The 57,671-nt window shown below is 54.7% G+C and carries 63 protein-coding genes and 1 riboswitch (2 of these 64 cut by a window edge); of the genes, 4 read left to right on the forward strand and 59 right to left on the reverse strand.

The window, feature by feature from the left end; translation table 11 throughout:
• Window positions 1-74, forward strand: the end of a protein-coding gene (gene lexA / locus MOST_RS12625; RefSeq protein ID WP_054937649.1) for a transcriptional repressor LexA. Its footprint begins 568 nt before the window's first position; the window shows 74 of its 642 coding nt (coding positions 569-642); its start codon lies off the left edge, out of view; its stop codon occupies window positions 72-74.
• Here the strand turns inward: lexA and MOST_RS12630 are convergent.
• The 46 genes from MOST_RS12630 to MOST_RS12860 all read right to left on the reverse strand — a co-directional run bounded on the left by MOST_RS12630 (window position 56) and on the right by MOST_RS12860 (window position 45,272).
• The gene (locus MOST_RS12630; protein ID WP_054937650.1) at window positions 56-1,351 is read right to left on the reverse strand and encodes a methionine gamma-lyase family protein; all 1,296 of its coding nucleotides are present in this window, start codon (window positions 1,349-1,351) and stop codon (window positions 56-58) included. The genes lexA and MOST_RS12630 overlap by 19 nt on opposite strands.
• A 22-nt stretch (window positions 1,352-1,373) precedes the next feature.
• A complete protein-coding gene (locus MOST_RS12635) occupies window positions 1,374-2,363 on the reverse strand; it encodes an AAA family ATPase (RefSeq protein ID WP_054937651.1) in 990 nt (329 codons plus the stop codon).
• 104 nt (window positions 2,364-2,467) lie between these two features.
• Complete coding sequence (locus tag MOST_RS12640) at window positions 2,468-2,854, reverse strand: DUF1540 domain-containing protein (protein WP_054937652.1); 387 nt, start codon at window positions 2,852-2,854, stop codon at window positions 2,468-2,470.
• 127 nt (window positions 2,855-2,981) lie between these two features.
• Window positions 2,982-3,227 carry an RNA chaperone Hfq gene (hfq, locus tag MOST_RS12645; RefSeq protein ID WP_054937653.1) on the reverse strand — a complete coding sequence of 82 codons (246 nt, stop codon included), beginning with the start codon at window positions 3,225-3,227 and terminating at the stop codon, window positions 2,982-2,984.
• A 40-nt stretch (window positions 3,228-3,267) separates the two neighbouring features.
• A complete protein-coding gene (miaA, locus tag MOST_RS12650) occupies window positions 3,268-4,233 on the reverse strand; it encodes a tRNA (adenosine(37)-N6)-dimethylallyltransferase MiaA (protein WP_054937654.1) in 966 nt (321 codons plus the stop codon).
• A 17-nt stretch (window positions 4,234-4,250) separates the two neighbouring features.
• Window positions 4,251-6,071, reverse strand: a complete 1,821-nt coding sequence (gene mutL / locus MOST_RS12655) for a DNA mismatch repair endonuclease MutL (protein WP_054937655.1) — start codon at window positions 6,069-6,071, stop codon at window positions 4,251-4,253.
• 4 nt (window positions 6,072-6,075) lie between these two features.
• Complete coding sequence (gene mutS / locus MOST_RS12660; RefSeq protein ID WP_054937710.1) at window positions 6,076-8,643, reverse strand: DNA mismatch repair protein MutS; 2,568 nt, start codon at window positions 8,641-8,643, stop codon at window positions 6,076-6,078.
• A gap of 19 nt (window positions 8,644-8,662) precedes the next feature.
• Window positions 8,663-9,997 (reverse strand): tRNA (N6-isopentenyl adenosine(37)-C2)-methylthiotransferase MiaB, encoded by a 1,335-nt coding sequence (gene miaB / locus MOST_RS12665; RefSeq protein WP_244267170.1) that lies wholly within the window; start codon window positions 9,995-9,997, stop codon window positions 8,663-8,665.
• Between the two features lie 107 nt (window positions 9,998-10,104).
• Window positions 10,105-10,587, reverse strand: a complete 483-nt coding sequence (locus tag MOST_RS12670; protein WP_054937657.1) for a bifunctional nuclease family protein — start codon at window positions 10,585-10,587, stop codon at window positions 10,105-10,107.
• Between the two features lie 48 nt (window positions 10,588-10,635).
• Window positions 10,636-11,079, reverse strand: coding sequence for a PPC domain-containing DNA-binding protein (locus MOST_RS12675; RefSeq protein WP_054937658.1), 444 nt, complete (start codon window positions 11,077-11,079; stop codon window positions 10,636-10,638).
• Between the two features lie 71 nt (window positions 11,080-11,150).
• Entirely contained in the window at window positions 11,151-12,248 is a 1,098-nt protein-coding gene (locus MOST_RS12680) for a DUF362 domain-containing protein (RefSeq protein WP_054937659.1), read from the reverse strand.
• 139 nt (window positions 12,249-12,387) lie between these two features.
• Window positions 12,388-13,836: an IMP dehydrogenase gene (gene guaB / locus MOST_RS12685; protein ID WP_054937711.1), complete on the reverse strand. Its 1,449-nt coding sequence runs from the start codon at window positions 13,834-13,836 to the stop codon at window positions 12,388-12,390.
• 175 nt (window positions 13,837-14,011) lie between these two features.
• Window positions 14,012-14,239: a hypothetical protein gene (locus MOST_RS12690; protein WP_083476759.1), complete on the reverse strand. Its 228-nt coding sequence runs from the start codon at window positions 14,237-14,239 to the stop codon at window positions 14,012-14,014.
• Between the two features lie 57 nt (window positions 14,240-14,296).
• Window positions 14,297-14,941, reverse strand: coding sequence for an alpha-ribazole phosphatase (cobC, locus tag MOST_RS12695; protein ID WP_054937660.1), 645 nt, complete (start codon window positions 14,939-14,941; stop codon window positions 14,297-14,299).
• Window positions 14,942-16,066 carry a threonine-phosphate decarboxylase CobD gene (gene cobD, locus MOST_RS12700; protein WP_054937661.1) on the reverse strand — a complete coding sequence of 375 codons (1,125 nt, stop codon included), beginning with the start codon at window positions 16,064-16,066 and terminating at the stop codon, window positions 14,942-14,944. It abuts the gene before it with no gap.
• Window positions 16,027-16,938: a GHMP family kinase ATP-binding protein gene (locus MOST_RS12705; RefSeq protein WP_106007180.1), complete on the reverse strand. Its 912-nt coding sequence runs from the start codon at window positions 16,936-16,938 to the stop codon at window positions 16,027-16,029. The genes cobD and MOST_RS12705 overlap by 40 nt, the downstream gene beginning before the upstream one ends.
• A gap of 13 nt (window positions 16,939-16,951) precedes the next feature.
• Window positions 16,952-17,719 (reverse strand): adenosylcobinamide-GDP ribazoletransferase, encoded by a 768-nt coding sequence (cobS, locus tag MOST_RS12710; RefSeq protein ID WP_054937663.1) that lies wholly within the window; start codon window positions 17,717-17,719, stop codon window positions 16,952-16,954.
• The gene (gene cobT / locus MOST_RS12715; RefSeq protein WP_083476760.1) at window positions 17,716-18,777 is read right to left on the reverse strand and encodes a nicotinate-nucleotide--dimethylbenzimidazole phosphoribosyltransferase; all 1,062 of its coding nucleotides are present in this window, start codon (window positions 18,775-18,777) and stop codon (window positions 17,716-17,718) included. The genes cobS and cobT overlap by 4 nt, the downstream gene beginning before the upstream one ends.
• Complete coding sequence (locus tag MOST_RS12720; protein ID WP_106007181.1) at window positions 18,765-20,174, reverse strand: cobyrinic acid a,c-diamide synthase CobB; 1,410 nt, start codon at window positions 20,172-20,174, stop codon at window positions 18,765-18,767. Before MOST_RS12720 ends, cobT begins: the two co-directional genes overlap by 13 nt.
• 15 nt (window positions 20,175-20,189) lie before the next feature.
• Complete coding sequence (gene cbiB, locus MOST_RS12725) at window positions 20,190-21,161, reverse strand: adenosylcobinamide-phosphate synthase CbiB (RefSeq protein ID WP_428846531.1); 972 nt, start codon at window positions 21,159-21,161, stop codon at window positions 20,190-20,192.
• Window positions 21,142-22,692, reverse strand: coding sequence for a cobyric acid synthase (locus MOST_RS12730; protein WP_054937666.1), 1,551 nt, complete (start codon window positions 22,690-22,692; stop codon window positions 21,142-21,144). The genes cbiB and MOST_RS12730 overlap by 20 nt, the downstream gene beginning before the upstream one ends.
• Window positions 22,692-23,330 (reverse strand): precorrin-8X methylmutase, encoded by a 639-nt coding sequence (locus MOST_RS12735; protein WP_054937667.1) that lies wholly within the window; start codon window positions 23,328-23,330, stop codon window positions 22,692-22,694. The genes MOST_RS12730 and MOST_RS12735 overlap by 1 nt, the downstream gene beginning before the upstream one ends.
• On the reverse strand, window positions 23,314-23,697 hold the full coding sequence (locus MOST_RS12740; RefSeq protein WP_054937668.1) for a sirohydrochlorin chelatase: 384 nt from the start codon (window positions 23,695-23,697) through the stop codon (window positions 23,314-23,316). The genes MOST_RS12735 and MOST_RS12740 overlap by 17 nt, the downstream gene beginning before the upstream one ends.
• 13 nt (window positions 23,698-23,710) lie before the next feature.
• Complete coding sequence (cobK, locus tag MOST_RS12745; RefSeq protein WP_054937669.1) at window positions 23,711-24,469, reverse strand: precorrin-6A reductase; 759 nt, start codon at window positions 24,467-24,469, stop codon at window positions 23,711-23,713.
• A complete protein-coding gene (gene cobJ / locus MOST_RS12750) occupies window positions 24,466-25,191 on the reverse strand; it encodes a precorrin-3B C(17)-methyltransferase (RefSeq protein ID WP_054937714.1) in 726 nt (241 codons plus the stop codon). The genes cobK and cobJ overlap by 4 nt, the downstream gene beginning before the upstream one ends.
• Complete coding sequence (locus tag MOST_RS12755; RefSeq protein ID WP_054937670.1) at window positions 25,191-26,282, reverse strand: cobalt-precorrin 5A hydrolase; 1,092 nt, start codon at window positions 26,280-26,282, stop codon at window positions 25,191-25,193. The genes cobJ and MOST_RS12755 overlap by 1 nt, the downstream gene beginning before the upstream one ends.
• The gene (gene cobM, locus MOST_RS12760) at window positions 26,275-27,042 is read right to left on the reverse strand and encodes a precorrin-4 C(11)-methyltransferase (protein ID WP_106007182.1); all 768 of its coding nucleotides are present in this window, start codon (window positions 27,040-27,042) and stop codon (window positions 26,275-26,277) included. The genes MOST_RS12755 and cobM overlap by 8 nt, the downstream gene beginning before the upstream one ends.
• Before the next feature lie 320 nt (window positions 27,043-27,362).
• Window positions 27,363-28,085, reverse strand: a complete 723-nt coding sequence (gene cobI, locus MOST_RS12765; protein WP_054937671.1) for a precorrin-2 C(20)-methyltransferase — start codon at window positions 28,083-28,085, stop codon at window positions 27,363-27,365.
• A 79-nt stretch (window positions 28,086-28,164) separates the two neighbouring features.
• Window positions 28,165-28,773 (reverse strand): precorrin-6Y C5,15-methyltransferase (decarboxylating) subunit CbiT, encoded by a 609-nt coding sequence (cbiT, locus tag MOST_RS12770; protein ID WP_054937672.1) that lies wholly within the window; start codon window positions 28,771-28,773, stop codon window positions 28,165-28,167.
• Window positions 28,760-29,410: a precorrin-6y C5,15-methyltransferase (decarboxylating) subunit CbiE gene (gene cbiE, locus MOST_RS12775; protein WP_054937673.1), complete on the reverse strand. Its 651-nt coding sequence runs from the start codon at window positions 29,408-29,410 to the stop codon at window positions 28,760-28,762. The genes cbiT and cbiE overlap by 14 nt, the downstream gene beginning before the upstream one ends.
• A complete protein-coding gene (cbiD, locus tag MOST_RS12780; RefSeq protein ID WP_054937674.1) occupies window positions 29,400-30,497 on the reverse strand; it encodes a cobalt-precorrin-5B (C(1))-methyltransferase CbiD in 1,098 nt (365 codons plus the stop codon). The genes cbiE and cbiD overlap by 11 nt, the downstream gene beginning before the upstream one ends.
• A 30-nt stretch (window positions 30,498-30,527) precedes the next feature.
• A complete protein-coding gene (cobU, locus tag MOST_RS12785; protein WP_106007183.1) occupies window positions 30,528-31,145 on the reverse strand; it encodes a bifunctional adenosylcobinamide kinase/adenosylcobinamide-phosphate guanylyltransferase in 618 nt (205 codons plus the stop codon).
• An 80-nt stretch (window positions 31,146-31,225) separates the two neighbouring features.
• A riboswitch (cobalamin riboswitch) is annotated at window positions 31,226-31,399 on the reverse strand.
• A gap of 29 nt (window positions 31,400-31,428) precedes the next feature.
• A complete protein-coding gene (locus MOST_RS12790) occupies window positions 31,429-31,695 on the reverse strand; it encodes a hypothetical protein (protein ID WP_054937675.1) in 267 nt (88 codons plus the stop codon).
• Window positions 31,696-31,742: 47 nt separating this feature from the next.
• Complete coding sequence (locus MOST_RS12795) at window positions 31,743-32,585, reverse strand: PHP domain-containing protein (RefSeq protein WP_244267176.1); 843 nt, start codon at window positions 32,583-32,585, stop codon at window positions 31,743-31,745.
• Window positions 32,586-32,679: 94 nt separating this feature from the next.
• Window positions 32,680-33,465: a TIGR00282 family metallophosphoesterase gene (locus MOST_RS12800; RefSeq protein WP_054937677.1), complete on the reverse strand. Its 786-nt coding sequence runs from the start codon at window positions 33,463-33,465 to the stop codon at window positions 32,680-32,682.
• Between the two features lie 49 nt (window positions 33,466-33,514).
• Window positions 33,515-34,033, reverse strand: a complete 519-nt coding sequence (locus MOST_RS12805) for a hypothetical protein (RefSeq protein WP_054937678.1) — start codon at window positions 34,031-34,033, stop codon at window positions 33,515-33,517.
• A gap of 155 nt (window positions 34,034-34,188) precedes the next feature.
• Window positions 34,189-35,721: a ribonuclease Y gene (gene rny, locus MOST_RS12810; RefSeq protein WP_054937679.1), complete on the reverse strand. Its 1,533-nt coding sequence runs from the start codon at window positions 35,719-35,721 to the stop codon at window positions 34,189-34,191.
• Between the two features lie 251 nt (window positions 35,722-35,972).
• Entirely contained in the window at window positions 35,973-36,488 is a 516-nt protein-coding gene (locus MOST_RS12820) for a regulatory protein RecX (protein WP_054937681.1), read from the reverse strand.
• Window positions 36,466-37,503 (reverse strand): recombinase RecA, encoded by a 1,038-nt coding sequence (recA, locus tag MOST_RS12825; protein WP_054937682.1) that lies wholly within the window; start codon window positions 37,501-37,503, stop codon window positions 36,466-36,468. Before recA ends, MOST_RS12820 begins: the two co-directional genes overlap by 23 nt.
• Before the next feature lie 55 nt (window positions 37,504-37,558).
• A complete protein-coding gene (gene thpR, locus MOST_RS12830; RefSeq protein ID WP_054937683.1) occupies window positions 37,559-38,128 on the reverse strand; it encodes an RNA 2',3'-cyclic phosphodiesterase in 570 nt (189 codons plus the stop codon).
• Window positions 38,129-38,198: 70 nt separating this feature from the next.
• Complete coding sequence (locus MOST_RS12835; protein ID WP_054937716.1) at window positions 38,199-39,644, reverse strand: AAA family ATPase; 1,446 nt, start codon at window positions 39,642-39,644, stop codon at window positions 38,199-38,201.
• 40 nt (window positions 39,645-39,684) lie between these two features.
• Window positions 39,685-40,230 (reverse strand): hypothetical protein, encoded by a 546-nt coding sequence (locus MOST_RS12840; protein ID WP_054937684.1) that lies wholly within the window; start codon window positions 40,228-40,230, stop codon window positions 39,685-39,687.
• Window positions 40,231-40,327: 97 nt separating this feature from the next.
• On the reverse strand, window positions 40,328-40,846 hold the full coding sequence (pgsA, locus tag MOST_RS12845; RefSeq protein WP_054937685.1) for a CDP-diacylglycerol--glycerol-3-phosphate 3-phosphatidyltransferase: 519 nt from the start codon (window positions 40,844-40,846) through the stop codon (window positions 40,328-40,330).
• Complete coding sequence (rimO, locus tag MOST_RS12850; protein WP_054937686.1) at window positions 40,843-42,141, reverse strand: 30S ribosomal protein S12 methylthiotransferase RimO; 1,299 nt, start codon at window positions 42,139-42,141, stop codon at window positions 40,843-40,845. The genes pgsA and rimO overlap by 4 nt, the downstream gene beginning before the upstream one ends.
• Window positions 42,138-42,893 (reverse strand): helix-turn-helix domain-containing protein, encoded by a 756-nt coding sequence (locus MOST_RS12855; protein WP_054937687.1) that lies wholly within the window; start codon window positions 42,891-42,893, stop codon window positions 42,138-42,140. The genes rimO and MOST_RS12855 overlap by 4 nt, the downstream gene beginning before the upstream one ends.
• A 60-nt stretch (window positions 42,894-42,953) precedes the next feature.
• On the reverse strand, window positions 42,954-45,272 hold the full coding sequence (locus tag MOST_RS12860) for an FtsK/SpoIIIE family DNA translocase (RefSeq protein WP_054937688.1): 2,319 nt from the start codon (window positions 45,270-45,272) through the stop codon (window positions 42,954-42,956).
• Window positions 45,273-45,430: 158 nt separating this feature from the next.
• Between MOST_RS12860 and MOST_RS12865 the strand changes: the two genes are divergently transcribed.
• Together MOST_RS12865 and MOST_RS12870 are read left to right on the forward strand one after the other, a co-directional pair.
• On the forward strand, window positions 45,431-46,240 hold the full coding sequence (locus MOST_RS12865; protein ID WP_054937689.1) for a ClpP family protease: 810 nt from the start codon (window positions 45,431-45,433) through the stop codon (window positions 46,238-46,240).
• Between the two features lie 13 nt (window positions 46,241-46,253).
• The gene (locus MOST_RS12870) at window positions 46,254-46,490 is read left to right on the forward strand and encodes a YlzJ-like family protein (protein ID WP_054937690.1); all 237 of its coding nucleotides are present in this window, start codon (window positions 46,254-46,256) and stop codon (window positions 46,488-46,490) included.
• 55 nt (window positions 46,491-46,545) lie between these two features.
• Here MOST_RS12870 and MOST_RS17085 read toward each other — a convergent pair whose 3' ends face one another.
• The 6 genes from MOST_RS17085 to MOST_RS12900 form a co-directional block, all read right to left on the reverse strand.
• A complete protein-coding gene (locus tag MOST_RS17085) occupies window positions 46,546-46,725 on the reverse strand; it encodes a hypothetical protein (RefSeq protein WP_054937691.1) in 180 nt (59 codons plus the stop codon).
• A 17-nt stretch (window positions 46,726-46,742) separates the two neighbouring features.
• Entirely contained in the window at window positions 46,743-47,402 is a 660-nt protein-coding gene (locus tag MOST_RS12880; protein ID WP_054937692.1) for a nucleotidyl transferase AbiEii/AbiGii toxin family protein, read from the reverse strand.
• A complete protein-coding gene (locus MOST_RS12885) occupies window positions 47,392-47,682 on the reverse strand; it encodes a hypothetical protein (RefSeq protein ID WP_054937693.1) in 291 nt (96 codons plus the stop codon). The genes MOST_RS12880 and MOST_RS12885 overlap by 11 nt, the downstream gene beginning before the upstream one ends.
• Before the next feature lie 25 nt (window positions 47,683-47,707).
• Window positions 47,708-48,070 (reverse strand): hypothetical protein, encoded by a 363-nt coding sequence (locus MOST_RS18035; protein ID WP_054937694.1) that lies wholly within the window; start codon window positions 48,068-48,070, stop codon window positions 47,708-47,710.
• A gap of 242 nt (window positions 48,071-48,312) precedes the next feature.
• Entirely contained in the window at window positions 48,313-48,792 is a 480-nt protein-coding gene (locus tag MOST_RS12895; RefSeq protein WP_106007186.1) for a type II toxin-antitoxin system VapC family toxin, read from the reverse strand.
• A complete protein-coding gene (locus tag MOST_RS12900) occupies window positions 48,789-49,073 on the reverse strand; it encodes a helix-turn-helix domain-containing protein (protein ID WP_054937696.1) in 285 nt (94 codons plus the stop codon). The genes MOST_RS12895 and MOST_RS12900 overlap by 4 nt, the downstream gene beginning before the upstream one ends.
• A gap of 153 nt (window positions 49,074-49,226) precedes the next feature.
• Between MOST_RS12900 and MOST_RS12905 the strand changes: the two genes are divergently transcribed.
• Window positions 49,227-49,682 carry a DUF1670 domain-containing protein gene (locus tag MOST_RS12905; RefSeq protein WP_083476764.1) on the forward strand — a complete coding sequence of 152 codons (456 nt, stop codon included), beginning with the start codon at window positions 49,227-49,229 and terminating at the stop codon, window positions 49,680-49,682.
• 62 nt (window positions 49,683-49,744) lie between these two features.
• Here the strand turns inward: MOST_RS12905 and MOST_RS12910 are convergent, their stop codons facing one another.
• The 7 genes from MOST_RS12910 to MOST_RS12940 form a co-directional block, all read right to left on the reverse strand.
• A complete protein-coding gene (locus tag MOST_RS12910; protein WP_054937698.1) occupies window positions 49,745-50,998 on the reverse strand; it encodes an MFS transporter in 1,254 nt (417 codons plus the stop codon).
• A 41-nt stretch (window positions 50,999-51,039) separates the two neighbouring features.
• Window positions 51,040-51,384, reverse strand: a complete 345-nt coding sequence (locus tag MOST_RS12915) for a cupin domain-containing protein (RefSeq protein ID WP_244267186.1) — start codon at window positions 51,382-51,384, stop codon at window positions 51,040-51,042.
• Window positions 51,385-51,423: 39 nt separating this feature from the next.
• Entirely contained in the window at window positions 51,424-52,053 is a 630-nt protein-coding gene (locus MOST_RS12920) for a DUF2148 domain-containing protein (RefSeq protein ID WP_054937700.1), read from the reverse strand.
• Window positions 52,054-52,102: 49 nt separating this feature from the next.
• Window positions 52,103-53,161: a nitrilase-related carbon-nitrogen hydrolase gene (locus tag MOST_RS12925; RefSeq protein WP_054937701.1), complete on the reverse strand. Its 1,059-nt coding sequence runs from the start codon at window positions 53,159-53,161 to the stop codon at window positions 52,103-52,105.
• 131 nt (window positions 53,162-53,292) lie between these two features.
• The gene (locus MOST_RS12930; protein ID WP_054937702.1) at window positions 53,293-55,194 is read right to left on the reverse strand and encodes an aldehyde ferredoxin oxidoreductase family protein; all 1,902 of its coding nucleotides are present in this window, start codon (window positions 55,192-55,194) and stop codon (window positions 53,293-53,295) included.
• A gap of 42 nt (window positions 55,195-55,236) precedes the next feature.
• Entirely contained in the window at window positions 55,237-55,473 is a 237-nt protein-coding gene (locus MOST_RS12935; protein ID WP_054937703.1) for a MoaD/ThiS family protein, read from the reverse strand.
• A gap of 182 nt (window positions 55,474-55,655) precedes the next feature.
• Window positions 55,656-57,671 carry the 3' portion of a sigma-54-dependent Fis family transcriptional regulator gene (locus MOST_RS12940; protein ID WP_054937704.1) on the reverse strand. Its footprint extends 63 nt past the window's final position, so the window shows 2,016 of its 2,079 coding nt (coding positions 64-2,079); its start codon lies off the right edge, out of view; its stop codon occupies window positions 55,656-55,658.

A 57,671-nucleotide genomic window follows, 5' to 3' on the forward strand; every position in this document is an offset into this window, starting at 1 on the left:
GCCTGCAACCCATTAAAACCCGGGAAGTAACCATCCTGGGTAAGGTCACCGGCCTTTACCGCCGTTTCTCCTGAAGCAAACCCCGGTTTACCATTTCCTGGGCCGCCATCAGGAGGGCGACCCTGGTATAGGGATAGGCCTGTCCCCCCTGGAGGAAAACGGCATAGGGCGGCCGTAAGGGGCCATCGGCGCTGAGCTCAATGGAAGAGCCCTGGATAAAGGTCCCCCCAGCCATGATGACTTGGTCTTCATAACCGGGCAGCAGGGCTGGTTCCGGTACCGTAGTCGCCTCTACCGGGCAACCCTTTTGCAGCCCCTGGCAAAAGGCCAGCAGTGTTTCCCGCTGTCTCAGGATAATACATTGTACGATATCCCGCCTTCGTTCCCCGGGCAAAGGGTCAACGTCAAAGCCCAGGCCTTGGAAAAAGGCAGCCGCAACGATGGCTCCCGTAAGGGCTTCCCTGACTACCAGGGGAGCCAGGTATAAGCCCTGGTAATAAAGGCGTTTCTCAGTAAAGGCCCCCAGCTCACCCCCCAGGCCGGGTGCGGTCAGGCGCGCCGCCACCTCCTCTACCAGGTCCTCCCGTCCCACTATATAGCCACCGCCCGGTGCCAGACCGCCGCCGGGGTTTTTAATTAAAGAACCCACCACCAGGTCGGCCCCTATCTCACCCGGTTCCTGCTCCTCTACCAGCTCCCCGTAACAGTTATCGACCAGGCAGACGGTTTCCCGGTTGGCCTCTTTAATGATGCTGATTATCCGGGCCAATTCCTGGATACCCAGGGAAGGCCGTAAGCTATAGCCCCGGGAACGCTGGATAAGGCACATACGGGGCCGCATGCCATCTACAGCCTCGGCCAGCTTTGCCAGATCCGGACGGCCTTGGGTATCTAAGGCTACTTCGGCGTATTTTATTCCCCATTCCCTTAAGCTTCCCGCTACCCGCGGGCCCAGGCCGATGACCGTAGCCAGGGTGTCGTAGGGGCGGCCACAGGCGGACAGTAAGGTATCACCGGGTCGCAGAAGGGCACTTAAAGCCAGGGTCAGGGCGTGGGTACCGGAAACAATCTGCGGGCGAACCAGGGCAGCATTGCCGCCAAAAAGGCTGGCAAAAAGCCGCTCCAGGGTGGAACGCCCCAGGTCACCATAGCCATAGCCCGTGGAATCTTGGAAATGGTACTCGTTTATCCCCTGCCTTTGAAAGGCCTGGAGTACCTTTAAGTGATTATAGGCGCTGACGGCATTTACGGCCGCGATTGCTTCCCGGCTATCATTTTCGGCTGCCTCTAGCTTCTCTACCAGCCAGGGAGCAATGGGAAAAAACCTGGTTATATTTTTGTGCCAATCCAATTCTTAACCCCCGCACCTCAAACTACCGGGAGTTATTATAGCAGATCGGCGGTCCCCCGGGAAGATTGCTTTCCCCTTCCTTTACCCCGGCCGGCAGGGCTGGTCGCAACAGGTCTTCCTTTTCAATACTCATCAATTCCTGCCGGGTAAGGTTTTTCTTATTTACCAGCCGCACGGCCTGGCGACGCATGGCCCTTTCGATAATATTGCGGACCATGCGGGCATTGCCATTATAACGGTGGCCAAAAAGGACTTCCCGGCGTAAAATCTTTTCTAGCTCCCCGGCAGCCGCTGGCGTAAGGATATATTGTTTTTCAGCCAGCATCGCCTGGGCAATGGCCAGCAATTCCGGCACAGTATAATCGGGAAATTCCAGCTGGATAGGAAAACGGGAACGCAGCCCCGGATTTGTCTCCAGGAAATAGTCCATTTCGTCTTTATAACCGGCCAGGATGAGAATCAGGTTATCGCGGTAATCCTCCATACCCTTGACCAGGACGTCAATGGCTTCGCGGCCAAAATCCTTCTCCCCGCCCCGGGCCAGGGAATAGGCCTCATCAATAAAGAGTATGCCACCTATGGCCTTTTTTAGCTGTTCCCGGGTTTTGTGGGCCGTGTGGCCGATATACTCCCCCACCAGGTCGGCCCGTTCTACCTCAAGCAGGTGTCCGTGGGACAAGACGCCGAGTTCTTTGAATAACCGCCCCATCAGCCTGGCGACGGTACTTTTCCCTGTACCCGGGTTGCCTTTAAAAATCATGTGCAGGGTATTGGCGCTGCTCACCAGCCCTTCCCGCTGGCGCCGGCGTTGAATCTCGACAAAGGCCCTTAATTCCTTGATTAAACCCTTGACATTCTCCAGGCCGATCATTTTTCCCAGCTCGGCCATAACAGCATCCACCCGCCGCCGGCTGTTTAATTCATTTTCCCCGCTGCCCCGGTCACGCTGGAGGGGGCGAATCAGGGACCTGTTACTTCCTTTAGTGTTACTGGTGCCAAATTTAACCTGCAATTTTCTCACCCGCCCTCCCCTGCTCTCTTTATTTTATTTATACGCGCCACCGGGCCGGGTAAGAAAAAAGGCCGGTAGAACCGGCCCTGCTATTTCTTTCCTGCTTAACTTTTGCGCTTAAAGGTAAAACAGTTGGTATCCTGGCTTTCGTCGGCATTAACGCCGACCACATCAATCTTTTCGGCCTTACAGTGGTTTCCTTCCGCCCAGTAAGTACAGGTATTGACGATACAGGTAACAGAGGGATAAAGTTCTCCACCTGGCAGGAAGGTATTGCTCAAGAGGCCGCCCCAGTTGACATTATCCAGGGAGCCCAGCAGGTTGGCCAGCCCCCGGCGGGCATAAAAGGTCTTGCACTGGGTCTGTTCGGGATTCTGGGCCATCTTGCCCTCTTCTTCATGCATAATATCAATATTGCCTGCCGCACAGAGGTCGCCGTTCATCCAGTGGTTACAGGTATTTACTTTGCACTTTACTTTGGGTCCGGGCATGTAAAATTCCTCCTTGGCCCTATTTTTTAACCTGGAACCGCAGATTATACCCGTCCCCTTAAATCATCCTGACCACGACAGAAAAAACTCCCCGGTTCAGGCCGGGGAGTTCCGGGGGTGGTAAGTATTATTTGGCTTCCGCCTTGCTCTCGGCCATGAGATTAACCGGCCGGAAGGGCATGATGGTGGAAATGGCATGCTTGTAGATCATTTGTTGCTTGCCATCGGCATCCAGGACCACGGTAAAATTGTCAAAGCCCCGTACTACCCCTTTCAGTTGAAAACCGTTAATCAGGTAAATAGTGACGGGGGTATTGTCCCTGCGCAACACATTTAAAAACAAGTCCTGCAGGTTCCCTTGTGTTTTATTCATTTTGTACCCTCCAGGTTGGTATTTTTTGTTTAGTATAACCCTATTCTACATTAATATCAAGGTGTCCTGCAATATAATTAGCAATGTCTGCAGATATTTCCTCTATCCTCCCGGGTTCTACTTCCCACCAGCGCAGGCGTGTATCCCGCTTAAACCATGTCAGCTGCCTTTTGGCCAGGCGCCTGGTATTACGTTTCAAGAGGGCTACAGCTTCCTCCAGTTCCATCTCACCGCGGACGTAAGCGCCAATTTCCTTATAGCCCACGGCCTGGAGGGCTGGCAGGCGGTAATCATACCTGGCCAGTAAGCCTCGGACTTCCTCTACCAGCCCCTTGGCTATCATGGCATCGATCCGGTTTTCTATCCGGCGGTAAAGTTGCGGCCTGGGCATAGTCAGGGCAACTGCCGCCAGGTGGTAAGGCGTTTCTTGCCGTCGCCGCCATTCTAAGGCCGCCGAAATGGGCTTACCCGTCATGATATAAACTTCCAAAGCCCTGACCAGCCGGCGCCGGTCATGGAGGTGAATCCGCCGCGCCGCTTCCGGGTCAACTCTTTTTAACTGTTCATAAAGGTATTCATTACCGCGGCTCCGCGCCTGTTCCTCCAGATGTTGCCGGATTTTTTTGTCCCCGGGCATGGGAGTAAAAAGGTAGGGATCGACTACCGCCTGGTAATAAAGGCCCGTTCCCCCTACCAGCAGGGGCAGGCGTCCCCGTTGGAGAATGGACGTTACCGTTTCCCGGGCCAGCCTTTGAAAATCAGCTACACTAAAGGGCTCGTCCGGATTAACAATGTCGATTAAATGATGGGGTACGGGTACTCCGTCAGGGCCCACCCGTTCTGCCGGCGTTAATTTGGCTGTGCCAATATCCATACCCCGGTAAACCTGGGCGGAATCGGCGGAGATTATTTCCGCCTTCAGCCTGGCAGCTACCTGCAGGGCTATGGCCGATTTACCGGTAGCCGTGGGCCCGACGATGGCCGCCAGAGGTTCCTTGGCAGTCAAGTTTTTACATCCTCCATTTACGCTAAAGGCCGGTGAAAATAACGGGCGAGGGTGGCCTGGTCCAGGTGGACCACTGCCGGCCGGCCGTGAGGGCAGGTATAAGGCTGGCTAAGGCCCTGCAGTTCGTCCAAAAGCTTTTGCATCTCTGCCCCACTGAGGGGAGCCCCTGCTTTAATGGCCCCATGACAGGCGATGAGCTTCAGGAGCCTTTCCCCTGCCGGCAGATTATCGCCGGTCAGGAAATCCTCCAGGACTTCCCTTTCTTTACCCTGTGGTACACCTAAGGGCACCGACCGCAGCAAAAAGGAATTGGTGCCAAAGGTTTCAACTATAAACCCCAGCTCCCGCAAGGTCACAATCTGGTCAATGAGTTTCACCGTCATGGCCGGGGCCAGGTGTAAGGTCAGGGGGGGCTCCAGCATCTGCGCCGGCCATCTGCCGGAGTTAACCCGTTTTTGCAGGCTTTCAAAGCGACAGCGTTCATGGGCCGCGTGCTGGTCAATGATATAAAGGCCATCCTTGCCTTCAGCCAGGATGTAGGTATTAAGTAGCTGGCCTATGGCCCTTAAGGTTGGCAGGACCTGGCCGCCGGCTTCCACTGGTTCCGTTTTTAAGTCGCTCCGGGCATCAATTTCCTTATCAGGTTTTACCTTCTGTACTTCTTCAACCTTATCTACCCTTTTTTCCTCTGCCAGGGGCCTTTCCCTTAATATATATTCTCCCCAAAACCGGGCTTCTTCTTCCTTTCTCTGGAAACTAAAATCCTGCTGGAGGGCGACCGGCCCGGTTGCCTTTCTTCCCTCCAGCCGGCCCGCGGTTACTGGCGTGACGGCCCGGGGAGTATGCAGGGCCCTGTTTACCAGGGCGGCTACCTGCCGGGCCAGCTCATATTCCTGCTGGAAGCGCACCTCCAGTTTGGCCGGGTGGACATTGACATCCACCAGGCGGGGGTCTATAGCCAGTTGCAGGATAAAAAGGGGATGGCGGCCGCTGGGAATAACGGCCTGGTAACACTCCTCCACGGCCCGGGTTAGGACGCGGTTAAAAATATAGCGGCCGTTAACAGTTAACACCTGCTGACTGCGGCCGGCCCGGTGTAACCAGGGCGGCGAGATGAAACCCTTCATGGTCCAGCCTGCACCATCTCCTGCCAGGGGCAGTAATTCCCGGCCTGTTTCCAGTCCGTATAGGGCCGCCACCACCGCCTGTAAATCACCATTACCCGGGGTAGACAGCAGGCGCCTTCCCTCCAGGTGGAGACTAAAGGCTACTTCCGGGTGGGCCAGGGCCAGCTTTTCTACAGCAGCAACAATGGCGCGGGCCTCGTTAGCCGGTTTCTTTAAGTACTGCCGCCGCGCCGGAGTATTATAAAATAAATCGGTCACTGTAACCGTGGTACCAGGAGGGCAGCCGATTGCAGTAACCTCCGGCTCCCCGCCACCGGCAATCCTTACCCTGGTACCGGCAGTCTCTCCCGGGGGCCTGGTATCCATTTCTACCCGGGCCACGGCAGCAATACTGGGTAAAGCTTCACCCCGGAAGCCCAGGGTGGTAATCCCCCACAGGTCGGCGGCCCGGCGAATCTTGCTGGTAGCATGGCGGGCAAAGGCCAGGGCAGCATCCTCCCGGTTAATCCCCCAGCCGTCATCCCGGACACGGATTAAGGTGAGGCCGCCCCCTTTAACTTCAATGGTAATATGCCGGGCAGCGGCATCTAAAGAATTTTCCACCAGCTCTTTGACCACCGAGGCCGGCCTTTCGACTACTTCCCCGGCGGCGATCTGGTTGGCTGTGTCGGCATCCAGGATGGCTATCCTGGGACAAAGTTCGCCTGTCAAAGGATCATCCCCTGCTTATTTTTGCTATTTCCGTCCCCTGCTGATGGAGCTGCCGCTGCCAGCGGAAAATCTGTTCCATGGCTTCCAGGGGCGTGGCGGCCATCAGGGCGAAACTCGCCAGCTCATGTAAAACCTGTTTTTCAATGCTGGTCAGTGTTATGTTCTTTACCGTTTTCACGGCAGCCCGGACTTCACCACCGGGTTGCTGTTCTAAAAGCTCCTGGGCACGCTTAAGCACCGCAAGGGGTAAACCGGCCAGGCGGGCCACATGTATACCGTAGCTTTTATCGGTACTGCCGGGAACAATGGTGCGCAGGAAGGTAATCTCTTCACCCTCTTCCCGGACGGCTACGCAGTAATTTTTTACCCCGGCCAGCTGCCCTGCCAGGGTTACCAGTTCGTGATAGTGGGTGGCAAAGAGGGTACGGGCGCCGGTGACATCATGTAAATACTCCGTGACCGCCCTGGCAATACTTAAACCGTCGGCAGTACTTGTCCCCCGCCCTACTTCATCCAGGATGACGAGGCTCCGCCGGGTAGCATGGCGCAAGATGTTGGCCACTTCCTGCATCTCGACCATAAAGGTGCTCTGGCCGGCAAAGAGGTCATCGGCGGCGCCCACCCGGGTAAAGATCCTGTCTACCACCCCGATCCTTGCCCTGCGAGCCGGCACAAAGCTGCCGATCTGGGCCATAAGCACTATTAAAGCCACCTGGCGGATATAGGTGGATTTGCCGGCCATGTTGGGGCCGGTAATAATATGCACCCGCTGTTCCTGGTCCAGGTAAGTGTCGTTGGGTACGAAGCTACCGTGGGCCTCCACCAGTTCCACGACCGGGTGCCGCCCCTGCTCGATCTGGATAACCATGCCGGTATCTACCTGGGGGCAGGTATAATTATGATCCACGGCCACAGTGGCCAGGGAAAGGAGGGCATCCAGGACCCCCAGGGCCCGGGCCGTGCGCTGGATGCGGGGCAGCACTTTCAGCACTTCTTCCCGGAGGGCTTGAAAAAGCTCATACTCCAGCTGGACCAGTCTCTCTTCGGCTCCCAGTACCTGGCGTTCCAGTTCCTGGAGGCGGCGGGTAACAAAGCGCTCAGCGTTGGCCAGGGTCTGTTTGCGCTCATAATCGGCCGGTACCTGGGGTAGATTCGGCCGGGTAACCTCTATGTAATAACCAAAAACCCGGTTATAGCCTACCTTTAGCGACTTGATCCCCGTCCGTTCCCTTTCTTCAGCTTCCAGGCTGGCTATCCATTCCCGGCCGTGCTCTGCCGCCTGGCGCAAATGATCAACCTCGGCGTTATAACCGGGCCGGATTATCCCTCCCTCATGGATACTAACCGGCGGGTCATCGACGATGGCCCGGCCCAGGAGGTCCACCAGATCCGCCAGGGGATCCATCTGTTCCCTGATTTTAAGTAAAAACCTGGCCTGGACACCTACCAGTAACTCCATAACTTCCGGCACCACCGCCAGGGACCCCCTTAAGGATTGGAGGTCCCGCCCGCCGGCCGTACCATAAGCCACCCGGCCAGCCAGGCGCTCCAGGTCCCTTACGGCCTGTAAGGATTGCCGTAACTCCTGGCGCAGGATAAAACCGTCCACCAGTTCCGCCACGGCCTCCTGGCGGGCCTTAATGGCCCTGACATCCACCAGGGGCTGGTCCAGCCAGCGCCTGAGGGTGCGGGCTCCCATGGCGGTCACCGTTTTATCCAGGACCCAGAGTAAAGAGCCCTCTCGCTTTTGCTCCCGGCCGCAGGCTACCAGCTCCAGGTTGCGCCGGGTGGCCTGGTCGAAAACCATACGACTGGTGGAAGCTGCCGGTAGCGGGGCATCCAGGTGAGCCAGGGAGCTATGCTGGGTAGCCTGCAGGAAGGATAGAACCATTGCTGCGGCCAGGCCGGCTGCCGGCGGTAATTCCACCTGGTCCAGTTTATCCTTACCAAAGTGGTCGAGGAGCGCCTGCCGGGCAGCTGCCGGGTCGGCTGGCGGGGCCCAGCTGGTAATTACGCCCCGGGTATAGAGCTGCAGGCGCCGGCAAAAGGAAGCATCGGTGGCCAGTTCAGGTGGCAGTAAATACTCCGCGGGCATCAGGCGAACCAGTTCGTCAAGCAATTCTTCCAGGCCCGGGCAAAGGGTAAATTGAAATTCACCGGTGGAGGCATCGGCCCAGGCCAGGCCTAAATTACCGCCCTCACCTACGATGGCCGCCAGGTAATTGTTGCCCCTGGCCGGCAGGGCTTTTTCGTCAATTATAGTCCCTGGCGTAACCACCCGGATAACCTCTCGCCGGACCAGGCCTTTGGCCTGGCGGGGATCTTCCATTTGTTCACAGATGGCTACTTTATAGCCCTTAGCTATCAGGCGGGCTAAATAGCTATCGGCAGCGTGATAAGGAACCCCGCACATGGGAGCCGCTTCCTTGCCGCCCCGGGAGGTCAACACCAGGTCCAGTTCCCGGGATACCACTTCGGCATCCTCGTAAAACATCTCATAGAAATCGCCCAGGCGGAAAAAGAGGATGCTGTCGGGATACTGGGATTTAATCTGGCGGTATTGTTCCATCATGGGTGTCAGGGCCTGTCCTTTAGTCACAGCTGATTTCCCCTTTTAATAACCACGTCTGGGCCCGGGTTAACCGGACATTGACCAGCTTGCCGGTTAAGTCCTGGTCCCCCGGGAAGATAACCAGCTTGTTGGTCCGGGTGCGCCCGCTTAACCGGGAAGGATCCGTTTTACTCGGCCCTTCCACCAGCACCTCTACTTCCTGCCCCACCAGGGCTTCGTTTTTCGCCAGGCTGATCTGGTTCTGGAGTTCCATTAAACGCTTTAAGCGTTCTTTCTTTACTTCCAGGGGCAGTTGTCCGGGCAGGGTAGCCGCCACCGTACCTTTACGTGGCGAGTACATAAAGGTAAAGGCATTATCAAACTGTATCCTGGCCACCAGGTCCAGGGTCTCCCTGAAATCCTCTTCCGTTTCGCCAGGAAAACCGACAATAAGGTCGGTAGTCAGGCTAATTCCCGGAATATGCCGGCGTAAAGAGGCGACCAGCTCCAGGTAATGCTCCCGCGTATAGCCTCGGTGCATGAGTTCCAGGATGCGGTTGCTGCCGGCCTGAACGGGCAGGTGCACGTGCTCGCATACCTTGTCCAGGCGGCTGATGGTCTCCACCAGCCGGGGAGTAAAATCCCGGGGGTGGGAAGTCACATAGCGAATACGTTTTAATCCTTCAATGGCGTTGACCCTGGTTAACAGGTCGGCAAAACTAATTTCCTCCTCTAAATCACGCCCGTAGGAATTGACATTCTGGCCCAGTAGGGTTACCTCAATAACCCCCTGGTCAACCAGGTCTTTGATTTCTTTTAATATATCTTCCGGCCGGCGGCTCCTCTCCCGGCCGCGGACATAGGGCACAATGCAGTAGGTACAAAAATTATTGCAGCCATAGGTGATGGTTACAAAGGCCTGGGCGCCGCGGGCCCGGCGCCGGGGCAAATCTTCTACTATCGCGCCTTCCTCTTCCCGGACTGCTACCCGGGGCTGGTGTAGTTCTCTGATTTCCTCAATCAGCCGGGGCAATTCAGTTAGATTATGGGTCCCCAGGAGCAAGTCGACATAAGGTGCCTGCTGGCGGATCTTTGCGGCCACGCCGGGCTGCTGGACCATACAACCGGCTACGACAATTACCAGGTCTGGATTGGCACTTTTCAGTCTTTCTATCTGGCCCAGTTTACCGTAAACTTTATTCTCAGCCTTTTCCCGCACGCAGCAGGTATCAAGGACAATGACATCAGCATCTGCCTCGTCAGCCACCGGCTCATAACCTGCTGCCTGGAGGAGGTCGGCCATCATTTCGCTGTCCCTTTGATTCATCTGGCAACCGTAGGTGATAATCTTAAAGGTTTTCCCTTGACCCGCCAAACTTGAACCCTCCGGAAGTATAGAATGTAACTCCTTTTTATTATACATTTTCCTGGCCCTGGCTACAAATAATCCCGGCCTTTTGCCTGGCCGGGATGGAGGACCTGTTAATGCAGGTGCTTTTTATCATCCTCCGGTTTACTATCTACCAGCATTTGCTGCAAATCCTCAACCTGGTCTGCACTGACCAGGTCCTCAATATTTAAGGTATAGGCTGCCACCTTTTCAGTGATATAGAGGGGTGCGTTGGTCCTGAGGGCCAGGGCAATGGCGTCGCTGGGCCGGGCATCAACTACTATCTCTTTATCCCCCTGGCGGAGGTAAAGTTCAGCATAATAGGTACCGTCGCGGATATCCTGGACCAGAACCTTTTTAACCTCCACTCCCAGATTCTCACACAGGGAGCGTAACAGGTCGTGGGTCAGGGGGCGCGGTGTCAGGATGCCTTGCAGGGCCAGGGCAATAGCCTGGGCTTCAAAAGGACCCACCCAGATGGGCAAAACCTGATTTCCCTCCTGGTCGCTCAGTAACACTACCGGGCTCAAGCTCTGATCCAGGACTATCTGTTTTACCTTCACCGGTATGAGCATTATCCCCACCCCCAGTAAAATTATTATTTGTCCAGTCTTCAATCCATTCTATTTCCACAGGGCTAATCCGGTCACCGGGTCATAGACCCGCTCCGGCGGTGCCGGGAGCTCAATTTCCTCAATGAAAACTTCCCCGGCATAAACAATGGTTCCCGGCAAGAGATGACCTCCGTGAATTTTTCCTTCGCGGTCGAGGAAAATGACGTGGGCATGGACAAAGGGTTTACCATCTTTCAGGGAAACATTGCCCAGGCCGCTTAAAATTTCCATCAGCTGATCCATTTCCAAGGTTATAAAACGCTTTTCATCTACCAAAAAATATCCTACTTTAGCCTTCAAAACACTACCCAAAAAGTTAATGGAACCGAAACGTACATCCTCTTCCGCGACTATACCCTGCAGGGCTTCCAGGAGATCGCAACCATAGGCCAGGCGGTACGCCAGCTGCCGGCCGGACCTACCTTCCAGCTTCTTAACATATAAGTTCGCCATTTTTTCCAATCCTCCTGCTGGAATATATATGTGTCTTTTCAACTTAAAGACCACATTGCCATTTATACTATTTAAATCTTAATCAGGTTATATTCTCGCGTTCCCAGGCCCATCTCCTCAGCATATTTTAAGAGGGGGGTACCGTCATACCCACTGATGGCCAGGAATTTATCTTTAACGCCCTCGTGACCGTCCAGGCGGGTTCCCGGCAGGGCCGGCTGGGCATTGGCCAGGTCGAAACTAGCCTGGTCCAGGGCCACCGGGTCCCAGGAAGCAAGTATGCCGACATCGGGGATAATGGCGGCGTCATTCCAGGAGTTACAATCGCATTCGGGAGCCACATGCGTCACAAAGTTAAAAAAGACACATTTATTCTCTTTATCCTTGATAGCTCCCCGGGCAAATTCTACAATCTTTTCCTGCAATACCACCGGGTCGCTCTTGAAGCTCGCTTTAATAGCCCTTTCCGGGCAGGTCACGGTACACTCACCGCAGCCAATGCACAGTTCGGCATTGATGCTGGCTTTTTCATTTACGGTAATGGCTCCTGCCGGGCACCAGCGGCGGCACCTGCCGCAGCCTATACATTTATCTTCCTGGACCTTGGGAAGGACATCGCTGTGCATCATCTGCTTGCCGCCCGGGCTGCCGCAACCCATGCCCAGGTTCTTAATAGTCCCGCCAAAACTCGTCAATTCATGGCCTTTAAAGTGGCTCATGACCACCATGCTGTCGGCGTGGTAAATGGCGCTGCCGATTTTAACCTGCTGGAAATGCCTGCCGTTAACCGGTACCTCATAATAATCCTTGCCTTTCAAGCCGTCGGCTATGATCAAGGGAGCACCGGCCACAGCATAGGCAAAACCGTTTTCAATGGCCGTCTGTAAATGGTCGACGGCGTTGGAACGGGAACCTACATAGAGGGTATTGGAATCCGTAAGGAAAGGTTTACCCCGACTGGCTTTCACCAGTTCCACTACCCGGCGGGCAAAAACCGCGTTAATGTAGGCCAGATTCCCCCTTTCGCCAAAATGGATTTTGATGGCTACCAGGTCTTCCGGGGCAATGGCCCTTTGAAAACCGGCTTTACGCCATAAAGCGGCTACCTTGTCCACGAGATTCTTCCCTTTTTCTGTCCGCATATCAGCCCAGAATACTTCTGCCGCCATTGCTTCCACCTCTCCCCAATTTATGCTTTTTTATACTTTCATTCTGAACCTTCCAGGAGAACCAGTTCGACATATTTAGCTTGTATTCTGGCCGGGAGGTCCCTGGGAACCAGCAGTAGTAATTTAATGCCCCCCTACCTTAAATCCGGTAGTTGGGAGCCTCCTTGGTAATCATGACGTCGTGGGGATGGCTTTCCCTCAAGCCCGCCGGGGTAATGCGGATGAAGCGACCTTTCGCCTGCAACTCGGCAATATTCCTGGCACCGCAGTAACCCATACCGGCCCGCAGGCCCCCCACCAGCTGGAAGATGGTTTCCGCCACGGGGCCTTTATAGGGTACCCGGCCTTCAATGCCTTCCGGTACCAGCTTTTCCGCTTCTTCCTGGAAATAGCGGTCTTTGCTGCCCTCCTTCATGGCAGCCAGGGAACCCATACCGCGGTAACTCTTAAAACTGCGGCCCTGGAAGATTTCAATTTCCCCGGGGCTTTCTTCCGTCCCGGCCAGCAGGCTGCCGATCATGACCGTACTGGCCCCGGCAGCAAGGGCCTTGGTAACATCGCCGGAATATTTAATACCCCCGTCGGCAATCACCGGTACACCAAAGGGAGCTGCCGCATGAGCACATTCGATAATGGCCGTAATCTGGGGCACACCAATGCCGGCAATAACCCGGGTGGTACAAATGGAACCGGGGCCAACGCCCACCTTGACGGCGTCAACACCAGCCTCACACAGGGCCCGGGCCCCATCAGCTGTGGCCACATTACCGGCTATTAGTTCTACTGCTGGAAAGGCGGCCTTAATCCGGCGGACAGTCTCCAGCACACTCCGGGCCTGGCCATGGGCCGTGTCAACGACGATGGCGTCTACCCCGGCCCCTACCAGGGCTTCTACCCTGGTCATGGTATCGGCTCCTGTTCCCACAGCTGCCGCTACCCTGAGGCGCCCCCTTTCATCCTTGGAGGCCAGGGGAAATTTACGGGTCTTCTCGATGTCCTTAATGGTGATTAACCCTTTCAGGTTGTAATCGTCATCGACCAGGGGCAGCTTTTCAATCTTGTGGCGACGCAAGATAGCCATGGCCTCGCTTAAAGTAGTTCCCACCGGGGCCGTCACCAGGTTGTCTTTAGTCATGACTTCCCTGATGGGCCGGTCATAATTTTCCTCGAAGCGGATATCCCGGTTGGTTATGATACCCACCAGTTTGCCTTTAACTGTAATGGGTACGCCGGAAATATGATAGTGCTCCATTAAAGCTACGGCATCCCGTACCTTATGGTCTGGTGTCAGGGAAATGGGATCGGTGATGACCCCGTGTTCTGAGCGTTTAACCCGGTCAACTTCTTTGGCCTGGCGTTCAATGGACATGTTCTTATGGATAACCCCGATGCCGCCTTCCCGGGCCATACTGATGGCCATCCTGGCTTCGGTTACGGTGTCCATGGCGGCGCTTACCAGGGGGGTATTGAGGCGAATATGGCGGGTGAAATTGGAACTGATATCCACTTCCCGCGGTAAGACTTCCGATTCACCCGGAACCAGCAGGACATCATCAAAGGTCAAGCCTTCCCCAATAATCTTATCCATTGTCAAGGTCAAGCCCCCTTAAATCAGGACCAAATTATTGCTTAATTATACCATAAGTCCGGCTGGCAGTACCAGCCTCCTGTCCGGTAAACCGTTGTCAGGTTACTCCTGATTCCAGCCTATTATATCTGAAATTAGTTCCCCGGGAAATATAAAAAATAGCCGGGAGACCCGGCTAATCCTGCCCCATGATGGAGTGAATCCCGTAACGTTCAAAGTGGTCCCGCAGGCGAAAAATAACCTGGGAATCCACCCCGAATTCGGCTGCCAGTTCGGTATCGGAGCGGTTGGCAGCCAGGCCGGCCAGGAAGCGGTCAAAATCTATCCCGACCTCAGCAGCCATTTCCTTTAAGCCAGGCCGGGTGCTCCAGGGCGCTCGCGAGGGCTTGAAGGTAGGTTCCACGGCAAACACCTCCTGGAGGTAGTTTGCCTTAAAGGGTTTTCTTTTACCCTGGATTGATTATAAAATACCGCTGCCGTCGGGCCCGCCCAGGGTTTCCAGGTGGTGGGTATCGTTTAAGAGCACCAGGATGTGCTTATCGTCATAACAATCGACAATACTGACCCCGGTATTGTCCAGGCGAAAGCGCCAGACAGCAGTTAAATCCAGTCCCAGGATGGCACAAATAAGGGTCCTGAGACTGCCGCCGTGGGCGACCAGAAGGATGCTGCGCCCCATTTCCTGCCGTACGATCCCGTTAAAGGCTTCCCAGACCCGCTCCTTGACCTGCCGGAAACTTTCACCGCCGGGGACAATCTTATTGGCCGGATCCCGCCGCCATGCTTCCCACTCGCAGGGGAAACTCGCCACTATCTCCTGGTAGGTCAGGCCTTCCCAGGTGCCAAAGTTTATTTCCCGTAAACCCGTAACTGTATTCACTTCCAGGCCATGGGGAGCAGCGATGGTGACCGCCGTTTCCCGGGCCCGGCTGAGATCGCTGCTGTAAACACCGTCCAGGGAGATATGGCGAAAACGCTCGCGCAGCAATTCTGCCTGCAGCCGGCCTTTTGAGCTCAAATCCACATCCGAATGCCCCTGGTAGCGCCCCGAGTTGTTCCACTCCGTTTCACCATGGCGGACCAGGTAAACCCTTGTACCCTGCAATTAACTCTCCTCCACCGCTTTCTCTAAAGCTGCCAGCAGCTTCTGGTTGGCCCCCCGCTCACGTACGGCCACGCGAAAATAGGCCGGCCCCAGGCCGGGGAAAGAAGAACAATCGCGAATTAAGATACGTTCCCGGGCCAGGTGCGCTGCCAGCTGGGGAACCGTCAGGCCGCTGGCGGTAATTTCCGTCAGGATAAAATTAACTTCGGGATGATAGGGCCGGAATCCTGCCAGCCTGGCCAGCCTATGATAAAGATATTCTTTTTCCTGCCTGATTAATTCCCGGGTCGCCTCTAAGTACTCCCTGTCGGCCAGGGCCACAGCACCGGCTATCTGGGCCAGGATATTGACACTCCAGGGGTCCCGCCGGGCTTCCAGCCTGGCTACCAGTTCTGGATGGCCCACACCACAGCCCAGGCGCAGTCCCGGTAGAGCAAAAATCTTGGTCAGGGAGCGTAAGGACAATAATCCCTCCCTGGCAGCCGCCCGGCTGCCCAGGGAAAGTTCCGGCCAGTTGGGAAGGAAATCGAGGAAGGATTCATCGACAAGGAGAAAAACGCCATACCTCTGGCACAAGTCAACTATTTCCTCTAAAGCTGCTCTTTCCAGGAGCTGGCCCGTAGGGTTATTGGGGTTGCATAAAAAGGCGAGATCTACTCGGGCCAGGTTTTGCCGCCAGCGGGCTATATCCAGGGCAAAGAAAGAAGCCGGGTAAAGTTCCATCGTCACCACTTCGGCCCCGGCAACTAAAGCGGCGCGGCGATATTCGCTAAAGGTTGGCTCCGGGATAAGGACGCGGCGGGGCTTTAAAGCCTGGCAGATGAGATAGAGCAATTCTGTCGCTCCATTGGCGGCTATAACTGCGTCCGGGTCTACCTGCAGGTAACTAGCCAGGGCTTTTTTTAGCTGCCGGCACTGGGGATCGGGGTAACGCTGGATGACCTGCAGGTTTTGCTGCAAGGTTTCGAGGACCCCGGCGGGCGGCCCCAGGGGGTTGATATTAGCACTGAAGTCGAGTATTTCTTCCGGCTGCCAGCCGTATTTCTCTACCGCCCCCTGCCAGTCGCCGCCATGAACTGGCCTGGCTAGCTCCCTACCGCTGTTACCTGTTTGCCCATAAACCATGGTTCATCCCTGGCCTCCACTCCACCACCGGTCATGGTAGCCCGGATAAAATGTACATAAGGAAAGACTGCCCGGATTTTTCTTTCCAGTTCGTGGATATCCACTTCTCCAGGTCGATAAAGGATACCCGCTACCGTACCGCTGTGGGCTGCATTTACCCCCAGGGCACCAAGGCTGGTAGCCAGCTCCAGCAGAGTTTCCAGTTCCGGTTTGTATAGAATTTCCTGGTTGGTCAAGGCGCTTAAAGTAGCACCGCGGGCAATTAATTCCGCCCGGCCGCGGGCCAGTCCCTCCCGCACCAGGGCCACCGCCTGGCGGACAGCCCCTTCCCTGGCCTGGTTTAAAGTCATTAGATCCCGGCGCTGGTTAAAGAGGACGGTATCAACCGTCCCCCCCAGGTCGACGATTAAAATGGCCAGGGGCGGCGGTTCCCCCAAACTTTCCCAGAATTCGCCCCGGAGGTGATCAAAAAGGACAATACCCGGCAGGAAGGTACCGTCACTCGGTTCAATGGCCAGGGCTATCCTTTTAATCTCTTCCAGGGATAGTTCTGCCCCCAGGGCCCTGGCCGTAGCTGCGGCTGCCGCAGCCACATCGGCCGTACTGCTGGCCAACCCCTTGCCCGGCGGCAGGGGGTTGTTTATGGCCAGCCGGGCGCCCCATTGCTTCTCTCCCAGCAGTGCCATGGCCAGGCGTACTGCCGCCAGGGCCTTGCTCTTTCCCGGGGGACCCTGAAGCCGGCCTCCTGGGATCAAAGTTACAGTCGCTTCGGCACTAATATTAATCGGGCAGGTAATGAGGAAATATTTACCGTCAACCATCCCCTGGACCAACTCGCCGCAGGCACCACGGGCCAGGGCTACTCCCCGCATGGCTTCCACCCCCTTACCAATGCCAGAAAAAATAAGCTGCCAGGATAAAAACCTCGGTTATTTCGGCCAGGGCACCGTAGGTATCGCCGGTCAGGCCCCCGAGGAGCCGCCTGACCCAGCCGCACCAGCCCAGGGATACCAGGGCCACCAGCAGCAGGTAAACCAGGCCCGGTAGCCCCATAATTAACCAGCTCAGCAAGGCGGTTATGAGGGTAGCTATACTCAAGCTCCGGCGGCCCCTGCCGGCCTGGAAAAGGGTGCCAACCCCTTCTTTACGGGCATAGGGGAAACAGGTCAGGGCCGGTACCATGGCCCAGCGGCTCAAGACAGGCATCAGCACCAGCAGCGGCGGTAGCGGCAGCCCGGCCAGCCAGAGGTGCCCGGGCGGCAGGGCCGTTAACAGGCTGTATTTTACCACCAGCAGGGTAACGACTGCCGTTACGCCGTGGGCACCCACATGGCTGTCTTTCATGATGGCCAGGATGCGTTCCCGCTCCCGGCCGGAAAAAAGGCCGTCCATGCTGTCGATAAAGCCATCCAGGTGCAAGCCGCCGCTTAAGAAAACTGCCAGGGCCAGGACCAAGCCGGCCCTGGCGGTAGCAGGAACCAGGTAACTTAGCACCTGCCAGGCCCCGGCAAGGATTATCCCTAAGAGGAGCCCTACCAGGGGAAAAAAGGCTACACTCTGTTGAAAGGCAGCTGGGGAATTATCCCCGTAACTTAAACGGATACGGGTTAAAAACTGGAGGGCTGTAAGGAAGGCATTTAGCTGGCCTTTCAACTGTCGAGCGCCCCTGAAACGCCGGCCTGGCTGAAGGTAGCCATCTCGTGGTAAATCTTAATAGCTGCCTCCACCATGGTCATCCCCAGGGCGGCTCCGGTACCCTCGCCCAGGCGCATCTGCATGGTCAGCATGGGCTTCAGGCCCAGGAGTTCCAGGGTAGCAGCATGCCCGGGTTCTTCGGAAAGATGGGAGGCCAGGATATATTCTTTGGCCCCGGGGGCCAGGCGGGTGGCCACCAGGGCGGCAGCCCCGGAAATAAAGCCGTCGATAAGTACCGGTACCCGGCTGGCTGCCCCGGCCAGGATTACCCCGGCCATACCGGCAATCTCCATCCCCCCTACCTTGGCCAGGACATCCAGGGGATCTTCAGGGTTGGGACGATTTACTTCCAGCCCCTGGCGAATGGCATTAATCTTTAGCTGCAGGCGTTGATCATCAATTCCCGTCCCCCGGCCGGTAATTTTCTCTACCGGCAGGCCGCTGAAGGCGGCCAGGATGGCCGTACTGGGGGTAGTGTTGCCGATGCCCATCTCACCAATGCCCAGCAATTCGCTACCAGCGGCAATTTTCTCATTGGCAACCTCGATGCCTACTTCCAGGGCGGCAATGGCCTGCTCCCTGGTCATGGCCGGCCCTCGAGCCAGGTTGGCCGTGCCCGCAGCTACTTTTCTTTTCAGTAAACCCGGGAGGTCCGGCAGTTCCGCGGCCACACCAATATCCACCAGGACCAGTTCTGCCCCGGCATGGCGAGCCAGGACGTTAATGGCCGCCCCGCCGCTGGCAAAGTTCAGCACCATCTGGGGTGTAACTTCCTGGGGGAAAGCGCTGACTCCCTCAGCTACTACACCATGGTCCCCGGCCATGAGGATATGGGTCTTGCGGGATAACCGGCGCGGCACTTCCCCTTTAATCCCGGCCAGCTGCCGGGCAATTGTTTCCAGAGTCCCAAGGCTTCCCGGTGGTTTGGTGAGATCGTCGAGGTGGGCCTGGGCCCTGGCCATGGCCTCTTCATCCAGGGGTTTAATGGCGGCCAGGGTCTGGTTTAATAATTGCACGAAGCATTCCTCCTCCGCTGGGTTCTGTATCTCCGGCAGGCTGCCAGGAAATTTAACGCGGCCTGCTGGTTGCCCAGGAAATGTAAATGTAAATAAGAAGCCAGTAGCCTGAGGGTAGCGTAGCCTTCATGGTACTCGCCGCCCCTGGCGTACCAGGTATAGGCAGGGGGGAAGTCTCCTGCCATACCGGTCAGCAGCGAATAGTGGAACTCGTGTCCCCGGACTGGATCTCCTTTCTTACCCAGGAGGTTATCCTGGTATAAGGTGGCTTCCCGGTAGCCCAGGCCGGCGAGTTTGGTCTGCATCTGGCAGTCGGCCGGGACTATCCCGGCTAGTTTCCAGGTCCGGCCCTCCAGGTCGGTTATCCCGCGGGTCAAGTACATGAGGCCGCCACACTCGGCATAAACCGGCATGCCCCCAGCTACCCGCCGGCGCAGGTCGGTAAGCATAGGCTGGTTGCCTGCCAGGGGCTCCAGGAAGATTTCCGGAAAGCCGCCGCCGATAATCACCCCGGCTGCTTCCCCCGGCAGCGCGGTATCGTGTAAAGGACTGAAGGGTATGAGCTCGGCTCCCAGGGCTGTTAAATAATCCAGGGCATCCTGGTAGTAAAAGCTAAAGGCCTCATCCCTGGCCACGGCCACCGGCACCGGCCCGCCGGCCTGCAGGGCTGCCGCGGCAAAGCTCTGGCTCCCGCCGGCCGGTAGGGGGCCGGCCTTTGTGGCCAGGGAAACAACCTCTTCCAGGTTGATACCGGCAGCCACGACAGCAGCCAGCTCTTTTAAAACCGCTTTTAATCCCTGTTGCTCTCCGGCGGGGATCAGCCCCAGGTGCCGGGAGGGCAGGGCCGGTAATGCCCCCCTTTGAAGCCAGCCAACCACCGCTATGCCGGTATAATCTTCAATGGCCCGGCGGAGCAGTTGCAGGTGGCTTTCATTGCTGACCCGGTTGAGGATCACCCCGGCCAGGTGTACCCCGGGATCGAAGGCCCGGTAACCCAGGACTTCGGCAGCTACACTCTGGCCCAGGGAGGTTGCGTCCACAACCAGGAGGACCGGTGCTGCCAGCAGGCGAGCTATGGCGGCCGTACTGCCGCTGCCGCTACTCCTGTGGCCGTCATGAAGGCCCATGACACCCTCAATAATGGTTATATCAGCCCCGGCAGCACCCCGGGTAAATGCCTCCAGGACGTTTTCCCGGGACATTAAAAAGGTGTCCAGGTTGCGGGAAGGCCTGCCGGTGGCCAGGGTATGGTAGCTGGGATCGATGTAGTCGGGACCAACTTTAAAACCCTGGACCTTGAAGCCCCTGGCAGCCAGGGCAGCCATTAAACCGGTGGCGATACTCGTTTTGCCAACCCCGCTGCGGGTGCCGGCAATAACAATCCGCTTGTGGCTCATGCAGGTGCTCCTTTTTTAATACCAGTTCCCCCTGAGGCCCAGAATTAACCCCCCGGCCAGGGCAGCTATTACCGTTGCTCCAACCATGAGGTAAACAGCCTGCCAGATATGTTCCTTCCTCAAGCCCTGCCGGGCTTCACCGATCAAGGGGCGCCGGGAAGGTATCCCCTGGTAGTAATTGAGGCCTCCGAGCTGCACCCCCAGGGCACCGGCTACCGCTGCCTCCGGGAAACCGCTGTTGGGGCTGGGGTGCCTGCGGGCATCGCGTAGCATAATCGTCCAGGCCCGCCAGCCATAGCCCAACAGGGCGGCCGCCACGCATAAGGCTATTCCCGTTAGCCTGGCGGGAAGATAATTGGCCAGATCGTCCAGCCGGGCCGCCGCCCGGCCGAAAAAAAGGTAACGCTCGTTTTTGTAACCCAGCATGGAATCCAGGGTGTTAACGGCCCGGTAGGCCATGGCCAGGGGCACCCCGCCCAGGAAAAAATAGAAAAGGGGAGCAATAACGCCGTCGCTGGTATTCTCGGCTACAGTTTCCACCGTCGCCCGGACCACTTCTCCTTCCGAAAGGTTAGCTGTATCCCGGCCGACAATGTAACCCACCTGCTGCCTGGCCCGCAGCAAGTCACCTGCCGCCAGGGATTGACCAATCCCTAAGGCCGCTCCGGCCAGGCCCCGGGGGGCAATGGTTGTAGCCAGCAGCCACCCGGCCAGCAATACCTCCACCCAGTAATTAATCCGGCCGGCTACTGCCAGCAACCCCCAGGTGATGGTCCAGCTGGCCCCAACTATGCAAATGACTATCATACCACCCATTGCTAACAGGTAACCCCGCGAAGCATTTGGCCGCCAGAAAAGTTTTTCCAAAGCACCAATACCCGCCCCCATGACCCGGGTCGGGTGCGGGAGCCAGGGCGGGTCCCCCACCGCCAGGTCCAGGAGCAAGGCCAGGACCAGCAAAATGACGCTAGGCCCCAAGGCCGTCACCCGCCAGTGGGCGATCCAGCCCCATAATCGCCGCCAGGCGTTTTAGATCTAAGTGCCTGGCTACCACCGTGGCCAGGGCATCAAAACGGCGCTCCTGGTCAGCGGCAAAGTCCAGGCCGCTCTCCCTGGCTGGCAGGCCGCGCCTGGCCCTTAAGGTGGCCAGTACCTGGTGGCGGAAGGGATCGTTATCCCAGATACCATGGATATAAGTACCCCAAATAAGTCCATCAGGGCTTAGAGCCCCGTCGTCAATATCGACCGGGTTATTCCCGCGCCGGGTAATTTTAAAGGCCGGCTGGCCTTCTACCAGGTAACTAGCCCCCATATGAATCTCGTACCCTTTTACTTCCAGGCCCTGCAAAGGTCCCAGGAAGGGCCCCGTACCCGTTACCCGTCCCTGCACCAGGTTGGTGGCCTTGGTTGGTTGAAATACCGTCCGCACCGGTAAGAGGCCCAGCCCGGCGATGCCGTCGCGGTCTGTCTCCACATGGCCGGGGTCGGCAATCTCCCGGCCCAGCATCTGGTAGCCGCCACAAATGCCGACCACCGGGGTCCCCCTGCCCACCAGGTCTTTGATGGCCTCCTCCAGGCCTCGCTGCCGCAGCCATAAAAGGTCGCCCATAGTATTTTTACTGCCCGGCAGGATGATGAGGTCCGGTTGTCCGAGGGCTTCTTTATCCTCTACATAGCGCAGGTTAACGCCGTCTTCCCGTTCCAGGGCATCAAAGTCGGTAAAGTTGGCAATACACGGGAGTTTAATTACGGCTATTTCCACCTCACCGGCAGCCGTAGGCCGGCCAGCTGCCTGCTCCAGGACCACGGAATCTTCTTCCGGCAGGCCGTGGGCCAGAAAGGGTATAACCCCCAGGACCGGCTTGCCGGTTTTCCTTTCCAGAAAATCCAGGGCTGGTTGCAGCAAATCCAGGTCACCCCGGAATTTGTTAATAATCAACCCGGCTACCAGTTCCCTCTCGTCGGGGTCCAGGAGTTCCAGGGTCCCGACAATGGCTGCCAGGGCGCCGCCGCGGTCAATATCGGCCACCAGGAGCACCGGTGCCCCGGCCATTTTGGCTACCCGCATATTGGCTATTTCCCGGGCTTTAAGATTGATCTCGGCCGGGCTGCCGGCGCCTTCAATGACAATAACCTCAAATTCCCTGGCCAGGGTGGCGTAAGCCGCCTCTACATGTTGCCAGAGCTCCTGGTTAAAGTGACCATGATATTCCCTGGCCCCCAGGTTGCCTACCGGCCTTCCCAGGAGGATTACCTGGGAGCGGGCGTGGGCCGTGGGTTTAAGCAAGACCGGGTTCATTTCCACCCGCGGCTGTACCCCGGCAGCATATGCCTGTACCAGCTGGGCGCGCCCCATTTCGCCACCGTCCGGAGTAGCGCCGGAGTTAAGGGCCATGTTCTGGGATTTAAAGGGAGCAACCCGGTAACCGGCCCGGTAAAAAATCCGGCACAGGGCTGCCGCCAGGACACTCTTGCCGACATTGGAACTGGTTCCCTGGAGCATAATTGCCCTGGCCATTAATTGTCACCTTCCCCGTCCCAGGCCAGGTGCAGCAGGGCATTGACAGCAGCAACCGCCACTGTGCTCCCACCCCTGGTTCCCCGGACGGTAACAAAGGGTATGCCGGCTGTTTCCAGGGCTGTTTTGGCTTCCGCCGCTCCCACAAAACCCACGGGAGTGCCGATTATGGCTGCCGGCGCTGCCTGGCCGGCGGCCATTAACTCCAGCAGGCGAAAAAGGGCCGTGGGGGCATTGCCTATGGCCACAAGGGCTCCCGCCATCCGGGGCGCCAGGTATTCCATAGCCACCATGGCCCTGGTCACCCCACGGGCTGCAGCTGCGTTGATGACCTCTTTTTCCCGGATGGCACATATTATCCGGCCGCCGCCCCGGGCAAGCATCTGGCTGCTGATCCCCTGGCGTACCATTTCTATATCGGTGATAATATCCGCCCCCTGGCGCAGGGCTGTCGTTGCCGCCTCAACCAGCCGGGGGTGAATGACTACCAGCCGGGCATAATCCAGGTCCCCGGTGGCATGGATGATCCTGGTTACAACGACCCTTTCCCCGCGCCCCAGGCCCAAATCCCCCAGCCGGGCCGCTATGATCTCCCGGCTGTGGGCCTCAATGGACCGGGGATCATGCAGATACGACACCGGGGGCCACCTCCTGGATACGTTCTACAATAACCTCGGCGATTCTACGGTCGGCACCGAGGTTGGTACCATAGATCAATTCAATGTCCGGAAAACGTTTCCTGGCTATCTCCAGTTGCTCGGGAATATCCCGCTGGACATGAAGGCCATTGCAGAAGAACATTGGTACGACAATAATTTTCTGCAGGCCTGCTTCGACCAGCATGGTTATCCCTTCCATCAGGTCCGGGTGGGTACGCATCATATAGCAGGGTTCTACCCGGATACCCCCCAGCAACTCCCTGACCTGGGCCGCCAGGAGCTTCAGGTGCTCATTGGCCTCCGGTATGCGGCTGCCATGGCCCAGTAAAATAATCCCTGTGCCCATTGTTGTCCCCCCCTTATCTCTCTAACGCTTCTCCCAGCAAAGGGATAATCTCCTCCAGCGGTAAACTATCAGGCTCCGGCGGGCGACGGAGGACGACAACCGTTAGCCCCAGGTCCAGGGCGGCCTGGATTTTCTCCACCACCCCGCCGGTGGTGCCGCTGTCCTTGGTTACAACTACATCGGCCTTAAACTGCCGGTAAAGGGCCCGGTTTAACTCATAACTGCAGGGACCCTGGATGGCCACAATATCCCCCGGCCAGATACCCAGCTGGCGGCACCTGGCCAGGGAAGCCTCCTCCGGCAGTACCCTGACAACGAGCCTTCTGCCGGCCAGGGCCGGCGCGGTAGTAAAGTATTCCAGATGGCGGGTGCCGGTGGTTAGAAATATTACCTGTCCCCGGGAAGCCAGTTCCACCGCTTCCTCTAAACTACCGGCCAGCAGCAGGTTCGGGTGGGAAGGCAATTTAACTTCCGGCCGGCGGTAACGGAAATAGGGCAACCCCAGGTTCTGGCAGGCCTGCCGGGCTGCACCGGTAATAGTGGTGGCAAAGGGATGGGTGGCATCAATAACTGCCCTGATGCCCTGGTCCTTTAAAAAGGCCAGCAAATCTTCTCCTCCCAGGGGCCCTTCCTGGACCGTATCGGCTCCGGCCTCCCTAGCCAGCCTGGCACCGTATGCCGTAACAGCGCTGGCTGCCACCCGGTACCCTCCGGCCTTTAAAGTGCCGATAACCTCCCTGGCGTCAGCCGTACCGGCCAGTACCAGGATCACAGCCGGTACCCCCGGGGTGTCACCAGGCGTCCATCCAGCACCCTGGTCTGACTGTTGCCAATGATGACCGTGCTGACCATATCTACCGGTAGTTCCAGGAAAGTGGCCAGGTCGCGGATCCAGGCTTCTTCTCCCTCCCGGCCGGCGTTCCGTACCACCCCTACCGGGGTAGAAGGCTGGCGGTACTGGAGAACAATGTCCCGGGCGCGGCGGAGGTGATCGGGACGGCCGTGGCTGCGGGGATTGTACAGGACCAGGACGAAATCGGCCGCTGCTGCGAGCTCGAGGCGTCTGGCTATAACCTCCCAGGGGGTCAAACGGTCACTTAAGCTGATGACGGCAAAGTCATGCATCAGGGGCGCTCCCAGGGTAGCTGCCGCGGCAGTGGCTGCTGTCACCCCGGGAATAATGCTTACCGCTATTTCTTTCCCCCGGGGGTGTCCGGCCAGGACTTCCAGGATCAACCCGGCCATACCGTAGACACCGGGATCGCCGCTGGAAATAACGGCTACGCGGGCCCCGGCAGCCGCCCGGGCGACGGCTTCCCGGCACCGGGCTACTTCTCCCGTCATGCCGGTAACCACTACTTCCCGCCCGGCCACCAGGGAAGCTATTAAATCAATATAAGTGCGGTAACCGACTATTACTTCCGCCCGGGCCAGGGCCTGCCGGGCCCGGGGCGTCATTTCTTCCTCCCGGCCCGGCCCCAAGCCAATGACCATTATTTCGCCCGGGCCAGGGCTACAGTCACCCCCCGGTAACTCATTTTGGGCCATATTAATTCCCCCTCTCCTGCAGCCAGAATTGCCGCCGGCTCACAAACGCCGGGGATGCCAATGTACCGGTTAACCCTTTCCGAACGATGCAAATGGGGTTTACGTTCCATACAGGCCGCCAGCTGCCAGGGAGTAAAGGTAAGGAGCTTTACACCAAGGCGGCCAGCTGCCCTTTGCAGGCCCGGTTCCTCTCCCTTAAAATCAACGCTGGCCAGGGCTGCCAGGCTCCGGCGGCTGAGGCCCGCTTCCCGCAGGGCCAGGCCCAAGGCGTAGAGGATTGTCCCGGCAGGTACGCCGCGGCGGCAGCCGATACCGGCGCTGATCACCTGGGGCCGCCAGTAAACCCACCGGGGACCAGGCAGGGGCAAGCGCCGCCAGGTAACCATGATCCCCGCCCTGCCTTCCCCTCCTGCGGGGCAGCCCGTCAGGAGACGGGGTCGCAAGGATGGCAGGGCCTCCTCCAGGGACTTGAGTAAAGACTTTTCTACCAGCAAGTCAACTGTCTCGCCATTGACCAGGGCCGCCATCACTTTCGTAAAGCTGGCTGCCGGCCAGACACTCATATTTAACTCCCGGGCCACCAGGTCCAGGGGTGGTAGCCCCTGCACTTCGCTGGCGGTGGTAATAACCGCCTGGCCACCCAGCAGAGAAGCTACTCTGCGGGCCAGTTCATTGGCCCCCCCCAGGTGGCCGGAGAGGAGGCTGATGGCGTATTTACCTCCCACGTCCACCACCACCACGGCCGGGTCTGCATTTTTGGAAACAAGGTGGGGGCTCAAAGCCCGCACGGCAATACCGGCGGCCATGACCAGGATTAACCCCCGGTACTCGTTAAAAATCTGCCCCAGGAATAGCGATAACGGCCCTGAATAGGACACTACTATGAGCTGGTCCCATATCTCAGGCCTTACCGAAGGAGCCAGGTCGGCCGGGATAAAGATAGTAGTCCCCTCTGATAAAGAATGAGCCAGTTGCAGGGCCGTCTGTAAACCCGGCCGGGTCAGGGTGACAATGGCTATTCCCTGTCCTTTAGCCATGGGATGCCTTAGCCTCGCGGTAGCCATGACTAAAGGCCGGGTCATACAGGCAGGAACGCTGGTAGCTGCCTGCCAGGAAATCGCCAACTAGGAGCAGGGCCGTCCGGTCAATGCCCGCCTCCCTGCTTCTAGCGGCAATATCCCCCAGCGTACCATGGATAACCTTTTCTTCCGGCCAGGAGGCTTTATAGACTATGGCTGCCGGCGTATTTTCCCCATACCCCCGGACCAGCTCGGCGGTTGCCGTCGCCAGGTCCTGGCTGCTAAGGAAAAGGCACAGGCTGGCGCGGTGGCGGCTCAAATCAGGCAGGCTTTCCCCTGCGGGTACCGGGGTCCGGCCGGCCCGCCGGGTGAGAATTAATGTCTGGCTTATCCCCGGCAAAGTAAATTCCCTCCTTACGGCGGCAGCTGCCGCCGCAAAGGAGCTGACGCCGGGCACTATCTCATAAGGTATTCCCATTCTCTCCAGGGCGTCCATCTGCTCCTGGATGGCCCCGTACAGGGAAGGATCGCCCGTATGGAGGCGGACCACCTTTTCGCCCCTGGCCACAACAGCCTCCTGCATGATGGCCAGGACCTCTTCCAGGGTAAGGGAAGCGCTGTTATACAGCTTTGCTCCCGGTGGCGCATACTTTAAAATTTCCGGGTTAACCAGGGAGCCGGCATAGATAATGACCCCTGCTTCTTCTAAAAGACGGCGCCCCTTGACGGTAATTAACTCCGGGTCTCCCGGTCCGGCCCCGACAAAGTAAACCTTCATTGCCTACCCCGCTCCTCCGAAAATAACTCTATCGCTGGCTGGTATTGTTTCGCTCGCTCCGTGGCCCTTGTGGAGCGGCCTACGGCTCAGCCTCAGGCTCGGGCGGGGTTCCCGGCCTATTCGGCGTCCTTGCCTTTAGAATCCGGGCGAAGGCCTCGCTGTCCTCGGCCCCGCTTATCATCCCCCAGCTTCGCCTGGGCCGCTTCGCCACTCGGTAGAAGCTCGCTCGCTTCCGACCAATGCCAGCCAGGCATCTTCATGACCTCGCTGGTGGCGGCTCATCGCCATGGGAGGCTCCTTTTATTTCTATTTCCTGCCTGTTAAAAATCACCCTTGTTGGTGGTGCCTTTGACTATAATTAACGACAAATAATCCTGTTTCTTGCCCTTTTCGGCTACAAGGTCCCGGCTAAAGCTCTCCCCTGGCTGGCCGCAGCGGCTGGCCAGGAACGACTGCCCGGCTACGCCTGCCTCCTCCAGAACTGTAACGATGGCGTCATAATGGCGGGCGACTTTCATTAAGACTAGATTGGGGAAAAGGGAGAGGTATTCCTTTAAGTTAGCCGGGTCCTTGAGGGCCGGGATGATGGCCAGGGGTTCGTCCCCTACGGCCAGGGGTACATTCAAACTGGCAGCAGCCGCAGCAAAGGAAGTGATCCCGGGAACGGTAACAATCTTTAAATCCGGGTTGAGTTTTTGTAAGCGTTGCATTAAGTAACTATAGGTGCTGTAAAGAGAAGCATCCCCCAGAGTCAGGAAGGCGATATCCTGTCCTGCTGAAAGGTTTTCCAAAAGTTCTGCTGCCGCTGCATCCCAGGAACGTTCCAGGTAAGCCCGGTCATGGGTCATAGGCATGAAAAGATTTAGTATTTTCTGCTCAGGCCGGATAAAGGGCCGGACCACCTGCAGGGCCAGGCTTTCCTCGCCACGCTGGGAAACAGGTACCGCCAGGACCGGTACCTGTTCTAAAATGGCTTTAGCCTTCAAGGTTAACAGGTCAGGGTCTCCCGGTCCAACCCCGAGGCCATAGAGGGTTCCACTCACCAAAAGCCTCCACTCCTTATCCCACCATGCCACCATCTGATGGTATTCAGTAATCAACCGCAATTATTAACCCGGTATACTACTGTCCATAATGTCCATCTTTCACCAGCTGCACTATATATACCGGATTCAGGGCGCGCCAGATGTGGTAACGGCCGGCCGGTTCCAGGCGGGCCAGGTTAGTTGCCAGGGCCTCTACCTGGTAACCCTGGTGATAGCCGAAGGCCAGGGCCGTACTCAAGGTTTCGACGGTTACGGCATTGAGGACGATAATGCCTCCCGGCCGCAAAGCTTCATGGCAGGTCCTTAAAATCTCTTCTAAGTGCCCACCGCTGCCCCCGATGAAAACCCGGTCCGGCAGCGGCAACCCCTCCAGGGCTGCCGGGGCCCTGCCGGCCACCACCTGGACATTATCCAGGCCAAAACGTTTTACATTCTCCCTGATAAGGGTACAGGCCTCCGGGTCTACCTCCACGGCCAGGACCTGTCCCGGAGCCACCAGCCTGGCCGCTTCAACAGCCAGGGTCCCGGTTCCAGAGCCAACATCATAAACGGTCATACCCGGACCCAAACGGGCTTTGGCCAGGGTAAGGCTCCGGACTTCCTCTTTCGTCAGGGGGACCTGGCTGCGGCTAAAGTAATGGTCAGGTATCCCCGGCGTACTGTAGGGCCAGTTAATCCGGTTCATAACCGGCTATCACCACCCCGGGCCTGGTTAAGGGCTGCCGGGCCAGTTCGGCCGCCGTCAGCCAGATTGTTTGCTCCTGGTCGCTACCCAGGTCGGTACCCACCCACAACTTTATACCGGCGAGGCCGTGGTCGGACAGGTATTTACCTATAGCTGCCGGTGTGTTAGCCCCGCCGGTCAACATTGCTAGCCTCACTTTACCGGCTACCAGCTGGGGCAGGTATGGTTCCAGGGTCTCCAGGGAACGTCCATGGAAGCTCAGGAAAGTGGCTTCTTCCCAGCCCTGCTCCAGGCGGGCAAAGGCTAACTGGACGGAACTGATACCGGGGATAACGTTAATTTTTTCCCCTGGAAACTGGCGCTTGAGCCACGAGAGGAGGCTGTAAAAGCCTGGATCCCCCGATACCAGGATGGCCGCCGGGCGGCCGCGTATCTGCAACAGGAAAGAGCGTAACCCTTCCAGATCGCCCGTGATCACCCTTTTCTCGCGTGCTAAATCTTGAAAAAGGCTCAAAGCCCGGGGCCCGCCGATAAGGACTTCGGCCGCCGCCGCAGCCCGGCGGGCCGCCAGCGTCAGGTATTCCTGGTTGCCGGGTCCAACCCCGATGACGGTCAACCACCGGCCTTCAACTCCCATGACCCCACGCCTCCAGTATTTGCCGGGCCATCCCATCCCAGCCTATAATTTCTCCCTGCAGGTTTAGCATAACCGTGCCCACTGTGAGTTCTCCACGGACAAGGGCCTCCGACCGCTGGCTGGCCCGGGCCGCCAGGGAGTCCCAGAACTCCCTCCCCAGGCCATGGTTGCGGATAATTTCCTGGGCAGCTTCAACTGTAGTTACCTCTAAAAGCTGCCGGACTACTTCCCGGGATGCCCCCCGCGCCGCGGCCCAAGCGGCCAGGATTTCCTGGCGGGCATCGGCCAGGCGACTGTGGGTATAAAAGATACCTCCTGCCACCTTGATGAGCTTGCCGCCATGCCCCCACAGGAGCACCTGCTTCACCCCGCGCTCGGCGCAGGCCTCCAGCATGTAGCCAATAAAGTTGCTGGTTAAAACAATGGCCGCAGCCGGTAGATGATAGCGTTCCTCGGCCTGGCGTTGCCCCAGGCGGCCGGGTGTCAAGATCAGGGTTTCCCAGCCGGCAGCAAGGGCGACATCAATCTGGGGTACCAGGGAGGTACGGTAGGCCTCTTCGGACATGGGTTCGACAATGCCGGTAGTGCCCAGGATAGAAAGGCCGCCCTCAATCCCCAGGCGGGGATTGAGGGTCCGCCGGGCCAGTTCTTCGCCACCGGGGATGCTGATCTCCAGTTCCAGGCCCTGGCCGGGCGGGGTTACATCGGCTACTGCAGCGGTAATCATTTGCCTGGGAACAGGGTTAATGGCTGGTTCCCCTGGAGGTATGGCCAGGCCGGGGCGGGTTACTGTCCCGATGCCGGCTCCGCCGCGTAAAGTCAATCCCCCGCCAGTTTTCCGGGCGCGGACATGGATGGCAGCCCCGTGGGTAACGTCAGGGTCATCACCTGCGTCTTTAAACACCACGGCTTCGGCCCAGTCCGGACCACGATGGACAGTAACCGGTAGAGTGACCTTTTCTCCCCGGGGCAGGGTAAGGGTAACCTCCCTCACCAGCTGCTTCTGCCATAAAGCCAGGGCCGCCGCCCTGGCTGCTGCTGCCGCGCAGGTACCTGTGGTATAACCCCGCCGTAATTCTCTCCCCAAGGTTTTTCCTCCAGTAGCATTTATTTTATCTTAGTTTCCTTTGTATTTTCGGAGAAGTTCCTCCCCGAAAGTAGCGTCCTCTTTAGTATCCTTTAAAACTAGAGGCAGGCCTGCCACCACCAGGTAGACCTGGTCGGCCTGGCGGGCTATCTCCTGGTTGGCCAGGCCCAGGAGGTCCCGGAAAACCCGGCCCAGGGGATAGGGAGGAATGAGCCCCATTCCCACTTCTTCAGTAACAATAATTACCCGCGCCGGTACCTGCCGGGCTACTACCGCCAGTTCCCTGACTTTAACCATGATGGCTTCTATAGCAGCCGTGTTTTTTTCCCAGCTATCTTCTGCTTCAGTTGTCTCCTGGCTCAAAAGGTTGCTAATCCACATGCCCAGACTATCAAGGAGGATGGTACCGGCACGCTGGCCTTCCCTGGCTACGGCTTCCGTTACGGCCAGGGGGGCTTCTACCGTCTGCCAGTCAGCCGGCCGCCGGCGCCGGTGCATGTCCACCCGGGCAGCCATTTCTGCATCGCCCACGGTAGCCGTGGCCAGGTAGACTACTTTTTCACTCCCGGCAACAGCAAGTTCTTCAGCCAGGCGGCTTTTGCCACTCCTGGCACCCCCGGTTACCATGATTAACGACCCGTATCCCAAGATATGGCCTCCTAAAATAAAAACTCCAGCCCCCCACGAAGTAGCTGGAGTTACATAACCTAACTTTCGGCCCCTTGACGCGAGGGTGAAATGAACAGGCAGGTTTCCTGGCTCCGGCTCCTTGCCCGGCTTCGCCTTCCCGGTATAATACCAGTGGCCTTGAAGCAGGCTCCCCGGTTACAGTGGCGCGACCGCTCAGGATTTACACCTGATTCCCTTTTAACCTGGCAGGCACCTGTTCCCTATTAAGTTAATTATAGTATAAATCGCCCCCTCCTATCAGTCAAGCCCTGGGCAACGATATGCCCTGTAGCTTATTGGTGAGCAAAACCAGCTCTTTATTCTTTTCCCAGATGGCCCGGGCGTAGCGCCGGTTGCGGAGCTGGATCTGTTCCTTTTCCTGGCGCAGGCAATTTACCAGTTCCCACTTTTCGGCTTCACTTTTTTCCACCAGGCGCATCAGGACACGCCGGCTGACCCTTAACTGTTCCACCTTGCTTTCCAGCTCTTGAATGCGCCGGTAAAGGGCGCTTGCATCATTGCCAGCCAACGGCCCCACCTCCTCATTATTAGTTTGCTAAAATATATGCCCGGAAGTCAAACCTTAGTCGCTTGGACTTTAATCTTTTCAGCTCGCCTCTGTAATTGCTCCAGTTCGGCTGTGCCCACCTGGCAGGCCCCCAGGTCGGCATGGCTGCTTTCAACTATGCCGTGGAAATCCGACCCGCCGGTTACCACCAGGTTATACCGGGATGCCAGTTCCAGGTAACGCCCGGTGGCAGCGGCATCGTGGTGGGGATAGTAAGCTTCAATACCCTGCAAGCCGCTGCCCACCAGGGCAGGAATAAGACCATCGGCCCGGCTCAAGCCCGGGTGGGCCAGGACCGGGACCCCTCCAGCCTTTAATATTACCTCCACAGCCCGGGCAGGTGAGACTTTGGCCCGCGGGACATAAGCAGGCCGGCCCCGCTCCAGCAAAGTGCGGAAGGCAAACTCCAGCGATGGTACATAGCCCTTGCGAACTAGAACGGCCGCGATATGGGGACGGCCCATGGCCTCGCCCCGGACTTCCTGCTCTACCTCACCCATGCTAATATCATAACCCAGCTCTTTAAGCCGGCCTACCATCCTGGCCGTGCGCCGGTAACGCGCCTGGCGCATGGTTTCCAGGAAAGCCAGCAAACTTTCCTTTTGCCAGTCGATATAATAACCCAGGATATGGATCTCCCCTTCTTCCCACTCGGTGCTCAGCTCAACCCCGGGAATTACCGTGACACTGTAACTGTTACCGGCAGCCAGGGCTTTTGCCAGGCCGGCTACCGTATCATGGTCGGTAACACCCAGAGCCGTTAAGCCTTTTGTCTTCGCCAGTCTGATTAGTTCAGTGGGTGACAGCCGGCCGTCGGAGGCCGTAGTATGGGTATGTAAATCAGCTGCCATCTTCACCCGGCTCCAATCTTTTTTAGCTATTGTAACACAAAAGCCTGCCTCCCTTACCGGTAAGCAGGCTTTTTAGCGTTGTTTGAGGGTTAACTTATGCCGGCCCGTAGTATTGCAACCGCTGGATAGCGACTGCCCGGCCGTTACCGGGATCGATATCTACCAGTACGGCTTCCAGTTGAATAACTCCACCGGCAACTTCAAAACGCACCGGCAACTGGGTAAGAAATTTTTTGATGATAAGTTCTGCCTTCACTCCCAGGACAGAATCCCTGGGACCGGTCATGCCTACATCGGTAATATAGGCCGTCCCCTGGGGCAGGACCCGGGCATCAGCCGTCTGGATATGGGTATGGGTCCCGATGACGGCACTTACCAGGCCGTCCAGGTACCAGCCCAGGGCAACCTTTTCCGAAGTTGCTTCAGCATGGAAGTCTACTAAAATGATGCGGGTTAACGCACCGATTTCTTCAGCCAGGCGGCGTCCCAGGCGAAAAGGACACTCCAGAGGTGATAGAAACACCCGCCCCGCTAAATTAATAATTCCTACCTGCAGGTTTTCCTTAACCTTTACCAGGGTATAGCCCCGGCCGGGGGTACCAGGAGGATAATTGGCCGGCCGGACAATGCGCTCATCCTCCTCCAGGAGGGTCAGAGCTTCACGCTTATCCCAGACATGGTTGCCCATGGTTAAGATATCAATACCACCGGCAAAAAGTTCACCGGCAATATCTGGGGTAATGCCATTGCCGCCGGCAGCATTTTCGCCGTTTGCCACCACCAGATCCGGCCGGTGTTCCTGGAGCAAAGGTGGCAGGAGTTCCCGGACGGCTTTACGGCCCGGCCGCCCCACCACATCGCCGATCATTAGAACCCGCAAAAATAAAGCTCCCCTCAATTTGCCTTAAATATTATTATTGGCCCCGGGTCTATTTATTAAACACCATGACCCGGCCTTCTTCCCGGAAGGCAATTAACTGGCGCTCCGGGACGGTACCCCGGACACTTTCCAGCATACGGTCAATTAACTCTTCCTGGATCATAAGCTCTTCTTCCATGATATTATCATTGTTCTCCGCTACCAGGGTGGCGCCAAATTCCTCCCGCACCAGGGCGATAATGAGGTCAATTTCATCCCGGGAAAGGGTAATTACATCCCGTTGTACCTCCAGGGCCATTAACTGGTCATAGGGCGTATATTTCAGATTAATAACCTTCGGTTCCCGGTCTTCCAGGTAGTTATATACTTCCAGGGATTTGCGGAATTTCTTTTCGAACTGCTGGATGGCCTCCCCGGCCAGAGGTTGGGCCATCATAAAGGTAAAGCGTAAAACCTGGTCTTTGGGCTCATAGTTAATGGTACCTACTTCTGGATAACGTACCAGGATGGAAATAAGGAGACCAATACTGTCAGATACTTCGCCGCCATGTTTGTACTTCAGGCTCAAGGTAAACACCTGCCCCGTACTTTATGTATAAGATGTTACCACCAATAAGACACTACTTCTGCACCCAAAAGCAAATTCCTGCCTGCCTTGTCCGCCTTTAATGATGAAAATTTAATGGCAGGGATGGAAAAACTTTTACCTTCCCTGCCATAAAATTATTTGGCATAATCAACAGCGCGGGTTTCGCGGATGACCACCACTTTAATCTGGCCCGGGTATTCCATCTCCTTTTCAATCCTTTTTACGATATCCCTGGCCAGGTGGACGGCCATGGCATCATCAATCTTGTCAGGCTTAACTAAAATCCGGATCTCCCGGCCGGCCTGGATGGCATAGGATTTTTCCACGCCGGCAAAGGAATCGGCAATCTCCTCCAGTTTCTCGAGGCGTTTAATATAGGCCTCCAGGGTTTCCCGCCGGGCACCCGGCCGGGCTGCCGAAATGGCATCGGCGGCCTGGACCAGGCCAGCCTCAATGCTGCGCGGTTCCACATCACCATGGTGGGCTTCAATGGCATGGATTACCTCCGGGGATTCCCGGTATTTTTTAGCCAGCTCAACCCCCAGGGTGACATGGGGTCCCTCAACTTCAAAATCAACGGCTTTACCAATATCATGGAGCAACCCGGCCCGCTTGGCCAGCTGGACATCCACCCCTAGCTCGGCAGCCATGGCCCCCGCCAGGAAAGCTACTTCTAGGGAGTGTTTAAGGACATTCTGGCCGTAGCTGGTGCGGTATTTAAGTTTACCCAGCAGGCGCACCAGCTCTGGATGCAGGCCATGAATGCCAGCTTCAAAGGTAGCTCGCTCTCCTTCTTCCCGGATCTTTTGCTCCAGTTCCCGCCGGGACTTTTCTACCATTTCTTCAATCCGGGCCGGGTGGATGCGCCCATCGATAATTAACTTTTCCAGGGCAATCCGGGCCACCTCCCGGCGAATAGGGTCGAAGCTGGAGAGAATAACGGCTTCCGGTGTGTCATCAATGATGAGATCGACACCCGTCAGGGTTTCCAGGGCGCGAATGTTACGGCCCTCACGGCCGATAATGCGCCCCTTCATCTCATCGCTGGGTAGATTCACCACCGATACCGTGGCCTCGGCTACATAATCAGCAGCACAGTGCTGGATGGCATGGGTAATAATTTCCCGGGCTTTTTTATCTGCTTCTTCTTTGGCCTCCGTTTCAATTTGTTTAATCATCATGGCTGCTTCATGCCTTACTTCTTCCTCGACACTCTGCAGCAGGATGGCCCTGGCTTCTTCGGTCGTCAAACCGGAAATGCGTTCCAGTTCGCTGACCTGCCGGCGGCGCATCTCTTCCAGTTCTTCCCTTAGTTTCTGGGCAGCTTCTTCCTGCCGGTGGAGACTGGCCTCTTTGCGTTCGAGGGCTTCGGTCTTGCGGTCCAGGGCCTCTTCCTTCTGCATCAGGCGCCGCTCGAAACGCTGGAGCTCATTGCGCCGTTCCCGGCTTTCCCGCTCTATTTCATTACGGATGCGGTGGGCTTCTTCCTTGGCTTCCAGGACCGCTTCCCTCTTTTTAGCCTCGGCTTCTTTTTTTGCTTCTTCGATAATGGTGGCTGCAGCCTTCTCGGCCGAAACAATTTTGGCCTCAGCCAGGTACTTGCGGATGGCATAACCTCCGGCCGCACCCACCAGGAAAGCTATCAGGGCATAAAGGATATACTGGATTGTTCTTCACCTCCCCTTCATAAAATAAAGCCGAGTCGAAACTCGGCTTGAAGTTAGGCACACCAACCAAATATACCCTTATTTGGTTCAAAACCAGGACCTACATACGCCTGTTGGGAACCAAAAATACAGCCCTTCTATCTATTTTCAGGTCAGAAGAGTTATATTCCATCCAGGCTAAACCCGGTAGTGAAATCTATAAATTAAGGGTAATGGTGGTGACCCTACACCTAGTTTCTCCCAAAATAATTTTATAGGTTTAAATGATTACTGTCAATATAATTATCTTCTTCAGCCAGCTCTCCCAGCACTTGGCGAATTACATGGCCATTAAAACCTCGCTGCCAGAGGAAACGGGCCAGGCGCTGGTAATAATGATCGGGACTTTCTCCCTGCCGCCGGTGATACTTCCCCGCCAGTTCCCGGGCCGCCGCCATCTCTGCTTCTGGAGGAAACAGGTCGCCTGCTATCCCTTCAGCTAGGGAAGGGGCCACGCCATGCTCCTGCAACTCGCGCCGGAGGCGCCTCGGGCCTACCGGGTGGGTAGCCAGCCGGTAGGCAGCCCAGTCCCGGGCAAAACTGGCATCATCTAGCAACCCGGCATCCTTTAACCGGTTTAAGGTTGCCACCACTACCTCCCTGGGAAAGCCCTTTGCCTGTAATTTCCAGCACATTTCCTGTTCACTCTGCTGGCGCCGGGTTAATATTTTCAGGGCATACTCCCAGGCTGCTGCCGGTGAAGGATTATTCGTTTTGCGCACCTTCATCTTCTATAGCCGCTGCCGTCTTGACTAAACCAGCTTTAGCACGAATCTGGGCTTCAATGCTGGCCGCCAGTTCGGGGTGGTCACGCAAGAATTCTTTAGCTGCTTCACGGCCCTGACCAAGGCGATCTTCCCCCAGGGAATACCAGGCCCCACTCTTCTTTACTATATCCAATTCCGTGCCCATGTCAAGGAGGCAGCCCTCGCGGTCAATACCCCGGCCGTAAATAATATCAAACTCGGCCTGGCGGAAGGGCGGTGCTACTTTATTTTTAACAACCTTTACCCGGGTGCGGCTACCAATAATCTCGGTCCCCTGCTTGATCTGCTCTATTTTGCGCACATCCAGGCGTACCGAAGCGTAAAATTTTAGCGCCCGTCCCCCCGGTGTTGTCTCGGGACTGCCAAAGAGGACCCCTACCTTTTCCCGCAACTGGTTGATAAAAATGGCAACCGTCCGCGATTTGGCAATAACGCCGGCCAGCTTGCGTAAAGCCTGGGACATGAGCCGGGCCTGCAGGCCTACATGGGCATCGCCCATTTCACCGTCCAGCTCGGCTTTGGGCACCAGGGCAGCTACGGAATCGATGACGATGACATCGATGGCGCCGCTGCGCACCAGGGCTTCAGCGATTTCCAGGGCCTGCTCACCGGTATCGGGCTGGGATACTAAAAGGTTATCAATGTCGACTCCGAGGTTCCTGGCATATACCGGGTCGAGGGCGTGCTCGGCGTCGATAAAGGCTGCCGTGCCGCTGCTCCGCTGGGCCTCGGCAATAACATGAAGGGCGACCGTCGTCTTACCCGAGGATTCCGGGCCAAAGATCTCAACCACCCGGCCCCGGGGCAACCCGCCTACCCCCAGGGCCAAGTCCAGAGGCAGGGCGCCAGTGGAAATAGCTTCCACATTGAGCCGGGCACCGGATTCACCCAGCTTCATTATGGAACCCTTGCCAAAATGCCTCTCGATCTGGAGCAGGGCATTTTCCAGTGCCCGCTGCTTATCTGATAAAACCACTATATAAGTTCGCCTCCTCCTGCTTTTGCACTTTACTGGCAACGCCAGTCAACCGTTAATAAGAGTTCCTGCCGCCTGCTGGCAAAGTAACCGTCAAAACCGGGCGGTAAATAGCTCCCTGTGGGGTTAGCCGGCTCTCCATAAGGCTTACCGCCGTCACCCTTTCCCTCCCCCAGGACACACCAGCTAAACTCTGGAGCCTGTCCTTTAATGGCCCGGTGGCTGTCCCAGGACGCAGGCGGCCCAGGGTTAAATGGGGGGTAAAGGAATCGGCCGGAAAACCCAGTTCCAGGTATTCCCTGGTTACCTGTTGCTGTAAAACATGCAGGGGCTTTTCCGACTCCACCCCCACCCAGACAACCCGGGGGGTGCGCCAGTTGGGAAAAACCCCGGTACCTTTTACCTCCAGGTGCCAGGGGTTAACCCCAATAGCGGCACGCCGCAAGGCTGCTCCTATTTCCTCCACTCTAGCCGGGGCCACTTCACCTAAAAACTTGATGGTTAAATGGATATTCTCCGGGGGCACCCATTTAACCGTTACCGGTAACTGGCGTAATTCACCCAGTAGCCCGGCCAGGGCACTTTGCAGAGCTGGGGAAAAATTTATGGCAACAAACAGCCGCATGCCGATCACCAGTTTTCAGGATCTATTCGCTTCCCAATCCTGATAATCCTGCTGTTACGTGACAAAATTTTCAAGAGGCCATAGCCTGTTCCTGTAACAGGGCCCGCAATTCCCGGCCGGTTACCGTTTCCTTTTCTACCAGTTGTCCGGCTAAAGCCTTTAAAACCCCCTGGTAAGGCCGCAGGAGAGAAGCCACCTTGGCTTCTTCCCGGCTGATGATAGTTGAAGAAGCATTGTGCATCTGTTCCTTGGTCAAATTTTCTTCGGCCACTACTCCCAGTTCCGACAACCCGGAGGTAATAATCACCCGGGCCAGGCGAATGGCTTCTTTAAAGTCATTGAGGGACCCCGTACTGCGACTGCCCAGGATTAAGGTCTCAGCCACGGCCCCGGCCAGGCAGATATCCATCTGGTTCTCAAGGTATTCCCTGGTATAGAGGTAAATGTCGTGTTCCGGCTTTTGCCGGGTATAGCCCAAAGCCTGGCCCCGGGAAGTAATGGTCACATGGGAAATAGACTGGGGCCTTAAAAGCTCCCCGGCAATGGCGTGGCCAGCCTCATGGATGGCCAGCCGGTACAATTCGTCCACCGCCGGCTTGCGGCCTAGCTTTTCCCCCAGCATTACTTTATCGACGGCTTCCATTAAATGTTTCTGGGTGATAAGGGGGGATTTTTCCCGCAGGGCCAGGATGGCGGCCTCATTGGCTACGCTTTCCAGGTGAGCCCCGGAAAACCCGAAGGTTTCGCGGGCAATGGCTTCCAGGTCTACCTCCTGCGCCAGGGGCTTATTGGCCGTATGCAGTTTTAAAATAGCCAGGCGCCCCTCCTTATCAGGCAGGTCAACCTTAACCTGCCGGTCAAAACGGCCCGGGCGTAAAAGGGCCGGGTCCAGCAAGTCAGGACGATTGGTAGCGCCGATAACCAAAATCTGGACATCGTGGCTGCTTTTTAAGCCATCCATCTCTACCAGGAGCTGGTTTAAGGTCTGGTCATATTCTAAGTGGGAGGCGTGGCTGCCGCGTTTCCCACCCAGGACTTCCAGTTCATCTATAAAGATAATGGCTCGCTTTTTCTGCTGGCGCCGGGCCAGTTCCCGGGCCCGATTAAAAATTGCCCGAACCCGCTGGGCACCGACGCCGGCATACATCTCGATAAATTCACTGCCGCTGGCCTCGAGAAAAACTGCATCCGTGTAGGTAGCGGCCGCCTTGGCCAGCAACGTCTTCCCCGTTCCCGGCGGGCCACTTAAAAGGATGCCCTTCAGGGGGCGAATGCCCATGGCCTCAACTTCAGCACTGCGGAGCAAAAACTCCAGGGCTTCCTTTAATTCGCAGATAGCCGTAGCCTGGCCGCCGATATCGGCAAAAGATACCTTGACCGGCGGCGCATATCCCTTCCCCCCCAGGGTTGAAGGGAGCAATCCCTTTTTTTCAATCACCCAGTAGGCCAGGAAACCCATACCAGCAAGAAGCAAAAAGGGAGTAATATCCACCCCTTTAATGACTAAAAAAATCATTAACCCCAAGCCTGTACCGGCAATTATTTCTTTTATTTCCTTAAACACTTTGCCCCTCCCCCCGGGTTACATAATTTTGCCGGGGTACTACCTGGTAAAGGTAAGCCTGTCCCTGGCTGAATTGGAGATAAATATAGTTATCGTCCACATTGACGGCATAATGGTCGATGCCTGCCTGGCGCGCCAGCCGGTCAACGGTAGCCGCCATCTGGGTAAAGTTGCCCCGTACTGCCGCTTCATAGATGGTAAACTGGCTTTCCCGCCACAAACTCTCCAGGGCCGGGGAACGGCGGTCCTGGATAACCAGCTTTACCGGTTGCCGGCCATAAAGCCTGTTTACAGTTTCCTGTACCTGCCGGTAGGCCTGCGGTAAATCGGCTCCGGGGCCGAGGATAACCCTTACTTCCAGACCTGCAGCCGTCCGGATTACTGTTGCCTCCTGGACCGCTGGATCGGACTTTAAGGTATCAGTCAGGGGTTTTTCCTGGCTGTAGTGCCGGTAGGCCCACTGGCCCCCGGTTAATAAACCTAAGCTCAAAAGGGCTGCCAGAAATACAAATTGAAGGCGCCACCCTTTGAAGTGCAACGATAACACTCCTCTCCCATGGATAACACCTTCAATTATAACAAATTTCAACTGGTCAGGCCTTATGAATTACCTGGTAGGGCTGCCACATCTACCTTTAGCCCGGGCGATAAAGTAAATCCCGGTTGCTCAAAAGATAATGCAACGCCGAAACCATGGTCAGGACCAGGGCCACATAAAGAAGGAGAACGGCCTGGGGAACCTCTACAAGCAGGGCAACAATGGCTATCACCTGGGTCAGGGTTTTGACCTTGCCCCAGGAACTGGCGGCCAGAATTAGCCCTTCTCCCGCTGCTACCTGGCGCAGGCCGCTGATTAAAAATTCTCTGCCGACAATTAATATTACCACCCATGCGGGAACCAGGTGCAGCTGGACCAGTAAAATTAAGGCCGTAGTAATCAGGAGCTTATCGACCAGGGGGTCCAGTAACTGGCCCAGCCTGGTAACTTCGTCCCGGCTACGGGCGAGATACCCGTCCAGGCCATCGGTAGCTGCCGCCAGTAAAAATAGTGCCGCCGCCAGGTAACGTCCGGGTCCCCAGGGCAAAAGAACCAGGATGGCAAACAAGGGCACCAGGCCCAAGCGCACCAGGGTTAGCCGGTTGGCCGCCGTCATCCCTCTACCTCCCCCATTAAATCATAATTACTATGGACCCGGATGAGTTTAACTGTCGTCATAGTTCCTGCCGGCATGGTACTTCCTTTAATATAAATCAAGCCGTCTACCTCCGGGGCCTGGCGGAAACTGCGACCCACCCCCGGCCCTTCTATTAAAACTTGCACCTGCCGTCCCACCCAACGTTCATTGCAGGCCCTGGTAATGGACTGCTGGTAGAGCATTAACTTCCGGTAGCGTTCTTCCTTTACTTCTTCCGGCACCTGATCCGGCAAATCGGCGGCGCCTGTACCGACTTCCGGGGAATATTTAAAGGCCCCCACCCAGTCGAACTGCATAGAGCCCAAAAAGTCCAGGAGAATCTGGAAATCCTCTTCATCTTCTCCCGGAAAGCCGACAATAAAGGTGGAGCGCAAGGTTATTTCCGGCATGGCCCGGCGCAGGCGTTCAATAGCCTTTATGCCAGCAGTAAGGCTGCCAGGACGGTTCATGCGCCGCAAGATGGTTTTACTGGCATGCTGGAGGGGCAAATCCAGGTAAGGTAATACTTTCGCTTCCGTGGCCATCACTTCCACCAGCTCTGGGGTAATGCGGGTTGGATAGGCATAGAGGAGGCGCAACCACTCTATTTCCGGGATCATGGCCAGTTCCCGCAAAAGCCGGGGCAGGCGGTACTCGCCGTAACAGTCCAGGCCATAAGCGGTAGTGTCCTGGGCCACCAGGATTAATTCCTTTACGCCGGCGGCCGCCAGGGTCCTGGCCTCGGCAACCAGCTTTTCCAGGGGGCGGCTGCGGTAAGGCCCCTTGATGGCGGGGATGGTGCAATAACTGCAGCGATTATCACAGCCCTCGGCAATCTTTAAATAAGCATAGGGCCTTCCCTTCTCCGTAAGGCGGGGCAGTTCCCCTTCCTCTTTATCAGGAGACGGGACGTCCACAAGCCGTTCCCCCTTTAATACCCGGTCAATAATCAGGGGCAAACGGCCGATGGCTCCCGGACCAATGAAAGCGGCGACTTCAGGTAATTCCTGCCATAGGTCCCGGGCGTGCTGCTGGGCGAGACACCCGGCAACAATAATATAGGGCCGCGGCTCTCCCTGGGCCAGCCCTAAAATAGTTTCCAGGGCCTCCTGCTTGGCCGCCGTAATAAAACTGCAGCTATTGACGATAACTACTTCAGCTTCACCGGGATCGCTGACAAGGGCAAAATGGCTTTTATCCAGGACACCCAGCATATATTCGCTGTCAACTTGATTCTTGGCGCAACCAAGGGTTATAACGGCAGTTTTGATCATGGTTTCCTCGTTATTCTAGCCTGGTTGGAATCTTTAGTAGCCTCAAAGGTAACTACATCGCCCACCCTGCCCAGGGGTGGCTGGACCTGGCCATTGACGGTTATTTCCACCGCGCCAGCGCTGCCAAGGGTAACGATAATTTTCTCTTTCCCCTGAAACACCTTATTTTCGCCGGCCTTTAAAGTCCCGGTAAAATCATTTTTACCATCAATGGTAACACCTACCCAGCAATCCCCTGAAGCTCTGATTTTGACTTCCACCCCCTGGGCCCGGGGTGTTGTCGCTGCCGGCGGTGGCTGGGCGACAGGCTGTTGGGGTTCAGGGGTTACCGGTGCAGGTTCTGTTACCGGTGGTGGCGAGGGCCTTTGCTCTAGGGAAGGACGATAATGGTTGTATAACCAGTTGATACTCCAGAGAACAAGAAGCACTGCCGGGACCAGCAACCAGCGCTTTCTTTTCCCGGGGGACAATCCCGTTGCCGTCAGGCTACTTTCTTCCGTCGGGTAATTATCCTCGTCAGACGGGTATTCTTGTTTAAACTGCTGCACTACCGCCTGGACATCCAGCCCTAAAAAGCGGGCATAATTTCGCACGAAACCCAGGGCATACACCCGGCCTGGAATCTGGTCATAGTTGCCCTTTTCCAGGGCTTCCAGGTAGCGCAGGCGAATTTTGGTAGCTTCTTCTACTTCACGTAAAGAAATCCCCTTTTCCTGGCGGGCAGCACGGAGCATTTCCCCTACCTTTTCCATGGCCTCACCTCCCGGTATTTTAATCATCTTCGACACTATATCAAGAGATTCCTGCCCTTATCATTCTTCTTTCGCGCCAAATAATTCCTGGTATTCCTCCCAGTTAGTAAGGATGGCGCGGGCCTTGGTGCCTTCATGGCCGCCCACAAACCCCCTGGCTTCCATCATATCCATTAACCTTGCCGCTCTGGTATAACCTATCCGCAGGCGCCGCTGGAGCATAGAGATGGAAGCCTGTCCTGTTTCCAGGACCACCCGCACAGCTGCGGGGAAAAGCTCGTCTTCCGCCCCGCTATTGTCTTCGCTACTTTCCTCTCCTTTCAGGAAACTGGGGTTATATTCCGGGCGACCCTGCTGTTTAACATAAGTCACCAGGTCTTCCACTTCCCGGTCCGAAACATAAACCCCCTGGACGCGGATGGGCTTGCTGGCCCCGATGGGCAAAAAGAGCATATCACCGCGGCCCAGCAACTTCTCGGCCCCGGCCATATCCAGGATGGTGCGGGAATCAATCTGGGAGGAAACGGCAAAGGCAATCCGGGAAGAGATATTGGCCTTGATCAAGCCGGTAATGACATCTACTGAAGGCCTCTGGGTGGCCACAACCAGGTGAATACCGGCCGCCCGGGCCATCTGGGCCAGGCGGCAAATGGCATCTTCCACATCGGCCGGGGCCACCATCATCAAGTCGGCTAACTCGTCAATAAGGACTACTACCAGGGGCAAGGTCCCCTGGCCGCCATTTTCCTTTTGCATCAAACGGTTGTAGCGGGTAATGTCTTTGACCCCGGCGCCGGCAAAAAGCTCATAGCGTTTCTCCATTTCGTTGACTATCCATTGCAGGGCCGTAGCCGCTTTCTTCGGCTGGCTGACCACCGGTGCCAGCAGGTGGGGAATACCATTATACTGGGTTAACTCCACCATTTTGGGGTCAATCATCAACAGCTTTAATTCCTGGGGTGTAGCTTTAAACAACAGGCTGCAAATCAGGGCGTTCAGGCAAACACTCTTGCCTGAACCAGTAGTCCCGGCAATAAGGAGGTGTGGCATTTTCGCCAGGTCGGCAATGACCGGATTGCCGGCAATATCTTTACCCAGGGCTACCGTCAGCTTGCTGCTGGATTCCATAAAAGCAGGATCTTCCAGCACCTCCCGCAGGTGGACCACAGCGATTTCCTTATTGGGCACTTCAATGCCCACCGCAGCCTTGCCCGGAATGGGGGCTTCAATCCGCACCTGGGCAGCCGCCAGGCTCAGGGCAATATCGTCGGCCAGGCTAACAATCCTGCTCACCTTCACCCCCGGTGCCGGCTGGACTTCATAGCGGGTCACCGTCGGGCCACAGCTGACCTGCGTCACCTTGACTTTGACACCAAAGCTTTCCAGGGTGTCTTCCAGGATCTTGATCCGGTCGGTAATATCCTTTTCCAGGCGGGGATTTTTTACCCTTACCGAGCGGGTTAAGAGACTCAAAGGCGGCAGAACATAGGGACCAGGCTGCTCGGAGGTGCCTTCCCCCTCTGTGCCGGTAGAGTCCTCTGCCTGGAGGTTAACCCTGGGCCGGCGCCGGGCTTTTTTCTCGTCTTCGCTAACCGGCGGGGCCGGATTTTCCGGGTAGACCCTGGCCTGGGCCGGCTCTTCCGCATTTACTGCCGGCGGGAGTACCGGCGGCGATGGTTCCGGTGGCGGGTTAATGACCACGGGTACTACTTCCCGTTCCCGCGGTAAGGCCTTCCCCCGGGCCTTCAGGTTTTTCTTTTCCTGCACCTTCGGCTCCTCTTCTTCAACCTCGGTAAAGAGAAAGGCCAGGAGCCAGCCCTTAATGACCTGGAAGGTTACATAGAGCAGTTGGCCCAGGCGCCCGGTAAAGCGTGTTAAAGAAACACCTGTGGCCAGGAGAAAGGCAATTAAACCCAGAGCCACCAGCACAATCCAGGTCCCCACCCGGCCGAAAATGGACCGCAGGAGCAAGGAAACCAGGGCACCAAGCAAACCGCCACCCTGGCCGGCGACACCAGAGGCCAGGGCTTCTTTATAAGTACTGCCATTTAAGAAAGGCTGGTGCAGGGCGCTTAAAAAAGTAAGAAAAAGTAAAATGCCTCCTATCAAACGCGGCCGGGAATCCTTCACTTTACCCCCAGTAATGAGGCGGACGCCCCAGGCAGCCAGGAATATAGGAAATACATATTTGCCCTCGCCGGTCAGGGCTTTTAAAAACCCCACCAGCAATTGACCCACGGCGCCAATACTGGCAGCAGAACTTATGTAACCCAGGTCCAGGACATACAACCCCGCCAGGCAGAGGAGGGCCAGGGCCACCAGGGCCACACCGATAATTTCATTTTTTATCTTTTCATTCAGCGTCCTGGCAGGAGCCATTTTCCATCACCCCGGTTGCTACTATTCTACACCAGGGTTTGAAATTCCTTGCTTGAGGAAATAAAAAGATGAGGATGCATGTTTGTTAGCCATCTTCCCTATACTAAAAGGGAAAGTTATTTGAAGGATTTTATCCTCAGTAATCCTTTACCATATAAATGTTTAAATTTCCAAGGGGGGAGTTAACTGTGACCAGTCCTGATATCAGTCCGAACCCTGTACCCAACCAGCCGGCAACACCCCCACCCCGGCCGCCGGGGGAACCGGCGCGGGTCACCACCGGCCGTCCCCCTACCAGCCCCGAGGTAGAAAACATTAAAGAGCTGGGGCAAACTAATGTCGCTGATTATAAAAGTGAAATTCAATGCCTGCAAATCGTAGGCCAGATCGAGGGTCACCTGGTCCTGCCGCCGCAAAACAAAACCACCAAATATGAGCACATTATTCCCCAGCTGGTGGCCATCGAACAAGACCCCGGCATCAAAGGTCTCCTGGTGGTTTTAAATACCGTAGGGGGCGATGTTGAAGCCGGCCTGGCCATTGCCGAAATGCTGGTCAGCATGTCCAAACCGGTGGTCTCCCTGGTCCTGGGCGGAGGGCATTCCATCGGCGTGCCCATTGCCGTGGCGGCCAACCATTCCTTCATTGCCGAAACAGCCACCATGACCATCCACCCCATTCGCCTCACTGGCCTGGTCATTGGCGTCCCTCAGACCTATGAATACCTGGACAAAATGCAGGACCGGGTCATCCGTTTTATCGTGGAGCACGCTAATATTTCGGAGCAAGAACTGCGCCGCCTCATGTTCCAGACAGGTGAGCTGGCGCGGGATATCGGTACTATCCTGGTGGGGAAGGATGCTGTTAAGGTAGGACTGATTGATGAAGTTGGGGGACTGTCCCAGGCCGTCCAGCATTTGAAGAAACTCATTGCTGAAGGCGTTCCCGGCCCGGGAAAGCTCCACTGAGAGGGTGATAATTATGTACATCTACAGCCCTATGCCGTGGGAGCTTATCTGGGAGGGGGCAGAAAATTTCTGCCCCCGGCGGCAGGAGATAAAGGTTGGTCACCTGACCCTGGAAATCGAACCCTTGAGTTTCAACCAGGCCCGGGTGGTTCGCCTGATCAGCACCAACCCGGCCGACTACCTGGCCGGCCCCTACCAGCCGGGCGCAGTCCTGGAATTTGCCCCCCGGCGTGTCTTTAACTTTGCATAGGTTTTATGGAACCCTTGCCATAGCTGACCAGGTACCACCCGGAAGGAACTATAGCCTACAATCCCGGCGTAAAGCCTTTTTCCATCAGCCTTTCCAGCATCACTATGGCCTCGGCCCCGGTGGCGTGCTCCAGGGGTATCAGGCCGCCCGTACGGCCGCTGATATAATCCCGGCCGTCACGGTTTATCCTCAATACCCGTGCACCAGCCCCGCCTAGGACGACGGCGGCTGCCAACCATCCAGCCGTAAGTCTCAGGCCTTTCTCCCGCTTTGTAATTCTCCGATACGGCTTTGCAGTTCGGACAAAAAAGCCATAAAAAGCGCTGGTGTTTTCTCCACCAAGCCTTCCTTTGCCCGCAAAAACCGCGCTTCTGGTAGAAACGCCGGCTGCAGCCTTTCCCATCGCCGCTGCAAGGCCTCCAGCCGCGATGCCAGCACCGCGGCTGCTGCCAGCAGGTATTCCTTCCTCGCGGCAAACACCGCCGCAGTATCAACTATGTCCCTGGCCCTTAGAGTTTCGGCGCGATAAAAGAGCTTTTTGATAATTATTTCTTCCGGCGTTTCCACCCGCACTCTCACCCCCTCTACTTCCATTATTATCCAGGGATTACGAGTGAGGAAAGGTGCTATAATAAAGTCAATCTCGCCCTCAGGATACTTTAACTTCAAGAAGCTGGAGCCTTCGGTATAGTCGGAAACACCTTCTGCAACATCTTCATTAAGGCGGGGCGTTAGCAGGCTAAGAAGCTGGGCATCGCTTAAAAATATATCGACATCCCGGCTCTCCCGGTGGCGCAGGAAAAGGGCCAGTGCCGTGCCACCGCCGAAGGTCCATGTATCGGTAGTAATATTCTGACCCGCCAGGATGGCCAAGGCTGTTCGAAAAAGCCCGCGCCAAGGTTCAATAGGCATAAGCCAGCATCTCCTCAAGACCGGGATTGGGGTAAATATTTTTTATATAGGTCAGATAATACTTCTTAAGCACCTTATCCTCAATACCATATCTGGTGGTAAATTTATCTATATCCGGCAAAGGCACATCGGTAAAGAAGCTATAAATCTGGGCTGCGTACTCCAAAGGTAATTCCATATCCTTAATAATCCTGGCCAGGCTTTCTTCCGGTAAACGCGCCTTCGTATGGGCGTTGATAGTGGTTTCTACTAATATAAAATCGCTGCTCTTCGCCGCCACGGAATCGCTCCCTTCTAGTGTGCTATCATACCATTATTCCTTTATCTAAGTCACCTTTTATACTTTTGTTCCTGCTTGAACGCAGCAAGAGGCTATCAACTCCGGAGTAAATTCTCTGAGGTGGCCTGCCCGGGGCACACAGCGCAGATTGCTCGGATCCTAAAGCACCTACTCGAGGTCCCTGGCGATCTTTCCAAAAATAATTCGCCTCTTCTATAGTATCGGCAGTAAACAACTCTTCCAGGATGCTGTCAAGGATTTGGAAGCCGCCTATTTTCTGCACCTTTTCCTCCAGGTCAGCCGGCTGCTCCCCAAACCTGCGGGAGAGATATTTAAGAATCGTTTCTTTTTCGGCTTCCATCCGGCCTTTAGTTTCCACCCCGTTCACCCGAACCAGCTAGTTATAGTATTACCATCTTTATGAGGTGCTCTGCTATTTACACAAAATGATTTACACTCCCGATAAAAGAACTGTGGAGATAGGCAAAGACTATCTCCTCTCTCCTTTTAAGCAGGCAGCAATTCTTTAAAGCAGGCTATGCTTCTCCTCATCCGTCATGGAATAGAACTTACAACGTTCCAAACTCCCACCTTCCTTCCGGTTGGTTGTCGTCCATTTTGAGGTATCTCTCACCTCATCAACTCCGAAGCAAATTCACTGAGGAGATGAACATAAGGCAACCTGCCCTTAACGTTATTATACAGCCTTGCATCAGAAGTCCAAAAATCACAGTTGCGCAATTCGGTTAACGCTAGATAGTGGCTATCATAGACGACAGGTAATTTTAACTCTTTTGCCAGTTTCCATGCCCGGTGCCTTTGACCAGGGACACTGATGGTTTTTAAGGGAATGGCCTGTACGGCTTCAAAAGTAATTTCCGCCTGTTCTGGTGTTAATCTTTCTTCGGGGGTGGTAATTACTGTCCTGCGTCTAATGATACTATCTATTTCTACAAGACAAAAGACGGGGGCTATTAACTGAACCCCCTGCTCCTGCCACCTGGTAAAAAGGGCATCTGCCAGCGGGCTGTCTGGTTCGTTTATAACCAGTTTGACTACCAGGCAGGCATCTACGCAAACTTCTTTAAGGCGCACATCCATCCACTTCACCGGTCTGCCTTATCTAACCGGATCTGCTGCAAGATCTTCGTACTATCGCCCCTTAGGGGCATCATTGCCCGCGCGGCCCGGCATTTTGCCAGCCAGTCGCTTTTGTTAGATATTTCTGCTGCCGGGCGTCCTAATTTTTCTAAAGCGCTCGCCGGTATGCGCAGTTGCCGTCCATAGCGCAAGGCCGGCAAATCCCCCTTTTGCACCCATCGCCTTATAGTGCGCTCGCTGACTTTAAGCATCCTGGCTAATTCTGCCGGTGGATAAAGAATTTCACTCATTAGGTACTCACTCCAGTCGTTTGTTCCCTTATGGCAAATTTTATGCCCTTATGACCGCTATGTCAACTCATTTACCCCAATTTATCGAAGTTCTTGGGCCACCCCGGAGCCGGTAGCGCAGATTGTACAGAGCCTAAATAGAACCAGCCTGACCTGGCCCTAATCTTAGGTCTCTCCACTAAAGCCGTCCAGACGCTGTTAAAGGAGCACCCGGGTTTGGTGGTCCCCACCAGGGGTATAGTAGCCGACATGGGGCCGGCCTTAAGCCACGCCAACAAGATCATCCGCCTCTACATGGACGGCTATACCGAGACCGAGATTGTCCGGCGCACCGGGCACAGCTATAAAGCAATAGAGAATTATCTCTTAGACTTCGCCCGCGTCACCTATCTCCTGGAAAGGGGCCTGCCCGTGCCGGCCATCAGGAAAGTGCTGGGCTGTTCCAGGCGACTGGTAGAAAAACACGTTAACCTCTTCCGGGTGTTTTCCGGCCCCGACTATGCCTTCATGATGGCGAAGGTCCGCTGCCTGGCCGAGGCCCACCCGGTTAAAAAAACCAAACCTTCAAGGAGGGATGGACGTCTTGAAAGCCAAGAAGGGTGTCACTAACCGCTACGCCACCCTTCTTGCCAGGGATGTTTTACTTTCAGCACTTGTTACTTAGCTCTTTTTTACGAGGAAATGCTCTTTGTATCTGCTTCGAAGCTGATACCAGCAGTTTCCGGCAGTAGGAAAATCAATACTGCTGAAATTATGAAGGAGATCGAGGCTATGGCCAGCGCACCACCCACACCAAAAAATGCAGCTAAGGCACCAGTAATCCCAGGCCCGATAGACGTTCCAATCCTGCCCACGTTAAAACAAAAGCCAACAGCTGAGCCTCTTATCCGGGTTGGGAAAAGTTCGGCATAATAGGCTCCATAACCCGAGAAGTATCCGGTGAAGAAAGATAAGATAGGGCCAATCAACACTACTGAGGTACGAGCCACGTCTTGATTATATGCTTTGGCTAAGTAGACTGGTAGCAATCCAAAAACCAAGGTGAATATCGCTGTGCCTAAGAAGAATAGACCAAATGCTTTTTTCCGCCCGTAGCGGTCACCAATGGTACCATGGGTAAGATAGCCTACCACGGCCCCAGAAAGGATGAAGAATGTCCATAAAGGAATGTTCTTGGCGTTAAAACCTACAACCGCTAGATATGAAGGAATCCAGGTCATTACGGCCCAGTAACCATACATACCTAAAAAAGCGATTAAGCTGGCTACGAGTGTCTTAGTTGCATATTGCTTCTGGAATAGCTCCTGGATGGAGACCGACTGGGCCTTGGCCTTAGTCTTCTTATCTTCGCCCTTAGTTTTCAACCATAGTGGCGATTCATTAACGAAAAACCATATAGCGATAAAGATGAGCAACGAAGGGATAGCGCTAGCTATATATGCTCCTCGCCAACCGAAGGATGGCGATACAAAGTAGGTTAAGATCGATGCATAAAGGTAGCCTAAGGGGAAACCGACCTGAACTACGGCTACAGCTTTACCGCGAGACTTGGGGTCCCATATCTCGCTGATTAAGGTCATGCCGGCCGTCCAAATACCTCCTAACACCAAACCCACCAGTAGGCGTGATAGCACCATCTGGGTGGGATTCTGGGATATACCAACTAGTATTCCTGAAAGTGCTACTAAAAACATAGCACTTAGTAAAGACTTCTTGCGGCCGTACTTGTCAGCTATGAATCCGAATAGGGGTCCACCAACTACAGCGGCAGCCATTGGCAAGAACCCGATGGACGCAGCAAGAGCCGGCGTAATATTCCACTCCTTCGCCACGCTCCCCAAGACATATGAGTAAAGAAGCGAGTCACCGGAATCTGCCATCCAGGCAAACATAATGGTAATTAGCATCGCCCAGTTCCTTGACAAATTAAACACCTCCCGTTACTTTTCAGCTAACCTAGCTGGGCTTATTCCTCTACTAATATTCTCTCCACCTCGACAGCAGGGAAGAAATAAAGAATGTGCAGTATGTCTTTTCCAGTATTGGTGATGCAGTGCTTGCAACCCGCAGGCATAAGCACCACAGTAAGGCTGTCAATTTTGACCTCTTCGCCGTCTGCTTCAACGGTGGCCTCCCCTTTTAGGAATACAAGGGCCTCTTCCACCTTGTGAATGTGCCGGAACAGCTTTTTCCCGGGATCTATCTTTAGTTCGCCAACAGTTACAGCTGCTGCCCCCTTTTCTCTATTCATCACTTGCTTACTAATAATGCCCGGGAATGGAGTTACATCGGGGACATCTGAAAATCGCACTATCTTCAACTTACATACCTCCTTTCAGATTTATAAAATTCATTCCACCTGGCCCAGCGAAGCGGCGATAGCCTTATCCTTGCGGTCAAAGAATACGTTTTTCCCCGAGGAAGAGACACCAATGCCTAGAACGGGTGCGTAACCGTTAAAATAACCTAGTTTAAGAGCGGCAATCCCGACTTTCTGAAAAATTCGATTATCGAGGAAGTGGTGTGCAGCGACAGCCACAGCGGAGGATACCGCTATGCCTATATCTATTACTCGATACATGCATAAAGGACCCGGAAAGTCCTTCCCCTCCATGCGAGGCGCTTTTAACATTTCGCTACAAGTAAGGAAGCCACACCCCCCGCAGTTAACCCCAGGGGTCTTTCTTCCCTGAATACCCAATAAGAGAAGCCCATCGGCCTTTTCAATGGCTTCGGCATCACTGTTCCAGTCAAGTTTTACCGACTTCGATTTGTTTTCGTTGGTTATGGCGGCTGACTTTTGTTCGCCAATAGTGCGCATCATGGCCGCAATCTTCAGTCGTTCTTCCTCACTGGTTATGCTGAGCTTAAGGCAGTCCATTCCGAACGACTTTGGAGCAGTGCGGGCAGCCAATGACATGAGGTTCAGAACCATGTTTATTGCACCTTTATCTGACGCAATATCTGTTTGAGCCGACAATTTTATCCACCTCCATTTTCACTAATGCTCTCGTTGGGGCCATTTATCACTATCTGCAGGTACCCTTCTTTAGTCGTTCCTTCTGATTGCCAAGGATTGTACGTGCTATGTTGGCCACTGGCTCCATTAATGGAGGTGCATCTGAAAATTCCGGTGGTATCTTTTCCCACTCCCTGTATACACTATAAGGATTAGTCCGAACCCCATAAGGAGGTACGCCTGTATAACCGCGGTGCTTTAAATTGTAAAGATGGTTATTGGAAGCCCTCTGTTTACGTGCGTTGGCTACCAGTTGTGGGTAGATGTCCACCTTAATCATACCCGCAGTACCGTCCATCTCATTGATGATGTTTCCCTCGAAATCCACTACCATAGATCGACCAAAGTAGGAATAAGATTCGTCTTCACCCACCGTGTTCACGGCCACAACATAAGCAATATTTTCGTACGCGCGGGCGCGATTGGTGATTTCCCAGACCCTATTCCAGGGATACATATATTTTGAAGGCCTTATTAGGACAGTAGCACCCTTCCAAGCAGCCTCACGTGCCGGTTCCGGGAGGTCGCCATCGTAACAGAGCATTACAGCCAGTTTGGTTCCTTTGGGGCCATCGCAAACTGGCATCTCCTCCCCCGGGGTCCATGGCTCTTTGGGATTCCAGGGGTTCATCTTACGGTACTTCAGTGCGATATTGCCGTTGGGATCAAAAATAAGCATACCATTATAGGGCATAAGCTCAGGGTCCTCGTTTTTCTCCACTATGGAAGAAACTAGCCATATGCCGTGATCAGAGGCTATCTTGGCGAGTTTGTCAGTCACCGGCCCTGGCACTGTTGTTGCCATTAGGTAATGATAACTATAATAAGCAAATCCAGTTGTGCTGTATTCAGGAAAAACAACCATGTCTACACCCGGAAAGGAATTAACCGCACGCTTAACATAGTTTCTAATAGTATCGATGTTCTGCTCCACTTCATCAATCGAAGTAGCGGCTACAGGTGCAAACTGCACCATGACCACCGCCATGGCACCATCAACAGGATTAATACAAGTCATTAAAATCACCGCCTTAACTTTTTTGTTTAATATAGAGAAACAAAACAACATGGAGGGCACTTACCTCTCTTTGCCCTATCATCACCCCCCTCGTATTTTTTGCCCTCACTTCCTTTCAATTGGATTATTACTAAGTTTTACTTAGGGTTTTCCAGGGGTTCTATGAGAGCCTACAAATAAAATTAATTTTGATTATCAACAAATTGGTCTAATCCCAACTCAAGCAATTTGCCGGCGGTAGGTATTCCTGTCTCATCCCAGCCAGCCATGCCGTAATAAAGTTTTACGGCTTGCTCAAAGGCTTCTTTGTCCAAAGCATTCTTACCATCCAGCGGTCCGCTAACAATAGGTTTAAAGAAAGTGGCTGGCAAAGTATCATCCTTGCACCCTAGGCCCTGCCGTATGTTAAATAACCTGGCCATAGTGTTAACTCGTTCTCCAGTCTTTAGAAGTTCCCACAAACTTGTCTCCCATCCGGTTGTAGCCTGGACAAAATCTACGAAATTGTTGAGTGGGATCAGGCTTCTAGCAACTGCTCCAAACATACAAACACCTAGGCAGTCATACATAGAATTAAGGACACTAGTATAAAAAACCATGCGAACTTTTTGGGGCCCCAGGTCCAGGGCAGGAATTGGTTCCAGAATGCCTAAAGGCGCCAAGGCTTCCAGCCCCAAGCTGCCTTCCGAAGTAAAGAAAGGATCGTGTTGGGCAAACCAGTGATCGGCACCGTTAGGGGCCAGGGCAAACTGTAACCCCAAACCGGTCTTTACCCGCGGGTCATGCATGGGAATTTCCTGCCCTTTTACTTCAAGGAGCATAGCTTCCGCTCCCCTGCCTATTCGTGCCGCTACAGCCCTAGTACCATCCGCCAAAATTTTACCGAAACCCTGCCGGTAGGCTATCTGCTCAATTAATGATAAGAGAATTTCTTCATTACCAAATTTGAGTTCCAACCCCCCGGTGTCTTCTTTGGTAATAATTCCCTGTTCATAGCAAGCCATGGCGAAAGATATGGCCATGCCTGTGGAAATAGTATCTATTGTATAACGGTTACAAAGCTCATTAGCTTTGATGATTAGTTTAAGGTTATTAATACCGCAATTAGATCCCAGGGCAACAAGAGTTTCATACTCTGGACCACCGTAAATCCTGTCTACTTTAAATTCTGCATCATCTACTTTCACAATTCGCTTGCAGCGGATAGGGCAAGCATAGCAACCGCCCCTTTCTACCAGATACTTCTCAGTTAATTCCTTTCCTCCTATATCGTTAGCTCCCGAAAACACACCTAACGACCAGTTGTTAGTTGGCAAGCATCCCCCTGCGTTATTGCTTTCTACCCCGGCAGGTGTACCATATTCGTGTAAAGCTGAACTAAGAGGGTGCTCACGGTAGTTCTGGCTTACCCAGCGTGAAAGCTGTTGAATTTTATCCCTCTCATGTATAGGCACTTTTTTAGAACCGCAAACCGCAATGGCCTTGAGGTTCTTCGAACCCATAACGGCCCCTAAACCATTACGTCCATTAAAATGGGAGAGATCATTAACGATCCCCGCAAATAAAACTTTATTTTCACCGCCAGGCCCAATGATTGCTATTTTGGCATCTTTAACCCCGGTATCCTGGCGAATAAAAGCTTCGGCTTCTCCTGTATCCAGCCCCCAGATACGGCTGGCATCTCTAATTTCGACCTTATCATCAGCGATCCATAGATAGACAGGACCTGCAGCTCTACCTACTACCACTAAAGCATCATACCCGGCTTTTCGCAATTCCGGTCCCCAGTAACCACCTGCTTCTGATTTACCCAACCCCCCGGTTAGGGGAGATTTAGCACATACGGTATAACGAGGTACACAAGGAACAGGGGTTCCGGTTAAAAAACCCGGAGCAAAAACTAAAATATTTTCCGGCCCTAATGGTTCGCAGTTTTGCGGCAGGAATTTTAATAAATAATATAAGCCCAATCCCGGTCCGCCTAAATAGGTCCGATAAAAATTTTTATCCGGTTCTATATGCTTTGTTAAACTATTAGATAGATCAATCCAAAGAATTTTTCCTTGATACCCACAACCATTCATTTTTAATATGGGCCCCCTAACAGAGTGTTTTCGCGAAATATATTAGCCCCCTCCAAAAACCGGATATAATATAACTGTTGCATTATCGGGCAACTCTTGATCCTCTGCAGCAAGTTTACCGTTTATTAAAACCACCCCCACCTCTCCATGAACCAAATTAAAGAATTCAAGTACATCATGAACGTTCGCATCATCTTCCATAACAAGAGAAATCTCACCGGTTTGATTATTACTGTAACGTATTAGCGATAACTGAAGCTCAACCCTTACTTTTTTCACGGTTCAGATGCCTCAGCTTTATTATTACTTTAGTTGCTATAAGTATTAACTATGCAATAATCATGCCAGTCCCCAAAATGCTGGGTTTCCTAACCATGATATTTCAAAATAATACACTGATGAAAAACTAAAAAACCCCGCCCCATTAAATTTTAGAGTTGGCAGGGTTTTGTATTATTTCGTTACAGATGTACTATATCGCTACAGTCAATTTGATACTGCTTAATTTTACGATATAATGTACTCCTGGCAATTCCAAGCAGCTGGGCTGCGCGGCTAAGATTACCTTCACTAACTATAAGTGCTCTACGAATAGCAGTTATCTCCAATTTTTCAAGATTATATAAATCTGTAGGAACTATTTCACCACTGTTTTTTATATCTCTCTTTCCAAGACTACGTACCAAAAACTCTCTTATTCCTGGATATGACATTATGTCCTGCTCTTGAATGATTCGACTGTTGCGACTCAAGGCCAATATAGCCGACCGTTCAACAACATTCTCTAACTCACGCACATTGCCGGGCCAGTGGTACTGCTGTAATATACTAAACACTTTCTCTTCCATACCCAATTCTACACCCAAACGCCTACCCAGGTTTCTACAAAAATGTTTTACCAGTAGGGGTATGTCATTTAGCCGCTCGCGCAAAGGGGGAATAACAATGGTAAGTACATTGATCCGGTAGAATAAGTCCTCCCGGAAACTTCCTTCCTGTACTAGTCGCCATAAATCCTGATTTGTAGCGCAAACCAGCTTGGCGTTAATGGCAATTTCCGTAACGCCCCCCACACGCATTATAGTTTTTGTCTGTAGTACGCGTAAAAGCTTGACTTGCATATTTAAGGGCATGGAATTTATTTCGTCTAAGAAAATTGTACCCCCCTCAGCAAGTTCAAACTTACCTGGACGGCCATCCTTTTTGGCGCCAGTGAAAGCCCCACCCTCGTAACCGAACAATTCGCTTTCGATAAGTTCTCCCGGGATGGCTGCACAGTTTAAAGCCACAAATGGCCCGTCTTTCACAGGACTGGCGTTGTGAATTGCTTGGGCAAATAGCTCTTTACCGGTACCACTTTCGCCTTGGAGTAAAATAGTATTAGCTAGTCCGGCAGCCTGCTTGGCCAATTCTACTATCCTCTTAAATTCAGCCTCCTCCCCAATGAGATCGGAAAAAGTAAAATGTGCTCTTAACCCGGCTAAATTTTTTATAAAGCCTCTGGCACTTGACATGGGTTTAAAAATACCTATGATCTCCTTGCGGTCCTGTTTGCTAACTACCGGTTCCAGTGTAGCAACAAAGAATTGGTTGCCCTTGGGGGTCTTCATGGTTATTTCTTTATTAACTTTTGAAAGACCGGATTTAATAGCTTCTTGAAAAACATTATTTTCCCCCAGAAGATCGCTCACATTCCTACCGATTGCTTCTTTGGATTTTATTCCTAGAAAGTTACTGGCCGCCCGGTTTAAGGTAGTAACAAAACCATTCACATCTACTACAATCAAACCATCCGATACGGCATGAATAATATTATTAAGATATTCATTAGCAATTTCCAGATTTTCTATCAGTTCTCGCTGCTGTAAGCTTTGCTCTATAACCTTGCCGACAGCTATAACCATTCCCAACGTATGCTTATGAAACAGGGAAAAATGACCGGCCATATTTATAACACCCAGGAAATCCTTTTTAGGTGAAAATATGGGTGTAGCTGAACAAGTCCAGTAGTGTAGATTTATGTTATAGTGTTCTGGACCAACAAGCTGTACCGGTCTCTGAAGGTGAGCAGCCAGGTTAATGGCGCTAGTGCCGCAATTGACCTCGTTACGGTTCACCCCTACACTGGATCCATGTTTTAGTGCTTCTTTAAGAGAATCGTCATCACTAAATTGTGCCAAAAGATATAAATCCTTATCAAAAAGGTCCACCCGGAACATAGAACCTTTGACGCTCTTTACCAGTGTTTTTAGGAATGGACTGGCCACCTCTACTAAAATCCGGTTTCTTTTTAGCCTCTCTTCAATATCCTTATCAGACAAACAAACTTTATTTGGCGAATCGTAAGGATTTAACCCTCTGGCTCTGCAGCGCTTCCATGAAGCAAGGACTTCCGGCCTCACTACATCTCTTTCTTTGAGGTCACCTTTTTTCTGAAACTCTTCCCAGGCCTGCCATAATTTTGTCCACTGGAGATA

The sequence above is a fragment of the Neomoorella stamsii genome (assembly GCF_002995805.1).
Taxonomy (GTDB): Bacteria; Bacillota; DSM-521; order Neomoorellales; family Neomoorellaceae; genus Neomoorella; species Neomoorella stamsii.

Coding starts and splice junctions, on each gene's coding strand:
- MOST_RS12640 (WP_054937652.1), bottom strand. CDS start 2,854: ATGCCCGGACCCAAAGTAAAGTGCAAAGTAAATACCTGTAACCACTGG.
- hfq (WP_054937653.1), bottom strand. CDS start 3,227: ATGAATAAAACACAAGGGAACCTGCAGGACTTGTTTTTAAATGTGTTG.
- mutS (WP_054937710.1), bottom strand. CDS start 8,643: ATGATGGAACAATACCGCCAGATTAAATCCCAGTATCCCGACAGCATC.
- MOST_RS12670 (WP_054937657.1), bottom strand. CDS start 10,587: ATGCTCATACCGGTGAAGGTAAAACAGATAGTCCTGGATCAGAGCTTG.
- MOST_RS12675 (WP_054937658.1), bottom strand. CDS start 11,079: ATGGCGAACTTATATGTTAAGAAGCTGGAAGGTAGGTCCGGCCGGCAG.
- MOST_RS12680 (WP_054937659.1), bottom strand. CDS start 12,248: ATGGCGGCAGAAGTATTCTGGGCTGATATGCGGACAGAAAAAGGGAAG.
- guaB (WP_054937711.1), bottom strand. CDS start 13,836: ATGGATAAGATTATTGGGGAAGGCTTGACCTTTGATGATGTCCTGCTG.
- cobD (WP_054937661.1), bottom strand. CDS start 16,066: ATGGTTTATGGGCAAACAGGTAACAGCGGTAGGGAGCTAGCCAGGCCA.
- MOST_RS12705 (WP_106007180.1), bottom strand. CDS start 16,938: ATGCGGGGAGTAGCCCTGGCCCGTGGTGCCTGCGGCGAGTTGGTCCAG.
- MOST_RS12720 (WP_106007181.1), bottom strand. CDS start 20,174: ATGAGCCACAAGCGGATTGTTATTGCCGGCACCCGCAGCGGGGTTGGC.
- MOST_RS12730 (WP_054937666.1), bottom strand. CDS start 22,692: ATGGCCAGGGCAATTATGCTCCAGGGAACCAGTTCCAATGTCGGCAAG.
- MOST_RS12740 (WP_054937668.1), bottom strand. CDS start 23,697: ATGGGCACAGGGATTATTTTACTGGGCCATGGCAGCCGCATACCGGAG.
- cobJ (WP_054937714.1), bottom strand. CDS start 25,191: ATGGTCATTGGCTTGGGGCCGGGCCGGGAGGAAGAAATGACGCCCCGG.
- MOST_RS12755 (WP_054937670.1), bottom strand. CDS start 26,282: ATGGCTAAAGGACAGGGAATAGCCATTGTCACCCTGACCCGGCCGGGT.
- cobM (WP_106007182.1), bottom strand. CDS start 27,042: ATGAAGGTTTACTTTGTCGGGGCCGGACCGGGAGACCCGGAGTTAATT.
- cbiT (WP_054937672.1), bottom strand. CDS start 28,773: ATGAACCGGATTAACTGGCCCTACAGTACGCCGGGGATACCTGACCAT.
- cbiE (WP_054937673.1), bottom strand. CDS start 29,410: ATGGGAGTTGAAGGCCGGTGGTTGACCGTCATCGGGGTTGGACCCGGC.
- MOST_RS12795 (WP_244267176.1), bottom strand. CDS start 32,585: ATGGCAGCTGATTTACATACCCATACTACGGCCTCCGACGGCCGGCTG.
- MOST_RS12820 (WP_054937681.1), bottom strand. CDS start 36,488: ATGAAGGTGCGCAAAACGAATAATCCTTCACCGGCAGCAGCCTGGGAG.
- thpR (WP_054937683.1), bottom strand. CDS start 38,128: ATGCGGCTGTTTGTTGCCATAAATTTTTCCCCAGCTCTGCAAAGTGCC.
- MOST_RS12835 (WP_054937716.1), bottom strand. CDS start 39,644: ATGATTTTTTTAGTCATTAAAGGGGTGGATATTACTCCCTTTTTGCTT.
- pgsA (WP_054937685.1), bottom strand. CDS start 40,846: ATGACGGCGGCCAACCGGCTAACCCTGGTGCGCTTGGGCCTGGTGCCC.
- rimO (WP_054937686.1), bottom strand. CDS start 42,141: ATGATCAAAACTGCCGTTATAACCCTTGGTTGCGCCAAGAATCAAGTT.
- MOST_RS12855 (WP_054937687.1), bottom strand. CDS start 42,893: ATGGAAAAGGTAGGGGAAATGCTCCGTGCTGCCCGCCAGGAAAAGGGG.
- MOST_RS12860 (WP_054937688.1), bottom strand. CDS start 45,272: ATGGCTCCTGCCAGGACGCTGAATGAAAAGATAAAAAATGAAATTATC.
- MOST_RS12865 (WP_054937689.1), top strand. CDS start 45,431: ATGTTTAAATTTCCAAGGGGGGAGTTAACTGTGACCAGTCCTGATATC.
- MOST_RS12870 (WP_054937690.1), top strand. CDS start 46,254: ATGTACATCTACAGCCCTATGCCGTGGGAGCTTATCTGGGAGGGGGCA.
- MOST_RS12880 (WP_054937692.1), bottom strand. CDS start 47,402: ATGCCTATTGAACCTTGGCGCGGGCTTTTTCGAACAGCCTTGGCCATC.
- MOST_RS12900 (WP_054937696.1), bottom strand. CDS start 49,073: ATGAGTGAAATTCTTTATCCACCGGCAGAATTAGCCAGGATGCTTAAA.
- MOST_RS12925 (WP_054937701.1), bottom strand. CDS start 53,161: ATGTTGTTTTGTTTCTCTATATTAAACAAAAAAGTTAAGGCGGTGATT.
- MOST_RS12930 (WP_054937702.1), bottom strand. CDS start 55,194: ATGAATGGTTGTGGGTATCAAGGAAAAATTCTTTGGATTGATCTATCT.